A 50,364-nucleotide genomic window follows, 5' to 3' on the forward strand; every position below is an offset into this window, starting at 1 on the left:
TTATACCACGGTGGCATCACCTATATGTCAATTATGGTCTAACAGAGCCAAAGGATAAGGGGTATATTCAAAAAACTGGTGATGGCAGCTGGATGCTTAATTACGCTGCAATCTACCGCGCCGCGATCGAAAACGCTTGGGAGCCCCCGAAATCTTAAGTCCACAGCCCGACTATCGACGTGGGCTTCTGTCAAACAACCGAGTTAAAAACCACTGAGCCAGAATCCGCTTCAATAGAAGAGGATTCTGGCTCAAATGATATCCGACCATTCACGCAGCATGTCTACCGCAATCTGGCAAGAATCGAGGACGGGGAAACCGTCATCGAGGTCGTGAAGGTCGGTAATCGCCAGGCGTCTACAAAAACATGCCGCGGATGTAAAATGAAGCAAGGTCGAACCGAAACAGTTCCCGGACAATTGGCGTCCGGCCAGACACTTCGATTCGACCCTTTCTCATACCTGCATCTAAAATACTCCCATAATCATTCTCGACATCTTTAACGCCATCACTCTCCCGCCACCAGCACGTCGTAGGTGCTATTTTCAACGAATCGATATGACCGCCCATTCATGTTCTTTAAGGCACGTGATACCATGAAAACGTGCGGTATTTCTCCAATCGAAAACCTGCGTGAACGTATGACTTGAGACGCTTTTAGAACTCACCAAGCGCAGGACAAACACAACTCAACAGCGGCCGCGTATTTGTTCCCAGCCGTACGGCATGGCGGAGCCATGCCCATTGTTGATTGGAGTGCCGCACGATGACAGACAACCCGAACGACAGAAAAATCAGCGAGACGCCCGGCGTGAAGGACGTCCTCGATGAGGCCGCCGAGCAGATTGAAAAGGCTTGGCGAGAGAAGCTGCTGCGCGAGACCGCCGATCTCAAGACCGAGAACGCGCTGCTCAGGGCCCAGCTCGACAAATTCAACCGCAAGCTCGCCGAGGCGACGGATCGGAATGAAAAAATTGAGGCCGACTGCAATGAGCGGATTGCCTTTATAGAGGAGAAGTTCGAACTCGATACCGCGAGTCTCGAACTCGAGAACGACGAGCTCCACGCCGCGGGCGTCAGGCACCTTTCCCGTGCTAAGGGGCTCGGCAGGCAGGTCGCCCAGCTCCACGCCGAGGCTGAGGCCATGGCCGATGAGATCGAGCGACTGCGCGGCGAGCGTGACGCTGCGTTGAAAGCCCAGGCCGAGCTGAGCGATGCGCTCCTGGCCCAGCACGACCTGATGGCCGCGGTAGCCGCCCTCAAGGACCGCCTCGCCGCCTCCGAGCAGCGGGCAGCCGCGGCCGAGGCCAAGGTCGAGGCCATGACCCAGATGAAGGATGAGTAGGTCGCATAGCATCTAATTTTCTAGAAACCCTCTAGAGCATTTCTAGGGGGTTTCTAGAACTGAGAACCGGGCGCAGCACTTTCGATCGGCACGATGTCTCGATAGACCAGGCGATGCCTGTCGTCGCGCCATTCGTCGCCGTGGTAATGCCCGAAGAGCCAGATGCGATAGTCGAGCCGCCCGTCGAGCTCGCCCAGGAAAGTTTGCAGCGTATCCCCGCCGCACTCACGTCCGCGCTCGCGGCACAGCTCTCTAGCCAGGGCAGCAGGAGCCTCGTGACTCACCACGTAGTCGACCCTCCAGCCTACGCGGTTGAGCGAGGCGCGGCAGTGGTCCATCTCTTCCTCGCTCGGCATCTCCTCGGGCCACCAGCTCCTCCCCTCCTTGCGATACTGCCTGTCGTTGCTCGCGGCGCCGCCCATGGCAAGGACTGTGAACCCGTCGATATCGAACACCTCTCCGCGCATCAGGTGCAGCACGTGCGGTCGCGCCTCATGGACGAGGCCGCCGTTCCACTCCCGCACCGGCAGTTCTGCCAGCATCCGGTGGTTCTCGTGGTTGCCGTCTACGAAACACGTGGTCCATGGTTTTGACTCAAACCAATCGAGCCAATACCTCTCAGCATTCGAGCCGTCCCAGACAAAGCCGAAGTCGCCGGCCACGATCACCGCGTCATCGCGCGTCAGGGTCCGGCCCAGCGGCCAATTTTTGAATGCAAACCGGCTGGACCCGTACTCGGCCCTGCCGTGCACGTCGCCTGTCACATAGACCGTCATCAGTACGCACCCCACGGCAGGAGTTTGTCCCCGAGTCTCACGATTCGGTCATACAGCACCGTGTGCCGTTCGTCCGGGTTGCCGTCTCGGTGAAAATGGCCGTAATACCAGTGCTTATAGTCCAGGCGGTCCTCGAGCTCATCGAGGAATCCGGTCAGCCGGTCCACATCAGGGCGTTCCCAGCCTGGGTCCGGGTAGAGCGTCGGCGAGAGCATACGCGTGGCGCAGGTATGGGTGATGACGCAGTCGACCTTCCAGCCGGCCTCGTCGAGCTTTGCCCGCACGGCATCGAATTCGCACTCATCCGGGAGCTCCTGAGGCCACCAACTGGAATACGGCACGCGGTATTCCCTGTCCACGCTCGTGGCACCGCCCATGGTGAAGATTGTCGAACCGTCGAGCTCAAAGACCTCGCCGCGCGTCAGGCGCCGAATGGGCGAGGTGTCCGACAGGCGCTGCGTCAGCCCGCCATGCCACGGCTCCATGGGGCGCTCCTCCCAGTGATCGAAGCGCTCGTGGTTGCCGTCGACGAACAGTACCGTGTAGGGGCGCGACTCCAGCCAGGCGATGTCGGCGCATTCCTCGGCAGAAAAGTCCCACGGAAAGCCAAAGTCACCGGCAACGATGAGACAGTCGTCGCTGGTAAGACTATCGCCAAGCTCCCAGTCGCGGAGCTTTTGCATGTCGAGTCCACCGTGGATGTCGCCCGTCACATAGACCGTCATCGAATCACCTCTTCCCTCTTGTACGCCGCCAGCTCGCGCTCGACCTGTCTGTCGCCGGTCTCGTTGACCCACCAGGGCCATTTCACCCGGCCGCACGGCTCGTCGACTCCGGCGAACCATTCCCTCAGCTCATCGAGGCTCACCGGGGAGTGCCCGTTGGCATCGCAACCGACGTCGTAGCGCAGAAGGCCCTGCTTGCGGTTGAACTCGTTGTACGCGCCGCCGCTGCTGTGGATGTGCCCGTGGAGGTGCCACGATCCATGGTTCATGCCCTGCCAGTCGGCCATGGGGTAATGGCTCAGGACGATCTTCCGCCCGTCGATCTTGAGCACGCAGATTGGCGGCTCCACGGTGAAGGCGCCCGTGACCGCCGGCTGGGTCCAGTCCTTGTCGTGGTTTCCCGGGACGAGGTGGATGCGCCTGCAGGCGATCTGCTTGCGCAGCCCGTAGGCGTCCTGGGCGGTCATCTTGAATGAGAAATCCCCCAGGATGTAGAGCTCGTCGTCCACGGCAACCTTGCCGTTGATGTTGTCGACGATGGCGTCGTTCATCTGCCAAATCGTCTCCCACGGGCGGTCGGTGAACTTCAGCACGTTCTCATGCCCGAAGTGGGTGTCGCTGGTAAACCAGATCATTTTTATGTCTCCTTTTATCGCTAAAAAACGTTCTCCTTCGAGGTCAGGAGACGTTTTATGAGCGACATGAGGTGCATATCCCTCATGTTTCAAGCTCCAATCTGCCGGATTTGCCCAACTATATAAGTTTACGCCCACGCGCGAACAGGATTTGATTTTTGAAATATGGACGAATTCCTCGTCAGGAGGGTAAAATGGTGCCGACGGCAGCCCAAGTTGTAGAGAGCTGGGCAGAGCCGTTGCTTAATGAAGTTGGGTCATCGTCTTAGCGACGGTGGCCTTTCTTTTTGGGCTTCGAACCCTGCTTGAGTGCCTTGGAAAGGCCGACAAGGGCCGTGAGGAGCGAGACCATAGCGGTCAGGAGCTTCACGAGCTCGGTGAAATCGGTCATGGGCATCACCTCCCATCAAATGGAGGGCTCTGCCCGGCACGAGGGCTGCCGACAGCAAGGACGATTCTATCAGAGCGGCTGACCCCCGCCGATCAATTCATACTCCTCATCCTCACCGAATTGCGAGTATGGCAGAATCGGCACTGGATGGCAGCGCGCTAGGGCACCGACGATAGGCTTTCCAAAACTAGCGAGGCGCGTCGCCGCGATCGTAATCGCCTCGGTCGACCGCACGATCGACCTGCGGCGAGATGTCGCCGTTGCCACCATGGTCTCGTCCTGCGGCGCGAACGCGGTCATCGCCAGCATCGGGAACGGCGCCGGCGTAACGGTTGCGAATCTCTCTTGCGTAACCGCGCCGGGCAAGAAGCTCATCACGAACCGCCGGATCCTCGAGCAGATCTTCATCGCACTTCGGTGCGATGAACTTAGGAAAGAGATTGTAGGCGACGCCCTTGCTCGCCTTTGCCTGCTCGACCCACGCCGAATACGCCTTCTTAAGCCGTTGAATGTAAATCTCGCAACGCCTCTCATAAGGAAGGGCTCGCTCGGCCTCCAGCACGTTATTTTTGAAGGCCGCCTCAAGTTGCTTGACCGCAAACCTCCCGTCAAGACGAGTCAGGTTGAAAGTGCACTTCGGGTTGCCGGCCTCCTTGATATCGAGATCTGTCGCATAGACTCGATTGTTCTTGATGAAAATGTCTACGCCCCATGAGGCAAGTAACTTTTTAAACTGCTCCATATTCTTCGGATGACCTTCGTTGATTGCAAGATGGATCAACTCGCGCAGATAGTTTTTATAACTGTACTCTCCCCGCTCAACGATTTTCTTTTCAGTGTCGCGCGGCTGTCGGTCTCGAATCTTCGAGTTCTTCTTTCCCTTTTCGAGCTGAGCGAGATTCCAGGCCTCGTCCATTTCACGAACCCACGCAGCGCGTTCGTACTTTCCGCGACGCCCGCCCGTCTCGCAACGCTTACCCGTCAAAAGATCCGTGCGGTTAATCGCCATATGAACCGCGTAGCGTTTTCCCGCCTTATCGCTTTCCTCATGCAACGCGACAATCACTTGTTGATGCGGGTAGTGTTTCGCAAGCCATTGCTCCGCGTAGGCCATACACGCATCGGGGGTCATCTTGCCTCCGTTGCAGCTGCACTCCTCGGGCAGAAAGGCGAGAATCTGATGAAGCATCGTTATGTTTTTCGCGCCGGCACGCGCGGGCCTGTCGTGATGGAACATCTTCCGCGTCATAGCCATTTCGGAAAACCAGTGCTTTCCGTTCGCGAGGTTCCAGCCGCCGCGGGCCAAAGCATTCTTTCCGTTAATGTACTTGCGCAGGTGCTTCGCGTAGCGCTCGGACGAAACACCTTTCTGCTTAACGACGGTCATCGAGCTCACCGCCATCGGTGAAATAGCGCTGTTCGAGCTCTTCGATGAAGAGGGTGACTTTACGGGCATTTTGGTAAACCTTTTCAAGCGTTCGGAAAACCGCCTTCTCGTTGTAGGCCGGAAGACCTTGCGCATTCACAAAATACATCAGCTGGTTGAGGTTCGTCCCCTCGCGATACAGCTCGTGATAGATTTTTGCGACCTGGCTCATATCGAAATCGATCATCTCGATTTTCCCGGCCAGCATCACGCGGCGGGCATACGCACTGACGGTCGTGCCGAGCGCATCCGCCTGCTTGCGAATCGCCTCGTGCTCGCCATCGGTGACTTTGACGTAAATAACCTCCGAGCGCTTTTCGTTCGAATCCTCTGAAACGGTTTGCAGCTTTTTGCTACGGCCACCGTTCTTATCTTTGGAAATGACTAGATCATCGAACGATTCATTCCAATGAATCAGTGCATAGCGAATGAATTCGGCTTTCGTCATGCCCGCCTTTTCTGCCAAAGCGGAAAGCGTTTCGTATTCTTCAGAAGTGAGTGTCGCCTTAACGGTGTGCGGACGTTTGCAACTCATCATTCATGCCCCCAGGAAAGCAGAGCGAATCGGTGAGGCCACCGATTCAAAACCGATATGAGATTGCTTTCCTTTTTAGGAGCGACTGACGTCGCGCCGATTTTTGAAGTGACGCCGTCACTTTACTTAGAAATGAAAGGCGAACTTCATTTCTAACTTTATCGCCGTGGGAGGCGATAAACAAGATGTGTTGGCAGATAAAGGGGGCGAGTATGGCCCCATTTATCTAGCCCAACACCAATCTTGCAATCACCGGAACGGCGATTGGGCGGAGCGTAGCGTAGACACGAAACGAGAGGCCTCGTTTCGAGCGAAAGGCTTCGCGGTGTCGTAGTGTCAGCGGAGACCGTGAGCGGAAGCGAATTTTTAACGCGAAGGATGCTGAGTGTTAGAAATTCGCTGTAGCGAGAGCGAAGCGGTAATGCGAACGCGAGGGATGCCGAGTGTTTGCATTACCGCGCAGCGGACTCCGGGCGAGGGCTGGAGCAAGATGATGGAAGACCTTACCGATTTGCGGAAGTTTTTACCCGAAGCATCCGGCACCGCCGGATTCTTTTGGAGCGGCCTCTCGTTTGATTGCTTTCCTATCGTTTGCTCCCAGACTGGGCGTTTAAAAAAGGCGACCGAAACCGGCCGCCCACAAATAAATAATCATTTACCGAACGTAAGAGGATAGGAACGATGTACATTACTCCCAGTGACCGGCGACGTCGACAACCCAATGTTGTCCCGTAGCCTGCTGTTCATAATGTCCTTGGTCCTCAGAGGTGGTATACGAATCATTGATTGCAGAACCGCCGCTAGGATGCTGCGCATCGCCAAAAGTAGCGTGAGCGTGAGCGTCCATTTCGGCTGCAGATCCAAATGCTGCGTGGCATGCACTGCAGATCCAACGCTCATGGCGCGTATAAACCACATTCGGCACCCAGACCTGGCTGTAATCTGTCTCCCAGTGGCCCTGCTCGGCAACCCACTTCTTCTGGCTGCCGCCGTTGGAAGAGGAATTGTTGCTGCCGGAACTCTGCGAATTGCCGGAATTCTGCTCGGACTGGGAGGAATCGCCCTTGTTGTCCGACTTCGAGGAATCGGAAGACTTGTTATCCTCCTTCTTGGAGTCATCGGACTTCTGGTCCTTGTCGTCGGACTCTTTCTTCTCCTCGGTTTTGGTTCCAGAGGTTTGCGCCGCCTTTTCTTCGCTTGGCTTCTTTTTGTCTTTATTCTTTACCGCTGTGGCGGCCCTTTCCGTAGAGCCGCTTCCCTGCTTTGCAACGCCGGCACATCCAATCTGAGGTGCCGAAAGGCACACCAGAAGCGCAACGATAATAGCCTTTGTTCTCACACCGATCTCCCGGTCCATGAAACCGGGCGTTGGACACTAGCCGATATCCAACGCCCGGCTCGCTTTTACATCTGCTCGCGGCGCTTCTTTTGATCGAGGAAGACGCCGGCTGCCACGAGGACGGTACCGCCGATGGCGAACGTCTCGCCGATGAGTCCCGCGCGGTCACCGGTCTGGGCGAGGCTGCCGGTCTGGGCGGTATCCGTGCCGGCGAGGTGCTTCGGGCTGTATGCCGCCTGCTGCTTTGCGGCCTCCTCCGCATCCTGTCGGGCAATCTCATCGGAAAGCTTCTGCTCCGCTGCGATGCGGTCGGACTTCGCCGACTCGTAGGCGGCGAGTGCCGCATCATAGCCGGGCTGGAGCCCGTCCACCGCGGCCTGCTTCTCGTCCAGGATGGCCTTGGCGGGCGCGACCTTGGCACGTGCCTCGACTGCTGCGGCGAAAAGCGCGTTGAGGGCGTCATCCGCGTTCACATCATGACCGGAAGCGATCGCCGCGCCGGCGTCGATGGAGTTCAGCTTCGACAGCTTGGCGTCTGCCTGTGCCTTTGCCTGCTCGGCGGCAAAGACCAGGGACTCGGCGGCGATGGTATCCGCCTTCGCAGCATCGAGCGCGGCCTTGGTGTCATTGACGGCCTTTACTGCATCCTGCTCGCGCTGCTGTGCCTCTGCGAGCTTCGCGGCAAGATCGGTAAGGATGTCGAGGTTCGACTGTGCGTCCTCGAGATCGGTCTGGGAGCCGGTAAGCTTGTCGGCGGCAACGCCGGTGTCGGCCTTTGCGGCATCGACGGCACGCTGGGCATCCGCGAGGGCGCTTGCGGTGGTATCCGCCTTTTGCTTGGCGGCTGCGAGGACCGCCGCCTTCTCGGCCTGGTCGGCTACCGCCGCGTCGTGGGCGCTCTTTGCGGTATCGACCGCCTTCTTGGCGTCGGCGACGTCCTGGAAGAACTTCGCGAGGTCGGCGTTCGCATCCATGACGTCCTGCTGCTTGGCCTCGGTGTCCGCCTTGGCGGAATCCAACTTAGACTGTGCGGTCGTTACGGCTGCGTGGGCGGCATCAAAGGCGACCTGCTTCTGCTGGACGGTCGACTTTGCCGTATCGACTGCCGCGTTGGCAGCTTCGAGGTCCGATTTCGCCGCATCAAGCTCGGTCTGGGCATCCGTGACGCCCTGCTGCTTGGCGGCGACATCAGCCTTGGCGGCATCGACGGCACGCTGGGCATCGGCAACGCCCTGCTTCGCGGAATCGACATCTGCCTGTGCGGAATCCGCTGCGACCTGCTTCTGCTGGACGGTTGCGGCGGCGCTGGCGGCTGCCTGCTGCTTGGATGCGAGATCAGCCTTGGCTGCGTCGAGTGCGCTCTTGGCGTTCTTGAGACCGTCGATGTAGGAGATCAGCTTCTGCTCGTACTCGTCGACGGACATGGGGTTCATGTTCCAACCGGAGCCTGCCCAACCGCCGTATTGCAGCGTGAGCGAGAACGTCAAACGGGTGTCATCGTTCAGACCGCATCCCATGACAGCATAGTCAGGGTTGATGATGTTCATGTAATGACCGATACGGTAGTAATCGAACTTGTCCTGGTTGGCGTACCAGAAGTCGTAGGCGTCCTTTCCGGAAAGATTCGTCGCACCAAGGGATGCTGCAGTCTTGTCAAACAGATCCTTTTCCTGATAGATCCAGGCCTTGCAGGGGTCGCGATAGCTCCAGGCAAGGTTTTCACCGACATCGAACTGCTGGGCATGCTCTACATTTTTCGTCGAATAGTTTGCATCTGCAATCGCTGCCGCAATGAGCTTATAGCTTACCTCAAGCTCGGAAAGGCCGACGGACTTACGGTAGGCGTTCACGTTCTTCATGACCGTGATGGACGAAAGCATGTTTTCAAGGCCCGTTGCGTCGAGACTGTTTCCGATCTCGGTGTAGTCTTTGTACGTGCAGTTCTGGATGATCTCGATGGCTGAATCGGCACCCATGGCCTTGAAGAAACCGATGGCTCCCTGCTTGAGCTGCGCGTCTGCGAGATCCACCTTCGTTTGTGCCTCGTCGACCTTCTGCTGGGCGGCGGTCACGGCCGCGTCTGCGGTATCCTTTGCGGCCTTGGCGTTCGCGAGCTCTACGTCGGCGGCTGCCTTGGCGGACTCGGCGTCCTTGACAGCCTGCTTCGCGGCATCCAGCTTGGCGACGGCGTCGGCATTCGCCTGCTTGGCGGCATCGAGGTCGGCGTTCGCGGCATCGAGTGCGGACTGGGCGTCGCCCACGCCGGATTTGGCATCGGCCGCGGCCCGCTGCTTTACGGAGAGGGACGCCTGGGCATCATTCAGCTCGGACTGCGCCGTTGCTGCAGCGGACTGCGCCTGCTCGAGCTCGGACTCGCACTGGGACTGCACCGCTCGTGCGGCAGCGAGGGCTGCCTCTGCGTCTGCGACCTTCTGCTTCGCGGCATCGTACTCCGGGCCGCTGGCGCCTGCCTCCGCTGCGGCGAGGTCGGCTTTCGCCTTCTCGTAGGCGGCGCTGGCGGCTGCGGTCTTCGCATCCGCCGCGTCCTTGTTCTGCTTGGCTGCGGCGAGGACAGAATCGGCGGCATCCTTTGCAGACTGGGCCGCAACCAGCTTGGACTGGGCATCGGCAAGCGTCGCGTTGGCGTTGGCGAGTTCGGCCTGTGCCCTACTCACGGCATCCTGGGCGTCGCGCACGGCCTGCTCGGCGGCACTGATTGCCTCCGGGGTGGCGCCTACGGCATCGGCCTTGGCTTTATCGAGGGCGTCCTTGGCATCCTGGGCCGCCTTGAGGGCGGACTGGTACGCTTCGTCCTTCTCGGATGCATCCGCCTTGGCGTCTGCGAGACCCGTCTTCGCCTGCTCGAGGTCCTTGCCGGCGGCATCGGCGGCGTCCTTGCCCTCCGCGACCTGACGGGCGTACTCGTCCATTGCCGCTCGGTCGGCTGCCGTGCCGGCGCTGACTGCAGAATCGTAGGATGCCTTGGCCTGGTCGCGGGCGGAAGCCGCCTCGTTGTAGGGACCGGAGGCCTCATCGTAGGATGCCTTGGCGGCGTCCTCCTTCGCCTTCGCCTCGTCGACTGCCTTCTGCAGGTCCGTGATGGTCTGTGCGGCGGATTTCGCGCCGGCACCGGATGCCGCGCCGGCGTGGGCGGCGATCGGCGACATCACGGCGGGGTGCTGCGTGCCCCCGTCACCGGTCTGGGCGAATGCCGTGAACGGTGAGATGAGGCTCGATCCGGTCATGGCGGCCATGGTCGCCGCGGTGACGGTCAGACGCGCGATCCCCTTCGGGGCGTGAATCTTTTTGCTTGGCAGTGTGGCGAAGTGATCGCCACCGGCAGCGAAATGCTTTCCCTGAGTCATTGCTATTCCATTCCTTTTCCATGCCATGTCCGACTAGGCATCAGAACTCTTTCCAATAAAGGTAATTATGCGCCTTAACAGGGATTGTTGTATATAGTCCGTTGGCATAAATACAACAATCCATGACTCTTTTTGTCATGGATACGAAGACGCTTCAGAAATCATTCGGCATGAGATGCAAAGAGCTCCGCGCTGGACTCGGGTACAGCCAGGAGCAGTTCGCCAATTTGATTGAGATGGATCGTTCCTACTACGCGAGCATTGAAGTCGGACGAAGAAATGTCAGTCTTTCAAACCTCTGCAAAATTGCCAATGGATTCAACATGTCAATTGCTGCACTCATGACTGGTGTTACTGAGAAAACGGATTAGTCTATCAATCAATCAGCGAACGCAGTGAGCGAATCAATCGACGGCACAGCCGGCGGCAAGGTCACGGCACGTGACCGCGCAGCGAGCTCTGCGAGCGAAGGGGACGGCATCGCTGTCCCTATTCTTTATCGACGGCTTAGCCGGCGGCAAGGACACGGTACGTGGCCGCGCAGCGAGCTTCGCGAGCGAAGAGGACTGCATCGCCGTCCCTATATCTTTATAGTATATTTCTCTATTAATTGGTTTCACCAAAATGGGTATAGCGCAAGCTTCTGAACAGGCGTTTTTATCAAAACTCAAAGCAGCCGAATCATCAAAATGGTGAAATTTTTTACCCAAATTGAGGAAGCGATTCACCAAAATGGAACCGACTAACGGCTGTTGAAAACTTTTTATCCCCAAAATGGTGATTTCCTGTTTTCAGTGGAAAACTCGGTAAATTAAATTATTTACTTACCAGATTTACAAACAAAAGCAGTTCTTAACCCTAAAACCAGAACAGGTCAGAAGCAAAATTAACTCCTGACCTGCGATTTTTCTGGTGCCCCCGGGCGGATTCGAACCGTCGACACCCGCTTTAGGAGAGCGGTGCTCTATCCCCTGAGCTACGGAGGCATGTTGTATTAGTGTAGCAGATTTACGCCGCTGTAATGCAGCGTATACCCACTCTTCGAAGTTGCGGTGGAACAGCCCTCCGGAAAGTGCGTCCCACTATCCAGGCAAATTCTGGGTCAGACTTTCCCCATGAGACCTTGCTAGGAAACTGTGACCCAGAATTTCGGCTCGAAACGGGACACGGTTTCCCAAACGACCCCGTTCCGGAAACTACATCCCGGAATCGACGCTCGAACTGGGATGCACTTTCCCGATCGAGCCACATGGGAGACTGCGCCCCACTTTGAGGGAGCGCTCTTTAATGACTACTTGCCTTTGTGGAAAAGGTTTTTGATAACGGAGGGGATGCTCTTGGCGCCCTTGGCCGTCACATCGATAAAGTCAGGCGAACGCACGAGCTTATCCTCGTCGACGTACTTACGGACCGCGCGAAGCGTCTCTTTATCGTCGCGCGTCGAAAACGTAAAGTGGCCGTTGTCCTTGGTGAAGATGGCAAAACGCGTAATCTTCTTGGTGCCGCGCAAAACCTCGGCGGCGATGTAGTCGACCTCATCCCACGGGATTTGAATGTAATCCTCGGGATTGCGCTCGTTATAGTACTCGAACGCCTTATTGCCCACCATCACGTTGCCGTGGCTGGTAAGCCCCATTAGGCAGGTTGCCGGCGTTGCCAGATCGACCGTGCTGTTCTGAGATTGCGCCATGCGCGCCTCGCCCTCCAAATAAAACAATCGGACCGCATCCAGTGTACCCACCGGGTGCGGTCCGTTTCAATGGCTCAAAAGCCCTTGCCTAGCAACTCTCGGTCTTAAGCCGAAGCGTGCTTACATGAAGCCGCAGACGCGACCGATGATGCCGACGGCGAAGAGAGCCAGGATGATGACGATCGGGCTGACCTTCTTCTTGAGGAGCTTGCAGACCAGAAGGGTCAGGCACACGGCGGCAAGGCCGGGGATGAGCTGATCGAGGTTGGCCTGAAGCGTGGTGACCTTCACCGGGTCGAGTGCGTTGGCACCGACAGAGCTGTACATCGTCAATGCCTGCTTGATGCCCTCAGAACCGGCGGGCAGGTTGGCCCAGTCGATATAGGCGCCAGCGGACTGCGTGACCTTGGAGACGACCGGGGTGAAGGAGATGGACACCCAGCGCTCGACCAGGGCGCCGATGATGAACATACCCAGGATGGAAGCACCCTCGGTGACCTTGCCCATCAGACCGCCGGAGAGGTCCTTGGCGATGGAGGAGCCGACCTTGTAGCCAAACTCCTGCGTGTACCACAGGAAGGCGTAACGGATGATGTTCCACGCGAAGAAGAACAGCAGCGGACCGGCGATGCTGCCGGACAGGGCCAGGGAAGCGCCCAGTGCACCCAGAATCGGGCGAAGGGTGAACCAGAAGGCGGGGTCGCCGACGCCGGCGAGCGGGCCCATCATACCGACCTTGACGCCCTGAATGGCGACGTCGTCAATCGGAGCACCGTTGGCGCGCTCCTCCTCGAGGGCGAGGGTAACGCCAATGACGGGGGCGGAAACATAGGGGTGGGTGTTATAGAACTCCAGGTGGCGCTTAAGAGCGGCAATCTGGTCATCCTTGCTGGTGTAGAGCTTCTTGATCGCAGGGATCATTGCGAAGCACCAGCCGCCGTTCTGCATACGCTCGTAGTTCCACGAGCCCTGAAGGAACTGATGACGGAAGCAAACCTTCTTACGGTCAGCCTTGGTGAGCTGAATCTTGTTCTCTGCCATATGTATCACTCCCCTCCTACTCGTAATCGTTCAGAATGTCGCCGAGCGGGTCACCGGAGCCACCGCCCATGCCGCCACCCTGCTTGGCCAGATCCTTAAGGCCAAGGTAGATGAGGGCAAGGGAGATGCCGATGAGGCCAAGGGCGATCAGCGTGAGCTGAGGGATGGCAGCAAGGACAAAGCCGAGGATGAAGAACGGCCAGGTCTCCTTGGTGGCCATCATGTTGATGACCATGGCGTAACCGACGGAAGCGACCATGCCGCCGCCGACGGCCATGCCGCCGGACAGCCAATCGGGCATAGCGTTAAGCGCGTTGGTAACGGCCTCGGCCGGGATGATGCACAGAAGTACTGCCGGGATGGCGATACGAACACCCTGCATGAGGATGCCGGCGTACTGCCAACGCTCGATGCCGGCGAAGTCGCCCTTCTCGGCGCAGGCGTCCATGCCGTGAACCATAGCGGTAGCCAGGGTACGGCAGATCATGGTCAGGAACAGACCAGCGACCGACAGCGGGACGGCGACGGCGATGGCGGCGGTAACGGCCTTGGCCGAATCGGTGGCGCCACCGTTGAGGGCGAGCACCATGATGATCGAAGAAGCGACCGAGGCCAGAGCGGCGTCAGGCGCGACGGCGGCGCCGACGTTAGCCCAGCCAAGGGCCATCATCTGGAGCGAACCGCCCAGGAGGATGCCCTCCTGAAGGTGACCGGTTACGAGACCGATAAGCGTGCATGCCACGAGCGGCTGATGGAACTGGAACTCATCCAGAATGCCTTCCATACCGGCAAGCAACGCGACAATCGCAACAAGCAGAATAGTGATTGCAGACATGTATCGGACCCTCCTTTACTATGCTTGAGCGGCCAGTTCGGCCTTAGCTTTCTTCAACATGGCGTCGAGATCCTCGGAGGAATCCGAAGGAACCTTGCGGACCTCGAACTTGACGCCCTTGGCCTTGAGAGCCTCGATGGTCTTGACATCGTCATCGCCCATGGCGACAGCGTTGGTGACGACGACCTTGCCCTTGGAGTGGGCCATGGAACCGATGTTGGCTTCCTTGATGTCGACGCCGGCCTCGATGGCCCTGAGCAGATCCTGCGGGTTCTCGAACAGCAGCATCGCCTTGGTGTCGCCAAAGCGCGTGTCCTTGACGACCTCGGCCATCTTCTTGATAGGCACGACGTTGGCGTGGACTCCCGGAGGGGCAGCCTGCTCGATCATGGTCTTGCGGAGCTCGTCGTGAGCAACGCCGTCGGAGACCACGATGATGCGGTTGGGGTTGATCTGCTTGGTCCACGTGGTGGCCACCTGACCATGCAGCAGACGCGTGTCGATACGGACGTGGGCGATCTTGATGTGCCCGTCGCCGATCACCGTTCCCGGAGGAATGGCACCCGCAGGAGCAGCGGCGGCCGCAGCCGGCTTCTTCTCCTCGGGCTCCAGAGACTCGGGCTTGACGCGCACGCCGGCCTTAGCCTCAGTCACGAGATGTTTTGCGATCGCATGTGCAGTGTTCTTTGCGTCAAAGCGCTGCGAATATGCCTCGATGAGCATAGGCAGGTTGACACCGGTGACGATAGCCCAGGAATCGTGGCCCTCGATGAGCCCGCTGATCTGATTGAACGGCGTGCCGCCCCACAGATCAACGAGGAAGAGCACCTGCTCCTGGTCCTCGAAGGAAGCGATTGCCTCCTCGACCTTGGCACGGAAGTCGTCGGGGCCCATGCTCGGCTCGAGCGAGACCACGGCAACAGACGGCTGATCGCCAAAGACCATCGAGCCCGTCTGCTTGATTCCAGCCGCCAAGTCACCATGGCTAGCAAGAACAATACTTACCATCACATAACCTCCTTTTTGTCTACGTATTTCCTACACGACAATAAAGGAGTATACCTGTTCGCCTTGTGGATTTATAGCTAAATTCGCAAACGGTTGCATTATTTGTTTAAACGTCTAAGTTTGTTACAAATTGATTACGTTGCTGATTTACAGCTCATTGTCTACTAAAACGTGATTTCCCAATTACTTTCACAGATATATACAGACACTCTGTTCATTAACGCCGCTTTTAGGTTAATCCCAATGCGCCTGCGTGCCGCTATTTTGTTTAAACAGACATAACTTGACTAATTGTATAACTTATGCTCTAGCGCAAGTAGTCGTTGGGGACGTTCTTAAACGACTAGTCAAACAAGAACGTCCCCAACGACTAGGGGCTAGACGATGTGGAGAGGGTTAGCGGCGTCGACGGCGTCGGGGGCGTCAGAAGGGCCGTCGGGGGCAGCGTCCGCCGGATCCTCGTCGGGGGTCTCGATCTGCTTGATCATGACCTCTTGGCCCTGGAGCAAATAGGTATCGCCACTGCCGCAATGGGGGCAGGTCTTGCCGTGCTCGACTGTCGCATAGTCGCGGCCGCACGCCTCGCAATGCGTCACGGCCTCGACGGGCTCCACGATAAGCTCCGCGCCCTGCGTGATGGACTTTTTATCTGCCGCCCAGCGCCAAGCGTCGAGCAGCAAGTCGGGAACGACGCCCGAGACCTCGCCCAGCAGCAGCGTGACGCTCGAAACGCGACGCACGCCATTGGCGCGCGCCACGTTCTCAACATCGCGAATAATGTGATAAACGATTCCCAATTCATGCAAGGTAGAAACCTTTCAACAACGGTTGATGCGATGCAAACTCAAAGCAAGGGGACAGCGAAATCTAGTCTGCGCCGTCCCCTTACCCGCCATGGTTACCTATTTACGACCGAACTTGATTTTGATTGCACGCTTTAAAGCATACTTGCCAAGGCTCGGGAGCTTTTGCTCGTATTTGACCATCGTGGAGCACTCGGGGCGGTCGCGATCCAGATGGATGGCGTCAAACGCGCACTTGGTGGTGCACAGGCCGCAGCCGATGCACTTGTTGGGGTCGACGATCGAGGCACCGCAGCCCAAGCAGCGAGCGGTCTCGGCGCGCACCTGCTCCTCGGTAAAGGTCTCGACGTACTCGCTAAAGGGCGCAGCCTTCTCGCGCTCGCGGTCGACACGTGCCACCTCGCGGCTCGCGTTGTCGTAGCTCTCGAGCACAACGTCGTTGCGGTCGAGCGCGGTGTAGCGGCGCTGGTTGCGGCCGATGGTGAGCGTGGAGCCCGGCTGCACAAAGCGATGGATGGACACCGCGGCCTCGTGACCGGCGGCAATGGCATCGATGGCAAAGCTGGGACCAGTGTAGACGTCGCCGCCCACAAAGATGTCGGGCTCGGCGGTCTGGTACGTCTGCGGATCGGCAAGGGCACCCTGGCCGCGGCCGAGCTCCACCTTGGAGCCAGCCAGCAGGTCGCCCCACACAATGGACTGGCCAATCGACATGACGACACGGTCGGCATCGACACGGCGCAAGTCGTTCTCGTCATACTCGGGCGCAAAACGGCCCTCGTCGTCAAAGACACGCGTGCAGCGCTTGAAGGTGATACCGCACACACGACCGGCCTCGTCCAGGTGAATCTCCTTGGGGCCCCAGCCGCAGCTAATGTGCGCGCCGTCCTCAATGGCCTCGCGACGCTCCTCCTCGCTGGCAGGCATCTGGGCCTCGCTCTCCAGGCAGAACATCTCAACGTGCTCGGAACCCAGACGGCAGGCGTTGCGGGCAACGTCGATGGCCACGTTGCCGCCGCCCACCACGATGGTGCGGCCGGGCAGCGCATCGATCTTGCCGCTGTTGACCTCGCGCAAGAAGTCGACGGCCACGGTCACACCCTCGGCGTCCTCGCCCGGAATGTCGGCAAGGCGGCCGCCCTGGCAGCCAATGGCAACGTAGAAGGCCTTAAAGCCCTGCGCGCGCAGCTCGTCGAGCGTCACGTCGCGGCCGACTTCCACGCCATAGCGAAACTCGGCACCCATCAGGCGAATGATCTCGACCTCCGCCTCGATAACATCCTTCTGCAGCTTAAAGCTGGGAATGCCATAGGTGAGCATGCCACCCGGGCGCTCGTTTTTCTCGAACACGACGGGCTTATAGCCCTTCTCGGCCAGATAAAAAGCGCAGGACAGACCAGCCGGACCGGCACCGATGATGGCAATCTTCTGGTCGAAGCCGCCAGCACGCGTCGGGGTCACCACGGGCGGGACATAGCGGGTCGCTGCGTCCAGATCGCGCTGGGCGATAAACTTCTTGACTTCGTCGATAGCCACGGCGGCGTCCACACGACCGCGGGTGCAGGCATCCTCACAGCGGCGATTGCACACACGGCCGCAGATAGCGGGCAGCGGGTTCTCGCGCTTAATGAGTGCTAGGGCCTCGTCATAGCGACCCTGCGCCGCGAGCTTCAGATAGCCCTGAACGGCAACGTGCGCGGGGCAGGCCGTCTTGCAGGGAGCGGTGCCGGACTCATGCGTCTCGATACGGTTGTCGTTGCGGTAGTTGGGCGACCACTTGGTGTGGTCCCACTTGGTGGCATCGGGCAGCTCCTGGCGCGGATACTCGGGCACCTGTCCGCCAGCCTTTTTGCTACAGAGCTTCTGGCCCAGTTTGGCGGCGCCGGCCGGACACACCTCAACGCAGCGACCGCAGGCCACGCACTTGTCCTTCTCGACCTTGGCGACGTAGGCCGAGCGCGACAGGTTGGGCGTGTTGAACAGCTGCGAAGTGCGCAGGGCGTAGCACACGTTGACGTTGCAGTTGCAGATGGCGAAGATTTTGTTCTCACCGTCGATGTTGGTGATCTGGTGCACAAAGCCGTTGTCCTCGGCCTGGCGCAGGATGTCGTAGACCTCCTCGCGCGTCACATAATGGCCGCGGTCGGTCTCGACCACGTAGTCGGCCATATCGCCCACGGCGATGCACCAATCGGCCGGGTCGTCGGCGCAGCCCTCTCCCATCACGCGACGGCTCGCGCGGCAGCTGCAGGTGCTAGCGGCATACTTACCTTCGTATTTGTCGAGCCAATGCTCGATATGCTCGATCGGCACCGAGGTGCTCGCGGCATCGATGGCCTTCTCGACCGGAATGACATGCATGCCGATGCCGGCACCGCCGGGCGGCACCATCGGCGTGGCCTTGGACAGCGGTCCCTTGGACGCCTGCTCAAAGAACTTGGCATAGACCGGATGCTCCTCGAGCTGGCTCACGCGCATGTTGAGGAACTCGGCGGAACCCGGCACCAGCATGGGCAGCACCCACTGCTTGGCGCGCTCGGGGTTTTCCCAGTTGTACTCGAGCAGACCCGTGTAGCTCATGTCGTCGAGCATTTTTTCGATATCGGCCTCGGGCATGCCGGTGAGCTTGACCATCTCGGGCAGCGTATAGGGACGGCGCATCTTCATCTTGCAGAGCACTTCGGCCTGCTCGTCGGTTGCGGCCTCGGCAAACGACCAGTACTCGTAGCCCAGCAGCTCGTCGCGGTGCAGCAGGCGGTTGGTGCAGTGCTCACACAGTTTGACGATGGCCTCGCGCGGATGCTCCGGTATCGGCGGCACGAACTCCGCGCCGATATCGGGCTCGGTATAGCTAATCCCCGGTCCGTTGAGAATCATAGTCGTCCCTTCTCTTGCCACAGCCCGGCGAGACCGCGGCGCCCCTCTTTGTACGGGTTCGACATGCCCCCATGCCGTTCACCCGCTATTGTTGACATTGTGTCAAAAACAGTATTGACGAACCGTCAACAATATTCAAGACTGTTAGGCGAACGGTCAGGCAAAAGAGGATGAAAGGCGGCAAAACATGGGCAACAACGCAGCAGATATCTCTGTGGTCGATGCCGTCCCCGCATCCGATAGCGCGGCAAAACGCCTGACGGGCGACGAGCGCCGTCGCGAGATCCTCGCCGCTGTGCGCGCCGTGAGCGCCGAGCTTGGTGTGTCCCATCTTTCGGTATCGGCCGTGACCAAGCGGGCTGGCTGCACGCGTTCGCTGTTCTACCACTACTTTGCCGATATGGATGCCGCCGTCACCGCCGTTATGGACGAGGCAATCGACGGCTTTATCGCCGAGCTCGAGCAGTGGAACGCCAGCCGCACGGTTGGCGACATCGAAGGCGCACTCGACACCGTTGCTCCGCTCTTTAAGCGCCTGGTCGTGAGCGGCCACGAGTTGCCGAGCACGCTCACCTCGAGCAGCGGCGCGCTCTACGGCGGCTTTTTGCACAACGTGGTCCAGCGCGTGGCGCAGTATATCTGCGATACCACCGTGGTGGATTTTGTCGCCCATCACGAGCTACGCATCGACCATGTCTACGAGACGTTCTACACCCTCATCATGGGGCTGCTGATGTATATCCGCACGCACCCCGATGTGCCCGACGAGACAGTCAAGGAAATCATCGCCTCGACGCTCCATATCGAGGGCTATACCGCCAAGTATCAGGAGCGCAAGCCCCAGAACTGACGACATTTGGCCAAACTGCCCGCGATCAGAAGAGGGGCCGCGGGCTTGTGAAAGGAGAGCAGCATGCTGTTCGATGTTTGGGGTAGCAATACCCTTATCCACTGGGCCGGCTGGGCCATGGTCTTTATTGGCCTGATCGTGCTCAACGAGGTCGGCCGCCGCACCAAGCTGGGCGCGGCCATCATCTTTGGCGTGGCTCCGCTGGCCATGACCATCTACTGCGTCGCTATCGCCATCGGCGTCTCACAGGGTGCCGAGTGGGCGCTCACCAACCCCACCCATGTGTACCAGAACAGCTGGTTCCACTACGCCAAGGTATACGCGGCGCTGGCCGGTTGCTGGGGCTTCATTGCCATTAAGTACCAGTGGGGCAAGATCGGCAAGGCGCATTGGTTCCGCGCGTGGCCGTTTGTGATCGTCGCCATCAACATCATGATCGCCGTCGTGTCCGACTTTGAGAGCGCCTATCACTTCTTTGTCCTGGGCGAGTCCACCTGGGTCACCTCCGAGGGCGCCACGCAGCTCGCCGGCTGGAACAACGTGTTCAACGGCATCGCCGGTATCATCAACATCTTCTGCATGACCGGTTGGTGGAGTGTCTACGCCTCCGAGGATCAGACCGACATGCTGTGGCCCGACATGACCTGGGTCTACATCATCGCCTACGATATCTGGAACTTCTGCTACACCTACAACTGCCTGCCCACCCACTCCTGGTTCTGCGGCTTTGCGCTGCTGCTGGCGCCCACCGTCGCCGCCTTTATCTGGAACAAGGGCGGCTGGATCCAGAACCGCGCCTTTACGCTTGCTATTTGGTGCATGTTTGCCCAGGTGTTCCCGTACTTCCAGGAGGAGTCCATCTTTGTGACCCACTCCACGCTCGACCCCGGCGCCGCTACCGCGGTCTCGATCGCCGCACTGGTCGCCAACGTCGCCGCGATCATCTACATCGCCTACCGCGCCAAGAAGCTCGGCCGCAATCCCTACAAGCAGGATGTCTTTGAGGGCACCAGCGATTGGGAGAAGGCCACCGCCCGCCGCGCCAAGGTTGATTACGCTCACGCCGAGTAACGTGTTGGCCGCTGTTGGCACTTGGGCATAGGCCCGCTCACCAGGCCTTTCAATCCAATGTCTCGCAGAGCCCCCGAAAAGCGCTTCGCTCGCTTTCCGGGGGCTTTTTTCGTTGCGCCTCTATTCATCTATTCAAAAACACGCGCATATATAAAATCGGATTTCAAATCATGCGGCGGCTCTATGGAGCCCCATTTTTGGGTACAGTGTTGTCCCGATATTGAGCTTGGGGGATATATGAAAGATGAGACGATGGGCCAAGAGGATGCGGTCCAAGATGCAGAAGCGTGTGCCGAGGCCCTGGAGAGTCTAGACCAGATCGCGCTGGCCGAGATTACGTTTGACGATTCGAGCGTTGATGTGCAGGATGAGCCGGAAATCGAGGCGCAGCCCGATAATCAGGATGCAAAAGACGATGGCGCCGCGCCCACCGAAGACGAGGCGGGGCACGAGGAATCCGAATGTGAGGCCGACGACCAGACCGAATCCGACACGAGCGAGGAAACCATCTTGCTCGACAACTTGCCGGCCGAAGATTCGCTGACCCGCGAGCTCCCTGGCTTAGGCTCTGCGCCTGCCGTGGACGAGACCATCGCCATGGGCGATATTCCCCTACCGTCCGTTCCTTCGGCACGCGAGGCCGAGGTTCGCCATCGCAAGATGTCGCCCAAGCGCCGCAATCTAATGGTCGCCGGCGCTGTGGCCGTTGCGCTTGTCGCCGGCGGCGCAGGCTACGCAGCCTGGAACGGATACCGGCAAGAGCAGGCTGCCATCGCCGCCGCCAATGCCCACACGATGATGTCGGTGCAGATTGGTGTACATGCCGCGGGGCTCGACTGTTCCACCGGCTCCAAGATTCCCGTACAGGTGAGTGGCCAGGATTCTGACGGATCCTCCGTAAGCGAAACACTCTATGTTGACGAGCACGGCCGTGGCATCAAACTGCTACCCGGTGACTACACGCTCTCCGTTGCCGCCTCCCCCATCGCGTCCGACGGCACCGTCTATACCGTGCCGACCACCAAGGCGCAGGTCACGATCAAGAGCGACGGACAGGACCTAAGCAGCCAGGCCGCCTTTAAGCTCAAGGTGCCTTCGGCCGACACGGTAACCGACGACCAGATCGATGCCGCCGCCAAATATGCCGAGGAGGGAGGCGCGAGCTCCGCCGCCACCGCCAAGGTGCTCCAGCAGGCGGCAACCGCGCGGCGCGACGCCGCCGTCAATGCCGTGAGCGCGCAAAAGGCACAGGCGGCCCGTGATGCCGACGCCCGTCACAAGGCAACCGACCTCTACCAGCTCGATATCCCCGTCGAGTGGTACGGCAAGGTCGAGACTTGGCAAAATGGCAGCACGCTATGCATCTATCTTGCCGGCGACAGCGATACGCCGATTGTGACGCTCGTCGCAGTGCGCGAGGGCGAGAGCTTTACGCCCGATGAGGGCGATACGGTTTTGGGTGCGGCCAACCTAGGCAACGGTTATACCGTCTACGCCAGCGGCCCCGTCTATCCGTACGTGGTGCCCCAGACCATCAACGGACGGACACAGAATCCCGTGTCGACCTACCCCATGGACACGGCCATTGAGCTTGTCGAGCTTACGACCGGCAACCGCTATACCTATAGCCAGATCAAGAACGTACTGGTCGGCAAAGACGGCAAGGCCGACGCTGCCACCAAACTCGAGACCGACTATCTCGCCCAGATTCTCCTGCCGAGCATCAAGGCCCAGGACTAGCCTGGCGCAGCAAGGTGCTCCCCAACTGTGATGAAGGAGCCAGGAGGTCCTGACCCCACAGGTCCATAGATGATTAGGCAAGGAGCCACTTCCATGCGGGCATAACGTGTACCACACCGTGCTCGCATGGAATATCGGTCTGTTCATCCATGGTAACGATTGCCGACTCGCCAAGATCGAACTGGGCCATCGAGGCATCAAGCGCGGCAATTTCGCGCTCGCGCGTTTTCTCACTTGCCATATCCGCACTCACCTGAATCAGGCTATAAGCCCGCATGAGAAGCGCGTCCCCAGCCACAAAGTCCACCTCATGGCTTTTGCTCTTCTCTTTGATTAGCAGGCGGCAGACAGAGCCGGTCCTCACCGCGGGAGTCCTTCTTCTGAGCGCATTGAACACTGCGGTCTCGAGCCTCTGGCCCTGGTCCAATGCCGATGCGGGAGAGAATGCTCCAAACATCGCAGGGTCGACAGCGTAGACCTTAGACGCAGACCGCATGTTATTTGCCAGTGAACGCGTGAACTCCGGCACAGAAAATAACAGGTAGGCGTCCTCATAATACTCAAGTAAATCGCTGAGCGAATTACGACTGACGGGTATCTGTCTGCTCTTGAACTCGTTGTACACTTTGTTCACTGACAGCTCTCGTCCCGAAGATGCCATACACCGCGTCAAGAACAGCGATGCCAGGCGAGGGTTCTTAACGTCGTAACGTTCAACGACGTCCATGGCGACCGTTCGCGAAGCATATTCCTGTAGCAGCTGAATCGCGTCTGCAGGCGTCTGCTCAAGTGTCGCGATGAATCCCCCTTGTTCAAGATACCCGATCAGATGATGTCGAAGCAGCGCTGCATCGCTCGGGGAAAAGGTCGCATCTGGCTCGGGAACGCTCCCCGTCTTATATCGAACGTATTCCGAAAAACTCAACGGAAAAAGCTCTCGCACAAGAGAACGACCCCTGAACTCGCTCTTAAGTTCCGAGGACAGCATCTTAGAAGAAGATCCCGTCACATAGACGGTCGCTTTCTCCGTATCGACTACACGCCGCAGAAACGCACCCCATTCGGGAATTTCTTGGATCTCGTCAAAGAAAATGTAAGCGCCCTCGGTTCGAGCAGCAGGATACAGCGCATAGAACGTGTCGAGCACGTCCGCCAGCAGCGATGGCTCATACGGGCGCAAGCGCTCATCCTCAAAATTAAAGTAAAGCATCCGGTCAAGCTCGACGCCCCGGCCCCGAAGCCGCTGCATCTCCTGATACAGGCGATACGTCTTTCCACAACGGCGGGCCCCCACAACCACATTTACGATGTTGTCGCGCTTTGGCTCCTGTGGGTTTCCCAGATCAAGGTCTCGCTCAAAGACCTGTGGAACCCCCTGCTGTTCAAAGTCCTTTATTTTCTGGGCCACCAAGTCGTTGAATGCCATGATTCTCCAATCTTGCTTATATGCTAATCAAGATTATATCGATTCTTGATTAGCAGATAAGTAAGATTGTGTGAAGCTTGATTAGTAGTTAAGCAAGTTTTTCACTGTCGAATTGCCCGGGTGATCACATGCCTCGGATGGCTACAAAACAGTTGAGGGGTCAAATGCTCCCGTTAGAGCCGTGATAAAAATTAACTAGGAACATTTGGCCCCCTCAGTCCTGCAGGGTATTGTAAAGTGCGGGGCTAGATCAGGCCGAAGTGTTCCATGGCCTGGGCGACGCCGTCGTCTGCACAGGGGACCGCGACGTAGTCGGCGGCCTCGCGCACATGGGGTGCTGCCTGGCCCATCGCCACGGCAACGTCCGCGGTCTCAAAGAGAGACAGATCGTTCTCGGAATCACCGAAGGCAAAGACACGCGCCGGCGCCGCACCCGCCGCAGCAGTGAGCTCCGCGAGCAGGGCCCGGGCCCCAGCACCTTTGGACACCCCGGGCATGACGAGCTCGTGGCTCCCCTCGCCCACGTTGTAGTAGCCGAGCTCCTCCATCAAAAAGTCGCTCGCCCGGTAGGCCCCGTACGCCTCGTCGACAAAATCGACCTTGGCAAACCGCAGGTCGGGCTTGGTACTACGCATCTCCTCGAGGTCGCACGCCACAGGACCCCAGTTGTAGAGGCTCCCACCGCTCGCGTTGAGCTCCAGGCAGAGCTCCGTCCCCTCAAAAAAGGCGGGCATCCCCACGCGGAGCATCTCCGCTACCATGCGCTCGAGCACCGCGCGCGGAAAGCAACAGTCGAGGATAACCTTGCCGTCGAGCACCACGTGCGCTCCGTCGAGCGAAACATATCCGCGAAACGGGAGGTTGTTGAGCAGCTGGTCGATCCCCACCCGGGCGCGTCCAGTCGAGAGAATCGGAATGCCGCCGCGCTCGGCGAACTCCTCCACGGCGCGCACCACGCGCTCAGTGGGAAAGCTGCCGGGGCCCGTTACGGGATCGCGGCACACCAACGTCCCGTCAACGTCGAAAAACGCAACGACCGGACCCTTCTCTAAGCGCACCCCACCGGCGCTCACAGCTGCTCCCCGTAGGACGCGAGCATCTGCTCGGTCCAACCCTTGGGCATCTGAGTCACGTAGCTCTCGTAGCTCGAACCACCATAGGTGTGGGCGGCGACAAAATAGCCCTGGTAATCGTTGGCGTAGCCGATGATCACCGGATGCTTGCCCGTCCCGTCGAACGCACCCTTGACGATGGCGCCTAGCTCGCTTGCAAGCTCGCCGGGGAAGGTCGTGAACACCACCGAGCCAAAGTCGAGCGTCGTCATCGCAACGGTGAAGTCCATCTCGTGGCGCTGGAGCTGCTGCTCGAGCATCTCCTTCTCGGTATCGGCGAGTTTCTTCTCGTCAAACGTGGGATTGTTGGCGAGCACCTCGAGCACCTCGTCAAGCTGCGCCTGGTACTGCGGGTAAAAGTCCTCGTTGTTGTAGTGGACATGGTGCTCAAACCGCGAAACCTTGGGCGCAGCGAGCTCAATGGGCTCAAAGGCGCCCTTCATGATCTCGCCCGCGATGCCGTTGCTCACGCGGCGGAGCTCCGCAAAGTCGTTGCCCTGGCGGAACTGTCGGTTGCCCAAATCGCCCGAGGCGCCGGTAAAGATATACGGCACGCAGCCGATCCAGTCCGCAAGCTTGTCGCGCACGCCTCCCTGCACGTCGGTCGTGAGCAGGCGGTTGGTGGGGCCGACCACCGTGGCATGGCAGTTGAAGTTGAGCATCGCGCCCAGCGTCTTGCCGCCCTCAGCCACAAAGCGCAGCACCAGGGCCTCATCGTCAAACGGCAGGTCGGCATCGTTGCGGTTGGAATACCAACCGCGTACGTGCCTCGTGAGCATCTCGGGCGCGGCGTCGACGAGCTCCTCATCCAAACCCGTCGCCGCCTGCAGCACCAGCCCCGTGACCAGCTCGACATAGCCGGGCGTGGTGGGGATGCCCATGGCGCCCGCGCCCTCAAAGCCGTTGGCGCACGAGTGCGAGTGGATGGAGTTGATCACGATGTTCTCGCTCGCGACCCCAAGCCCCGCGGCGAGGCCCTCGCGCATCGCGCGGGTCGTCTGGGCCGTGAGGATGCACACGTCGATCGATACAAAGAGCGACCGTGTGCCCTCGACCTCGAGCAGGAGCAGCGTCGCACGCGGCGTATCGTGCACGCCCGTCGCCGGCTGCTTGCGGATGGGATGGATATAGCCCTCCATCCAAAACGTGCCCGCGGGAGTGATATCGACAGATATGCTTGCAGCCTTCATGGCTCTCCTTTCAAAAAAGCCCGAGACGCACAGGGCGCCCCGGGCATGCAGTGCAGATATTGTTCGCTATGCGACCACGTAGCGGTACGTGTCGCCCATCGGCACAAACGTGGCCGGGATTTCGCTCGTCCCCAGAGCCTCGGGCAGCCAGTTGACCATGTACTCCATACCGGGCTCCTCCAGGTTGAAGTGCCCGATGGTGATGGCGCACCGGTTTTGGCCGAGCATGCCAGAGTCGCGGATGTACTCGCACGTGGTGAAATCGATGAACTCCATCGTCATAAGGCAGTCGTTGGCCTCGGCATCGGTGCGATTGATTTCGGCGGTATCGCTCTTGGCGTCGCCGGTCACATGCATCGGGACGCGAACGCTCTTGACGCGTGCGTGCGGGTCGCCGGTAATACGTGTGCCGTTGAGGCCGAGCTTGTGCACGAGCTCCTGCGCGAGCTCCGTGGCGTCTGTCTCGGGGATCTGGTACTCCAGGCAAAAGCCCTTGTCCTCGCCCATGCGGTAGTCGAGCCAGCCGAGCTTATCGGCCAGGCCGTAGAAGATGCCGTCTGCCAGAGCACCGTCCGCGTCGATGGGCACGCGCGAGTGGATATAGTCGTGGCAGCGCCAGACGGCACCGCCCCACTCGTCGAGCAGGGTCTTCTTGGCCTTGAACGTTACGGTATCGCCCACCACGTCCTGATGGTCGCCATGGTTCCAAAAAAGTGCCTCGTGGCTGATGATCAGGTTGGCGCCAAGCTCCTGAGCGCGGCGGATGATATCTGCCGTGGGCCAGATGCAGGTAACGATGCCCGTGCACTCGGTGTCGGTAGCGCCGTAGAGCACCTGGTCACGCGTAGTCGCGTCGTCGATTGCCTTGCCGGTAAACGAGTCCACGCCTGTCGAGAAGTCCTTGACGTGTTGGATAACCTCGCTGATGAGCATATGAATCTCCTTTTGGAACTAAATGACCAACCGCATGTGCCGTCTGAGCGGCAGATGCTACTCGTCGTCCTCGTCGTCCTCGACCTGGATGGTGTTGAGGAGTTTGATGGACTGCCCGGCCATGTCGATCGCGTTCTGGATACCCTCGGCCGTGAGCGGCGCAGGTGCCAGGCAGAGCTCCATCGCCAGGACCACATTGACGCCCGCCACCACAAAGACGTTGGGGGCCACGTAGGGCAGAAACTTCTGATTGACACTGCCTGCCAGGATGTCGGTCAAAACGAGCACCTCGTCGTCGGGAGAAATCGCGTCGAACACGGTCTCGACCTGCGGCTCGAGCGGCGTATCGTCCACGTACGCGCAGATCACGTGAAAGTCGCACTTGGCGCCCAGAAACTCCAGCGTATCGGCCAAGCCCTGAGCAAATTTATGGTGCGACGCAAGGATTACCTGCCTCATGAGCCAACTCCTTATGTAGTAGCGGGAGTGAACCCCGCTAAACAAACCGTTCCATGGCACCCGCCGCGCACAAGCGTGTAAGGAGACGTGCAGGGCGGGTGCGGTGGAACGGTTCGCTCAAATCAGATACGAACCGTAACACCGGGGCCGTGGGATGGCGCCCACAGCCCCGTCGGCGGTCGGGGGAAGCCACCGACGGAGGAAAAGTGAAGGAACTTAGGCGGCCAGGATACCGAAGGCGGCGCAGACGCAGCTCACGGCAAGGATACCAAGGATGATCCAGTTGAGCTTGACGCCCTTCTTGATCAGTTTGTAGACCACGACGGCCAAGAGCAGACCCAAGATGTTGGGGAAAATCTGGTCGAGCACGCCCTCCTGGATACCGAGCGAGATCTCGCCGTACTGGAACACGAGGGGCGTGGTGAGCTTGACGGAGCTGTAGATCAGCGAGCCGACCACGGTAAGGCCGAGGATGGAGGCGGCGTCGGTGAGGACGTTGAGCTTATCGCCCATCTTGGTCACCACGGAAGCGCCCGCCTTGTAGCCCTGGACGTAGTTCTGCATACGCCAGAAGTACAGGGCGGCCCAGACCGCCAGCCACAGGAGGATGCCAACGGGGCTTCCCTGCTGGGCCATATAGCCGGCGATGGAGCCGAGGATCGTCATCGGCAGGATCCAGATAAAGACGTCGCCGATACCGGAGATGGGGCCCATGAGGCCGACCTTGAGGTCGTTCTCGGCATGGATGCCGTTAAGGTGGCCCTTATCCTCCATGGCGAGGCCGGCACCGAGAAGCAGGCCCGAGACGGGAGGCGTGGCGTTGAACACGCAGTCGAGCTGGTTCAGGATCGCGGTGTTGAAGGCGTCCTCGTCGTTGCCGTAGATCTTGCGAAGCGCGTAGTAGGAGGCGAACATGGCGCACGGGGCGTTCTGCGTGGCGTAGGAGTACGAGACCGTATCCATCAGGCACATACGGCGCGAGCAGATCTTGAGGTCTTCGTCGGTAAGGACGGGCTCATAGGAGCCATCGGGGAGTTGTACGGGGGCTGGAGCCTCGTTGAAGTCCTTGAATTCCTTGGGCTTGAAGAAGTTACTCATCTTCGAGCTCGCCTCCATTCACGGTAGCGGCGGCCACGGGAGCGGCCTCAGACTTGTTGCGGAAGTACTCGATGGCCACGACAGCACCCAAGAGAGCGATGGGGAGCACGGAGAGGTTGAGGTAGGCAGCGAGGACATAGCCGGCGATAAGGAACGCGTAGAACTTGTTGACCGGCATGAAGGTGAGCAGGATCGCGAAACCGGTGACGGGCAGCACGCCTGCGGCGATGGAGAGACCGTCGGTGAACCACTGCGGCATGAAGGCGTTGATGGCCTCGACCGCCTGCTGGCCAAAGGCGAGCACGATGATCATGGGCAGAGCGCCCTGGAGGAAGAGCCACAAGTGCGAAAGGAAGCACGAGGCGAGCATCTTGTTGTACTCGCGCTTGACGGCATAGCCGCGAATGACCTTGAAGACCCAGGAGTTGTAGATCTTGAAGATGACGTCGAGCTGGACATAGAGCATGGCGACCACGACGCCGATCGCAAGGCCGACGGAGATGTCGCCGTTACCGGTGATGCAGGCCGTGACGGTCGCGACCATACCGGCCATGCCGTAGTCGGGGGCAGACGAGCCGCCCAAGCCCGCGGCGCCCATGGACATGAGCTGGATGGTGCCGCCGACGATGAGGCCCGTGTTGGGGTCGCCCAAGATGATACCGGCGAGCCAGCAGACGAGCGCGTGCATAAACGGGATCGCCTGGGTCGAATAGGCGTCGACCGCGCGGAATCCTGCCAAGAGGACGAGCAGGACAAACTGGAGCGCATTAACATCCATGTTTATCACCTTTCTTTACAGGGGAATGAACTCAGAGATGGGCACAGGCTTATCGGTGGTCATGTAGCGGACCTCGACCTTGGTGCCCGCGGCCGCGATCTTCTGGTAGACAGGGATGTCCTTCTCCAGAATGAAGGCGCGCCTGCCGGCCTGGACGCCCGGGGTGCCCTCGGGCGGGGTCTCCGTAAGCCCCAACGTGAGCACCGGGATCTTCTGCCCGGCCTCGATCAGATCTAGGAACGTCTGCGGGTCGCGCGCGATGGTAAACACCGTGTGGTTGTCGTACTTGCCGGCTTTGAAGTTGGTGAGGGCCTTCTCCTCGGTAATAATCGAGAGCGCCTGGCCCGAGGGCTTCGACAGCTTCATGGCCGCCTTGCGCACCTCATCGTTGGCCGTGGCGTCGTCGATGATCATCGTGCGCTGCGTGGCGTACGTGGGGCACCAGAAGCCCTGTACGATTCCGTGGAGCAGACGATAGTCGATTCGCCCTGCGACGATACTCATGTCCACCCTTCCTTTCCGTGTGCGGGCGCGGGCGCCCGCGTTTCTTTGAGAGGGCCGCCGCTGCAACCCTTGATCTCCTGCTGAAACCAAGATAGGCGGTCGCAGACCGGCGGGACGCGGCATCAAACAGAATCGACAGAGCGCCGCAAACCGCAACAGCCTTGCCACTCAAATGGACAAGATATTTGGTTTTCTCAACACTAGCCCTCGACACTCATCGCAACAGTGTCGAGGGCTTTACCAGGTTTGTGTCGGCTGTTCTACTCGTCTTCGAGAATCATGCCCGCTATCTCGACTTTCTTTTGCGCATCGGCCATGCTCACATGCAGCATGTGGTGCACGTATGCAATCTCCGACACAGGTATCTCGACACGGTAGCGTCGCGTCATGTCGATAAAGGCCTCGCGGAAGTTCTCGATAAAGTCCGCATGGTCGCGCTCAAAGGCCTCGGTGTCGGGGGCGGAGTCAACAAAATTCTTGGTCACCAGGCGCTCGATAAGACCGCACAGGTGCACGTAGACACCGATCTTGCGGCGCGCGTCGATATCCTCGCCCTGCAGCTCCGCCAAGCGCTTGACCGCGCGGTCGGCCTCGATGTAGAGCATCTCGGGGTTAAGGATCGTAATGGACTCGATCACGTTGCGAAGGGTCAGGTTGCGCAGGAGGTTGGCATGGAACTCCTGGACGCTCTCGGGGTCCACGAGCGGGAAGAGCGCCCGGTCGAGCGCGTCGGAGCTTCCCTCGTAGAGAATGTCCTCGAGCCCCACAAACGGCACCGACACGATGCCCGGGTCCATGGTGCCCACGACGGCGCGCACGCGGTAGTCGCTAAAGACCGGGGCGCCGTCGCCCTTTTGGGCGAGCATGGGGTAGTCGCAGGTCACGAGCTGCACCTCGGGCGTGCCGGGGAGGCTGTTCTGCACGATCTGGCGGATCTTGTCGGCTGCCTCGATACCCGACTCCGAGCAAAACGCCACGGCGTCGTTTTCGACCGAACCCCTCACCACGCTGTAGCTGGGCGCGAGCCCCGCCGAGGCGTGGGCGAGCACCTCGTCCAGATCGGCGTGGGCGATGAGCGCGCTTCCCACCTCGAGGGCAAGGCCGGTCGACACGTTGTTGACGATGTGGATGTCGCACGTCGTGAGCCCTGTAATGGCGTCGTTGATCTTTTCGAGCGAACCCATGTCCACCAGGATCGCCACCGTCTTGCAGTGCGAGTAGCGCGCGAGCAGGCGCGAGAGCTGCCCCACGATCTCGGTGACCTCCTGGTCGTAGGTCATGTCGATGGCCTCGAAGACATGCGTTCGCAGGATGCGGTCGGCGGCGTCGGCGATGCTCGTGGCGGTGGAATAGCCGTGGCACACCACCACGCCCAGGTAGTCGCGCGGGCCTCCCGTGGCGCGCAGGGCGTCCCCCACCTCGATAAAGAGCACCGTGCGTGAGAGCGCATCGAGCTCCATGCCGAGGGCTGTCTTGGTCTTGGCGGCGATTTCCTCCACAACGGTCGCCGTGCCGGGTTGGTTCTTCTCCAAAAGCGTCAGAGTCCGCTCCACGGCGTCCGCATTGGCGATCCGCCACTTGCTCAGGCCCGCACCGCCCCAGAGCTGCGTAAAGAGCGACTGCGCGATGGAGCGCGAGATCTTGCGCGTAAGCTCGATGCCGTAGGCGTGGTTCACCTGCTCGATCACGGGCGCGACCATCTTCTCGTAGGCGCCCACGCGCGGGTTGACGCTCTTGTTCTCAAAGTCGAAGTTCATGTAGTCGTCGTAGGCACGCACCGCCATGGTCGCGCTGGTAAAGAACTCGGTGAAGCTCACCTGACCGCGCTCGAGTGCCTCAACGGGGTCGACAATCTTTTGGAAAAAGCCCGTCACGCGCACGGACGGGTCGTTGACATCCTTGTCGCCGCTCACGAGCTGGTCGTCGTCGGGCTCGGGCGCCGTCTTGCCCAGCACGCTGGAGGGCAGATTGTAGGTCTGGATGGTGAGCGTCTCGTTCTCGCGGTTGAGATAGGCGCCCGCGCAGCAGTTGGTGATACATGAGCGGAGGCCGTCGATGTTGTCCTTGAAGTCGGCGTCGACGAGGGCGCGCAGGGCGCCGCGGCTTACCGCGATGTCGGCACCCACGCGACGGCCCTCGACGCGCAGGTAGTGCATCACAAAGAGCGTGCGCTCCTCGACGCTGCGCTCCGCCAGGCGCGGGAGCGTGACGGTGATGGGCACAAAGCGCGCGATACCCTTGACGATATCGCTGTCGGCAGGCAGGGCGGACGAGAGCAAGAAGCGGGCGGGAGGCACGTCCGACGTGCCGCGCGCGGTCTCGCCCGTAGGGTCGCCGGCACCGATGCGTTGCAGGATACGTTCACGCGCCACGCGGGGCAAGTGGTCGTAGCCGCTCAGGTAGATCACGCCGCCGTTGGCCTCTTTGACCGCACCACCAAAGCCGTCCGCACCAAAGATCTCGTACTCGACCTCTGTCGCCTCGACGGGTCGTTTGCAGTCGATGCGCACGTAGCGGGCCTGCGTCGGCAGAATCCCCGCATTGACGCCGTACTCAAAAGTGAGCTCGCTCATCATGCGCTTGCCCGTCCCCGGCTCGCCGATCAAAAGCGCCGGGAGCCCATGTGGCGGATAGCGGATGGCGCTCTTGAGGTGGTCGACGCATGTCCCGTACGTAAGGTCGAAGCCGATGGCCTTGTCAAAGTCCTCTTCTTCGTCGATGCCCGCAGCACCCAGCAGCTCGTCTATCGAGGCATATTCGGATTTATCGAACGCATGCCTAAAGTAGCGTTCGACGGAGTGGCGATGGAAATAGAGCACCGGGCGGGCGTTGACCTTGATAACGTCGCCCTGACGAACGAGCTCGTTAAGATACTGGCTCGCCAGACTGCGGCTCACATGGCATTCGCTCGCGATCTTAGCCGTCGTGAAGTTGTCGATGTTGCACAGGTTAAGGTCGCGCGTCATCTTGTCGAGCGTCTTGAGAATCTCGGTTTTGGTGTCGTACGTAATCACGGCGCTGCCCCTTTTGCTCTTAGGTCACTTGGGGCGATTGTAGCCAAGGGAGGCGGTGCTATACAAATAAAATGGCTCTGTTAGACTGGGATTGACATGAAGTATTGATAGGCAACGTTCCCATAGAACGCAAAACTCCACGGGGGTGTTGTCTATTGTCGCCTCATGTCAATTCCGGTCTAGCAGAGTCTTAAAAGATCATTAGGTACAGAGAGATTTAAAAATCCCCGTCCTGGAAAAATCATCTGTTGCCGAACATCAAAGGCCAGGGCTAGCGGCTCCTATTAGATGCTGGCTCACATAGCAGCCCAAGTAGCTAAAAGAGCCCCGTCCCAAATGAGTTCGTTAGCGCCAGGGATCGGCTTCGAACAGCGGCTCACGCTCGGGGCGGCGATCGCTGTAGGGATCGTAGCCGTCGTCGTCCTCGTTCTCGGCACGGATGTAGGGGTCGCGCGGCTTGGGTGCCGGTTTGGACGTGGGCTTGGGCGCCGGCGCGCTTGTCTTGATCTCGCCTTTCATCTGCATAGCTCCTTGCATCGCATCCGTTCAACATCATCGATTGTCGCACGAAAAAGGGCGGCGGACCCAATTGGATCCGCCGCCCTTGGCGTTTAGAGACGGCTGGCAGATTTTAAGGCATGTCCCATAAATCTACTCGGCGTCGGGGACCTCGTAGGTAGCAGACGGCGTGTTGTCGCACACGACGGTAAAGCCGCCGTCCTTGTCGGCATCGACCGTCACCTGATCGCCCTCGCGCACCGTACCGTCGATGATGGCGGCGGCGATGGCGTCCACGACCTCGCGCTGGACCAGGCGCTTGAGCGGACGGGCACCGAACACGGGGTCCAGGCCACCCACGGCGAGCATCTGCTTGGCCGCCGGGGTGATGGCAAGCGTCATGCGCTCCTTGGCCAGACGCGCGCGGACGTCGGCGAGCTGGATGTCGACGATCTTCTCGATCTGCGCCATGCCGAGCGGATGGAACACCACGATATCGTCGATACGGTTGAGGAACTCGGGGCGGAAGGTCTGAGCCATGGCGGCGTCGACCTGATGGCGCATCTCCTCCTCGTCCTTACCGGACAGATCGGCGATGGCCTTGGAGCCCACGTTAGACGTCATGATGATGATCGTGTTCTTGAAGGACACCTGGCGACCCTGGCCATCGGTCAGACGGCCGTCATCAAGCACCTGCAGCAGCACGTTAAAGACATCCGGATGAGCCTTCTCCATCTCGTCGAGCAAAATCACGGAGTACGGACGACGGCGCACGGCCTCGGTAAGCTGGCCGCCCTCGTCGTAACCCACGTATCCCGGAGGCGCACCGATCAGACGTTGGACGCTGAACTTCTCCATGTACTCGGACATGTCGATACGCACGAGCGCACGCTCGTCATCGAACAGGCACTCGGCAAGCGCCTTGGCGAGCTCGGTCTTGCCCACGCCGGTGGGGCCCAGGAAGAAGAAGCTGCCGATGGGCTTGTCCGGATCGGAGAGGCCCGCACGGCTGCGACGCACGGCCGCGGCGACAGCGGAGACCGCCTCGTCCTGGCCGATGACGCGCTTATGCAGCTCGCCCTCCAAGCCCTTCAGCTTGTCGAGCTCGCCCTGCATCATCTTGGAGACGGGCACGCCGGTCCAAGCGCTCACGACCTCAGCGATCTCATCGGAGGTCACCTGCTCGTTGAGGCCCTCGCCGTCCTGCTGCTTTTGCGCCTCGAGCGCAGCCTCGGAATCCTGAATCTGCTGCTGCAGGCCCGGAATCACGGAGTAGCGCAGCTCGGACGCACGGCCCAGGTCGCCGTTGCGCGTCGCACGCTCCTCTTCGCTCTTGGCCTCGTCGAGCTGTCCCTTGAGCTCCTGCACGTGGTCGATGGCGTTCTTCTGGTTGAGCCAGCCGGCCTTTTGCACGTTGAGCTTTTCTTGGACCTCGGCAATCTCTTGGCGCAGGGCCTCCAGACGCTCCTTGGAGGCGTCGTCGGTCTCCTTCATGAGCGCCTGCTCCTCGATCTGCAGCTGGGTGAGCTGACGCGTGGTGGCATCGATCTCGACCGGCATGCTGTCGAGCTCCATGCGCAGGCGGCTTGCCGCCTCATCAACCAGGTCGATGGCCTTATCGGGCAGGAAGCGGTCGGCGATGTAGCGATCGGAGAGGTCGGCGGCCGCCACGAGCGCGCTATCGGTGATATGCACGCCGTGGAAGATCTCGTACTTCTCCTTGAGGCCACGCAGGATCGAGATGGTGTCCTCGACGGTGGGCTCGGAGACCATCACGGTCTGGAAACGACGGGCGAGTGCCGCGTCCTTCTCGATGTACTTGCGATACTCGTCGAGCGTAGTCGCGCCGATTGCGTGCAAGTCGCCACGGGCAAGCGCCGGCTTCAGGATGTTGCCGGCGTCCATGGAGCCCTCGGTGGCACCCGCGCCCACGATGGTGTGGAGCTCATCGATGAACAGGATGACCTTGCCTTCGGACTTTTGGACTTCCTTGAGCACGGCCTTCAAGCGGTCCTCGAACTCGCCGCGGTACTTGGCGCCGGCGACCAGCGCGCTCATGTCGAGCTCGATGAGGTCGCGGTCGCGCAGGGTGCTCGGTACGTCGCCGGCCACGATTCGCTGAGCAATGCCCTCGACGATGGCCGTCTTGCCGACGCCCGGCTCGCCGATAAGCACGGGGTTGTTCTTGGTGCGGCGGGACAGAACCTGAATAGTACGACGGATCTCGTCGGTACGGCCGATGACCGGGTCGAGCTTGCCGGCGCGAGCCAGATCGCAGATGTTGCGACCGTACTGCTCCAACGCCTCAAACTGCGTCTTGTCCTCGGCAGACGTCACGCGGTCATCGCCGCGCAGCTCCTCGTAGACTTGCTCGATGCGCTCCTTGGTCACGCCGGCGCCACGCAGCACGCGACCCGCCTCACCCTTGTCCTCGGCAAGTGCCATCAGCAGATGCTCGGTCACCACAAAGCTGTCGCCCATCTTGGTGGCCTTTTTCTCGGCCTTCTCGATCACGCGAACGAGCTCGTTGGACAGGCCCATCTGCTGACCCTCGCCCGACACCTTGGGCGCATGGTCGATGGCATCTTGTGTGGAGCGTGCGAGCTGAGCCGGGTCGGCACCGATGCGCTCGATGATCACGGAGATATTGCGCTCGCCGGCACCGAGCAGGGCAGACAGCAGGTGGATCGGCTCCACCGCGCCGGCCTGTGCATCGGCAGCCGTGCTCATGGCGGTCTGCAGCGCCTCGCGCGACGTCATTGCTAGCTTATCGATTCTCATGGAATCACCTCTCTTGGGGCGGCCGCCCTACGGGGCGGCTTCACGTTGTTCGAGAAGTATTGTTGCCAGCTTTACGCGATCTTATACACAAATCTAAGTCTCTATATATAAGATTTTCTGAGTGAATTACGGATAGGGTACTGAGATGTCAGCCCGCCGCTGCCCAGGCGCGCTACCGTCTCGATCTGTAACATCTAGCAGCCATTTTTGATCCTAGATGTTACAGATCGAGACAGACCGAAAACCACCACAAAGAGGCACCTTTGTGGTGGTCGCGGTCTCTACTCCTTCGCCGAACCCGTACTTCCCGATTCGACGGTCCAGGGCATCTCATCCTCGAACAGCCATGTACGGGCAGACCCACTATCGCGTGCAGTCTGCGGGTCAGGCAAGCAGGTCTGTTTATAGGCATCTTGGATACACTGACCCATAAAATCGTTGAGCTCGGTCTGGTCGCCCTCCATGACATAGGCGACATCGCCGTCCATGATGTAGATGCCCGGACCCTCATTGCCCTCGTAGCCCGGATCGTACGAGACATCACATAACTTTGCGCCGTTTGCAGTGTCCAGCTCGATGGACGAGTGGCATCCGCCAACCATGTCGTTCGCTTTTGCCCGATAGGACGCATATCCGTACCAACGCTTAAATGTTTTGCCCTTGAGTAGCTCGGACGCCCTATCGATCAGGCTTGTATCCGTGGTATAGCGCATGGCCCCAAGCTGAATACGCGGATAATTGCTAATACCCAGCACAGCCGGCTGCTCATCAAAATCAACGGTAATGGTCTCGGGCTTGTCGTCGCCGGTCAGAAGTTCGACAGATTGAGTCACAGGCTTGACCACCGGCTCCGTCACCGCAGCAGGTAGAAATGCCATACCGACAGCGCCCGCGCCAACCACAGCGATCGCAAGCGCCAAGACAATCAATCCAATACGGGCAGAACGGCTCACGGCAAAACACCCCACAATGCAAACCTTCGCCACCTGCACTAATGATACCGCCAGCTAACACTATTACCAAAAGAAGCCGCGCGCTCCTCACCACCACAAAGGGGACAGGCACCTTTGTGGTGGTTTTCGACGCTAACGGTCGACCATCTCGCGCAATGAGATTAAACTTGAATTGCTCTCTGAACATATCCATTTCTGCCTATCCTCAACAGATCTTTGTCTCGAGGAGCGCATATGAAGCCGCCTCATTCCACCGGTCGCAACGTCATCGCCATTCTCGCCATACCCATCGTGATGCTCTTCCTTATCGTCATCACGCCCTTTTCCCTTGGTATCACCTCGCCCTTCGATTTATGCGGAATGGTCGACGCCGGCTCGCGTGCCACCTCGCTCTCCTTTATCTGTCGCGGCGTGTTTTACGAAGATGGAATTCCCACCGGAAGTTGGCAGTCAAAGTTGCCACTGCTCGGTCAGATCGACGGATGCTCCCCCTATTTCTGCCTTGGACCTCAGACGCTAAACTATCTAATCGACGACCAGCCACTCGACTTCATCACCCTCGCCTACGACTACGCACCAAACACCGATGAGCGCCACATGAACCAAGTCCTCGACAAGATGCTTGGACAGTGCGGGCTCACCGAGGAGGCCGGTCGAACCATCTATAGCAACCAGAAATTAAAGCGAACAGAACTCCGCCGTGTCGGAAAAATCAAAGGGCGAAACGGGGCCGCCTACTGGGATGCCTGGGCAACACGCGACAAGGGCGAATTCGGACACAGCACCTATATGGTCACTGTCTACACCAAAGACGGAATTAAGGACAATGTTGACGATTTCGCGTCATCCAAACTCGGCATCCCCAAAACAACCAAACCCGCCAGCCCAGATGAAATTCTGTAGAGCCGCCCATTAACATGCCGCTCAACGATCACAACAGCATCGAGCTCGTCTCCACCACCACAAAGGTGCCTGCCCCCTTTGTGGTGGTTTTCAACAAAAAGAAGCCGCCCCGATAACAGAGGCGGCATCAAGCAAGTCTATTTATTAGCGTCCCTCAAGACCCAACGAGAACGCAGAAATGTAGCCCGGGGCTTACCCTTTCCCGAACGCGGCCCTCGCGAAGCGCGTGAGCGGGCGGGAAAGGGTAAGCCCCGGGCGGACAATTAAGTGCGCTACTCGGCAGCGGCCTTGAACTTGTTGTAGTTGATCAGGCAGCCGGCCTTGACGATGGCACGCTCCTCTGCCGTCATATCGGCAATGTAGAGCTCAATCTGCTCGACCGCACCATCGGCGCGCACCACGTAGGCGGCGATGTCCTTCAGGTCGCCATCGAGCGCGGCACGGATACCCGGCACAAAGACGTAATCGCCCACCTCAAAGTTGGGCTCGGCCTCCATCTGGAAGGGCACCATGCCCCAGTTCATCACGTTGGAGCGATAGCGCTTGGTGGCGTACTCGTGGACGATGTTGGCCAGGCCGCCAATTACGCGCTGGCAGCTCGCGGCCTGCTCGCGGGCGCTGCCGTCGCCAGGCTTCTTGGCGTAAATCATGGAACCGAACTCGGTCGCCTTGGCATCGGCCGCGACACCCGCGCCGGCCAGCGCCTCAAACACACCGGCAAGCTCGGCATCGAACGCCGCCAGGTCGCCCGCGGACTCGCCGGCAACGCGACGCTTCTCCACAGCGTCTACCTCCTTGGAGCGACCCACGTAGGCCGGGTCGCGGCGGCTCAGCGTAAACTCAGCCAGGCCCAGCGGGTTGGAGCGGAAGGAGCTCGTCTCGCCCGAGGGAATGAGCTCGTCGGTCGTGGTGACCGGGTCCATGATCTTGGAGCAAACCTTGAGCAGGATGTCGTCGCCGAGCGGCTCCATCGCGGGCCACGGCTTGATGTTGGGGCCTTCGACCAGCTCGTCGGCAGGCTCCGCCTTGCCAAAGCCCCAGTACACGCGCTTCTTGTACGGCGCGTCGTCAAAGGTGTACTCGCAGGCCTCGTCCCAAGTGTCCTCGGGCAGGTCGGTCGCCGGCGTCAGGACGCCGCCGTTGGCAGCCGTTGCCGCAATGGAGCGAGCGTCCATCAGGGCCACAGCGCTCAGCTGGCCATTGCCCGGCTTGGAGCCCTCGCGGTTGGGGAAGTTGCGCGTAGTGTGGCGGATCGACAGGCCGTTGTTGGCGGGCGTGTCGCCGGCACCGAAGCACGGGCCGCAGAATGCCGTGCGCACGATCGCGCCGGCCTCCATAAGGTCGTAGATATAGCCGCGGCGTGTAAGCTCGAGCGCCACGGGCTGGCTCGTGGGATAGACCGACAGCGAGAACTCGCCGCAGCCGGTGTTGGCGCCCTTGAGCACGCGGGCAGCCTGGACCACGGAGTCGTAGTTGCCGCCCGAGCAGCCGGCGATAACGCCCTGCTGCACGTGCAGCTTGCCGTCGACGATCTTGTCGAGCAGGCTAAAGTGCGTCTTGCCCTCGCCGATCTTAGCGGCCTCGAGCTCCACCTCGTGAAGGATGTCCTCGAGGTTCTCGTTGAGCTCGTCAATCTCAAAGCCGTTGGAAGGATGGAACGGCAGCGCAATCATGGGCTTGATGCTCGACAGATCGACCTCGACGCAGCCGTCGTAGTAGGCAACATCGGCAGGCTTGAGCTCACGGTAGTCGTCGCCGCGGCCGTGCATGGCCAGGAATGCGTGCGTGTCCTCGTCGGTGGCCCAGATGCTCGACAGACAGGTGGTCTCGGTGGTCATGACGTCGACGCCGTTGCGGTAGTCGGTCGTCATGCTCGCGATGCCGGGGCCCACAAACTCCATGACCTTGTTCTTGACGTAGCCCTTGGCAAAGACAGCGCGGATGATGGCGAGCGCCACATCGTGCGGGCCGACGCCGGGGCGCGGGGCACCCGTGAGGTAGATGGCGACGACGCCGGGATAGGAGACGTCGTAGGTGTCGCGCAGCAGCTGCTTGGCCAGCTCGCCGCCACCCTCGCCCACGGCCATGGTGCCCAGGGCGCCGTAGCGGGTATGTGAGTCGGAACCCAGGATCATCTTGCCGCAGCCCGCGAAGTTCTCACGCATAAAGGAGTGGATAACGGCGATATGCGGCGGAACGAAGATGCCACCGTACTTCTTGGCAGCCGAGAGGCCAAAGACGTGGTCGTCCTCGTTGATGGTGCCGCCCACGGCGCACAGCGAATTATGGCAGTTGGTGAGCACGTAAGGCAGCGGGAACTGCTCCATGCCCGAGGCGCGCGCCGTCTGGATGATGCCGACAAAGGTGATGTCGTGGCTCGCCATGGCATCGAAGCGAATCTTGAGCGCCTCGGGGTCGCCGGACGTATTGTGTGCCTGGAGGATCGAATACGCGATGGTTCCGCGTTTGGCATCCTCGGGCGCCTGCGTAATGCCACGCTCAGCAGCCTCGGCCACAGGCACAACCTCGCTACCGCCGCGCAGGTAGATGCCGTCCTCGTACAGCTTGACCATACTGTCTCCCACTCTGCCCAAAAGATTTGGGCGCATAGCATACATTCGTTCAATATCGTGCCATAGAACGGTTGCCAGCGGGTTACGAATCTGTACGTTCACTTTATCTCAGTAAAGCAAAGAACGAGTTGGGTGCCGGGGGCAGACTTAGACGCCGAAATGACGAGAGTGGATAATCTCCCACTTTGAGCCTGCAAACAGGCCAAAAACGGGAGATTATCCACTCTCATTCTGCGGGCACTCATTTAAGTCTGTCCCCAATGAGTGCCCGGCAGCGTCGGCGGAGCTATAGGTCGCTACCCGTACCTAGCAGCTTGCGCATGACTTGCTCGGGGTTGACCGAGCCGTCGCGCGGGGCCAGGGCGGTGATCTTCTTTTGCATCTTGTACTCGTGCAGCTCGTCCTCGAGCTGGCGCACGCGGGCGCGGAGTTTTTCGTTCTCGCGCTCGCGCTCCTCGGCGCGCTCCTTCATATCGAGGATGCGCACCACGCCGGCAAGGTTGATGCCCTCGTCGGTCAGCTGGTTGATGAGCTCCAGGCGCTCGATATCGGCACGCGAATACAGACGCGTATTACCGCCCGAGCGCTGGGGGTTCACCAGGCCCTTGGACTCGTAGACGCGTAGAGTCTGCGGGTGCATGCCGGTCAGCTCGGCCGCCACGCTGATCATGTACAGCGGTTTGTTCCTATTGTCCTCGGCCATGCTACCTGACCCCTTTCCGTCTCGTTATCGTCCATCATAAGCCCGCGGGCGTGGGCGTGCGCCGCGACCGCCCTAGTACGTCGCCTTGTAACAATTGACCTTCTCGCGATAGTCGCGCGTGTCGGCCTCGCGCAGCTTGGTCATGGCATCGCGCTCATCGTCGGACAGGTTCGTGGGAACCTGCACCTTGATCTCGACGAGCAGCGCACCTGTGCGACCGCGATGCTTAACGTCGGGTGCACCCATCTCCTTAAAGCGGAACTTCTTGCCCGTCTGGGTGCCCGCCGGCACCTTCAGACGAACCGTCGCGCCGCCGGGTGTGGGCACATCCACCGTGCAGCCGAGCGCCGCCTCGTAGACCGAGATCGGCACCTCCATGGTCACATCGGCACCCTTGCGTTTAAACAGCGGATGCTCCTCCACGTGCGTGGTCACGACCAGGTCGCCGCGCTCGCCGCCGGCAACGCCGTACTCGCCACGGCGCTTGTAGCGCAGCTTGCCGCCGTCGACCGCGCCCGCAGGCACCGAGACCGTGATGGTCTGCTGCTCGCCCGTCGAGGGGATGCGGTAGGTGACCTTATGCGTCACGCCGCGAAACGCGTCCTCGGCCGTTACGTCGACGGTCAGCGACAGGTCGCCGCCCTTGCGCGCACGGTTGCGGCCCGCGCCGGCACCGGCAGCACCCGCAGCCCCGGCAAAGCCCGAGCCCCAATCGCTACCCCAAGCGCCGTTGCCGCTAAAGATGCTGTCGAAGATGTCGCCCCAGCCGCTGGCGCCCGCGCCGGCACCGTAGCCGCCGCCATACGCGCCGCCTGCGCCCGGCATGCCGCCGAACATGAGCATCTGGTCGTACTCTTTGCGCTTCTTCTCGTCCGAAAGCGTCTCGTAGGCCTCGCTGATCTCCTTAAACTTGGCCTCGTCGCCGCCGGCATCGGGGTGATATTTTTGCGCGAGCTTGCGAAACGCGCTCTTGATCTCTTTGTCGGAGGCGCTCTTGGATACGCCCAGGATGTCATAGAAGGTTTTGCCTGCAGCCATCGTAGCTCCTCTCCTGTTTCATCCGCCGTCCAGCGGACGGCGGCTCATGCTTTCATATGGCACTAGGCCAGAAAGGGCCCCGGGTGTTGCCCCGGGGCCCTTCTCAATTACTCCTCGGTGCTCTCAGCCGTATCGGCCGCAGCATCCTCGGGCGCCGCTTCGGGCTCCGGTGCGGGGCGCTTCTCGCCACCGTAGGTCACCGTCACCATCGCGGAGCGCAGGATGCGGTCCGCCATGCGGTAGCCCTTCTGGTACACGTCGTTGACGGTCTCGTCGTACTGCGATGCGTCCTCGACACGCCCCACGGCCTGGTGCTCGAGCGGATCGAACGCCTCGCCCTTGGGGTCGATGGGCTCAACGCCCTCGTGCGCAAACACATCGAGCAGCTTGGCATGCACCGCATCGACGCCATCGACGAACTGCTTAAAGTCGTCGGAAAGCTCCTGGCTGCGGGCATGGTCGATCGCGCGCTCGATATCGTCGACCACCGGCAGCAGCGCGGTGACGAGCTTCTCGGTCGCGCGCTCGCGCTCGGCGATGCGCTCGTTGGCGGTGCGGCGACGGAAGTTCTCCCAGTCGGCCTGCAGACGGGCGGTACGCTCGGTGGCGTCCTTTGCCTTATCCTCGGCGGCCTTCTGGGCCTCTGCCGCAGCATCGAGCTCGCGGCGCACGTCGGCAAGCTCCTTTTGGGCCTGCTCGAACTTGAGCTTAAAGTCGTTGTCGGCGGCTTCCTCACCGGCGCGGATAGCAGCTTCCACCATCTCGTCCTCGGTCATCGTCGCCTCCTTGTTGGAATCCTCTACCTGGTTCTCGGCAGCCTCGGCGGCCTCGGCCTCGTTGGCCTCGGTATCGTCGACGGCCTCTACGGGAATCTTCACGTCCTTCTCCTCAGAGTCAACGGGGGCGGCGCCGGTGGCAGCCGCCTCCGTGCGAGCTTTACGGGCGGACATGATTACTTGTCCTCGTCGTCCACAACCTCGTAGTCGGCGTCGACGACGTCATCGTCGGCAGACTGGGCACCGGCGGCACCGTCGGTCTGCTGCTGAGCGTCGGCGTAGACAACCTGGGCCAGCTCGTAGGCCACAGACTGCAGGGACTCGCCGGCGGCCTTGATGGCCTCGACGTCAGAGCCCTCGAGCGCCTTCTTGGCGTCGGCGATAGCGGCCTCGGCCTTGGACTTCACGTCGGCGGAAACCTTGTCGCCCAGCTCGTTGAGGGTCTGCTCGGTGGAGTAGCACAGGCTGTCGGTCTGGTTGCGGACCTCGACCTCTTCCTTCTGCTTCTTGTCCTCCTCGGCATGAGCCTCGGCGTCCTTGACCATACGATCGACTTCGTCGTCGGACAGAGCGGTGGAACCGGAAATGGTGATCTGCTGCTCCTTGCCGGTGCCCTTGTCCTTAGCGGAGACCTTGACGATGCCGTTGGCGTCGATGTCGAAGGTGACCTCGATCTGCGGCACGCCGCGGCGGGCAGCCGGGATACCGGTCAGCTGGAACTTACCGAGCGACTTGTTATCGCGGGCAAGCTCGCGCTCGCCCTGGAGCACGTTGATCTCGACGCTGGTCTGGTTGTCGGCAGCGGTGGAGTAAACCTCGGTCTTGGAGGTCGGGATCGTGGTGTTGCGGTCGATCATCTTGGTCATGATGCCGCCCATGGTCTCGACACCCAGCGACAGCGGGGTAACGTCGAGCAGCAGGATGCCCTCGACGTCGCCGGTGAGCACGCCGCCCTGGACGGCAGCGCCGTCGGCAACGACCTCGTCGGGGTTCACGGACATGTTGGGCTGCTTGCCGGTCATGGTCTTGACGAGCTCCTGGACGGCGGGCATACGAGTGGAGCCGCCGACGAGGATGACCTCGGTCAGATCGGAGAGCTTGAGCTTAGCATCGCGCAGGGCGTTGGTGACAGGCTGCTTGCAGCGCTCGAGCAGGTCACGGGTGATCTTCTCGAACTCGGCGCGGGTCAGCGTGTAGTTGAGGTGCAGCGGGCCGGACTGGTTCATGGTGATGAACGGCAGGTTGATGGTGGACTGCTGGGCGGCGGAAAGCTCCTTCTTGGCGTTCTCGGCGGCCTCCTTCAGGCGCTGCAGGGCCATGGGGTCCTGACGCAGGTCGACACCGTTCTCCTGCTGGAACTTGTCAGCCATCCAGTCGATGACGCGCTGATCCCAGTCGTCGCCGCCCAGGTGGTTGTCGCCCGAGGTGGACAGAACCTCAAACACGCCGTCGGCGAGGTCGAGGATGGAGACGTCGAAGGTGCCGCCGCCCAGGTCGAAGACCAGGATGCGCTGGTCGGAGCCCTGCTTGTCCAGGCCATAGGCCAGAGCAGCAGCGGTCGGCTCGTTGACGATACGCTTGACGTTGAGGCCGGCGATCTTACCGGCATCCTTGGTGGCCTGACGCTGGGCGTCGTTGAAGTAGGCCGGGACGGTGATGACGGCGTCGGTGACGGTCTCGCCCAGATACTTCTCGGCGTCGGCCTTCATCTTTGCGAGCGTCATGGCGCTCACCTGCTCGGCGGTGTAATCCTTGCCCTCGATATCGACGACGGCACGGCCACCCTGGCCCTCCTTGACCTCATACGGCACGGTCTTGATCTCGGAGGTGCACTCGGAGTACTTGCGGCCCATGAAGCGCTTGATGGAGAACACGGTGTTCTTGGGGTTGGTGACCGCCTGGTTCTTAGCGGCCTTACCCACGACGCGGTCGCCGTCTGCACGGAAGCCAACAACAGACGGGGTGGTGCGGTCGCCCTCGGCGTTCACGATAATGGTCGGAGAACCGCCCTCGAGGACGGCCATGGCGGAGTTAGTAGTACCAAGGTCGATACCAAGAATCTTACTCATTAGAAATTCCCTCTCTCTTTTGCGTTCGCGCCGCCTCGACGATCTGTCGCGCGGCGCTTCGGCTTGTCTTTCAGGATGTAGTGTATCCCCTTATGGGCCGGAATATACAAAATCTAAGTCAATTCATATAAGATTTCTTATTGCTGAGAGTTTAGGTTCTTAAATGCGCAGGTAGATGCGCTGAATGAGTTCTCGGCAAATCTATTGAGATCTATGTAGAGATGGCTGAGGTTTGCGTCCGGGGGTGCCTGGGGGCCGTCTTGCGGCAAGCGCATCCCGGTTTGAGCGTGGATTCCGGGTCGCAGTTTCCGTCTGAAGGCTCAACCGGAAACCGTATCCCGTTTTGAGAGCTGATACCGGGTCGCAGTTTCCGCTAGCGGGCCCAACCGGAAACTGCGACCCGGTTTTCGGCCAAATAACGGGATGCCCTTTCCGCAGGCGCGCTCAATAGGTCAATATTACAAGTCACCTATAGCTAACATTTGCGCAGCTCAACGGCCCCACCTGCGCGTTTTTTAGTAAACCTTGGCATACTCGGCGAACGGTATGAAGATGCCGGCCAGAGGGTATTGCAAACGGTCGCTCCCGTGGTATGTTTTTGCCCGAATCAAACCGGCGCGCATCGTCTGTAGCGTCGGTCAACAGAGAGGAAACTACCATGGCTCATCCCGTAATTGATGCCGACGAGTGCATCGCTTGTGGCGTTTGCGTCGACTCCTGCCCCGCTGGCGTTCTGGAGCTCCAGGACGTCGCTACCGTCGCTGACGAGGACTCCTGCGTCGCCTGTGGCGCTTGCCAGGACGCTTGCCCCGCTGGCGCGATCACCGAGATCGTCGAGGAGTAACAACTCCCCCACTTGCACACTCAAAAGTACACCGTGCACAAAAAGGAGGCTTCCGCATCGCCGCGGAGGCCTCCTTTTTTGTGCGGATAATTAATTTGGCACCGTCACAGGTTGAGCTCACGTCAGCGAAAACGCCCCTAAGCGAGCAAGGTGACGTGAAAGAGGAGGGAAGCGTACTTTTGTACGCGACCGACGATTGAACGTCAGATTGCCGCTTAGGGGCGTTTGCAGCGTCGGCTACGATAGATCGTCCTCGTAGGGCATGAGGTCTGCCAAGTAGCCCTTCTCCTTGAGCATGGCCTCGATCTCGTCGAGGGTTTGCTCGTCCTCCGCCGCGATGCGATGGAAGTGATAGCCGCTCGTCACCGTTAGTAGCGGAAAGCTCTTGCCGCTCTCGATATCGTGCAGGTAGCGCTCAACATCGCGACGATTGCGGATGTCCAGGTCGGCCGTGATCTTACCGTACACGCGGTGATTGACGATCACGTTGAGCACGGCGCCTCCGGCGTCGACGATACTCGTAAGCTCATCGCCTGTCTGCTCCACGCCGTGGCGAACCTTGACCAAGCGCGTGGGCACGGCGGGGCTACTCGCGGCTTCCTGCAGCACGTAACCGCGGTTGGTTGCCACGACATCGTGCCCATCGGCACGCAACAGGGCAATATCCTGAACCACGACCTGACGGCTCACGCCAACCTCGCGGGCAAGTGCGCTGCCCGAAACGGGCTCCTTGGCTCCTTCGAGCACGCCCATGATGGCACGGCGACGCTCGCGGGCGTTCATTATTTACCGTCCAGCAGACGCAGGTGCTTAAGCGAGAGGTCGAGGATCGGCGCAGAGTGCGTCAGGGCGCCCGAGCTAATAAAGTCAACGCCCAGGTCGGCCAGGGCGCGAATGTTGTCGGCGTCCACATTGCCCGAACACTCGGTCTTGGCGCGACCGGCGATAAGCTCGATGGCGGCGGCCATGTCGTCATGGGTCATGTTGTCGAACATGATAATGTCGGCACCGGCCTCCACGGCTTCGCGTACCATGCCCAGGTTCTCGCACTCAATCTCGACCGTCGTGGTAAACGACGCATGGGCGCGCGCCATCTCGATCGCGCGCGTCACGCCACCGGCTGCATCGATGTGGTTGTCCTTGAGCATGACGGCCGTCGACAGGTTATAGCGGTGGTTGCTGCCACCGCCGATCTCGACTGCTGCCTTCTCGAAGACGCGCATGCCCGGCGTGGTCTTGCGCGTGTCGACAAGCACGGTCTTGGTGCCCTCGAGCGCGGCCGCCATCCGATGCGTGTAAGTAGCGATGCCGCTCATGCGCTGCAGGTAGTTGAGCGCCACGCGCTCGCCCGAAAGCAATACGCGCGCGTCGCCGCGCACCTGGCCCACGTGGTCGCCGGCGTGCACCTCGTCGCCGTCCGCGACATCAAACAGCACCGAGCTCTGCGGATCCAGCAGCTCAAAAGTGCGAGCGAACACATCCAAGCCGGCGATGATGCCATCGGCCTTGGCGATGAGCTCAACGGTAGCGGGGCGCGCCGTAGGGCACACGCTCGCCGTACTCACGTCCTCAAACGTGATGTCCTCGCGCAGAGCCTGCAAAATCAGATCATCGACGACGAGCTTCATGGTAATGGGATTCATGGTCTACTCCTCCACGGCCTGCGTGCCGGCGGCACGGGCCAAATCATCGATTGCAAGGGTCTCGGCGCTCAGGGCGCGGTGACGTCCGTCAAGCGCGGGCTCACCGGCCTGCTCCACGGTCAGCGACTCGCCGGTGCGCATACGCCAAGCAGCGCGGCGGCCCCAAACTAGGGACTCGAGCAGGCTGTTAGAAGCCAGGCGGTTCTTGCCGTGCACGCCATTGCAGGCCGTCTCGCCGGCGGCGTAGAGCTCGGGCATCGAGGTGCGGCCGTCCTTGTCGACCCATACGCCGCCCATAAAATAGTGCTGCGTGGGTGTGACAGGGATGGGCTCGTCCAGGATGTCGCGTCCGTCCTCCAGGCAGCGCGCACGGATATTGGCAAAATGCCCGGTCACCACGTCGCGCTCGACGGGGGCAAAGCTCAGCCACTCGTGCTCGGTGCCGTCCTGCTTCATCTGCTCGCGAATAGCGGCGGCGACCACGTCGCGCGGCTGCAGTTCGTCGGTAAAGCGCTCGCCGGCGGCATTGAGCAGAATCGCGCCTTCGCCGCGGCAGCTCTCGCTAATCAGGAAGGTGCGGCCCGGCTGCGGAGAGAACAGTCCCGTGGGATGGATCTGCACGTAGTCCAGGTGCTCCATCGTGATGCCGTGCTCCTGCGCGATGTAGCAAGCGTCACCGGTGAGCTGCGGGTAGTTGGTGGAGTGATCGTACACGCCGCCGATGCCGCCCGTTGCCCACAGCGTATGGCAGGCATGAATCTTAAACGGCTTACCGGCATGCACGTCCTCAGCGGCATTTGCCAGCTCGTCTGCGGGGCGAGCTGAATCGTCCTCGTCCACGGCTACGGCGACGACGCCGGTGCACACCGTGGCGCCGTCACGCTCGGCCGTTAGGATGTCGGTCATGGCCACGCGCTCCAAAATCTGCACGTTGCCCAGCTTGCGAACGGCCTGGAGCAGCTTGGTCGTGATCTCCTTGCCCGTAATGTCGGCATGGAAGGCAATGCGCGGGCGGCTGTGCGCGCCCTCGCGAGTAAAGTCGAGGCTGCCGTCGGCCTTGCGCTCAAAGTCCACGCCCATGGCCAACAGGTCGTTGATGACCGAACGGCTCGAGCGGATCATGATGTCGACGCTCTCGCGGCGGTTCTCGTAATGGCCGGCGTGCATGGTGTCCTCAAAGAAGGCATCGTAGTCAGAGCCTTCGGGCAGCACGCAGATACCGCCCTGCGCGAGCATCGAATCGCACTCGTCGACGGCGCCCTTGGAGAGCATGATTACGCGCGTGCTCGTCGGCAGATTGAGAGCCGCATACAGGCCCGCCACGCCGCAACCGGCAATGACGACGTCGCACTCCATGTCGGAGTATTGTTTGGTTTCCACAGGAATCCTCTCCCTTGTAATGTGGCATAAGGGATGGCCCCTCATGTCACATTGGCTTAGCGCGCCGCGTACTCGAGCATGCGGTCGAGCGTGAGCTTGGCCTGATCGGCGACCTCGTCCGACACGCCAATCTGCACCTCGCCCTCGCCCGTCTCCAGGCAGCGCACGAGCTTTTCGAGCGTGATGAGGTCCATGTTGACGCAGGTGGGCTGCACCGCGGGGAAGTAGAACTTCTTGCCGGTGCCCTGGCAGCGGCGCTCGAGCTCATAGAGCACGCCGCGGACCGTCACGATAATGAACTCGCTCGCGTCGGACTCCTCGGCATACTTGATGATGCCGGCGGTGGAGCCGATGTAGTCGGCCTCGGCCAGCACGTCGGCCTTGCACTCGGGGTGCGCCAGCACGAGCGCGTCGGGGTGGGCCTCCTGCGCATCGACGATCTGCTCGACGGTAATGATGTGGTGGCGCGGGCAGTAGCCGTTGTTGAGGATGACGTGCTTTTGCGGCACCTGCTCGGCCACAAAGCGGCCCAGGTTCTGGTCGGGAATGAACAAGATGTGCTGCTGTGGCAGCTCGGAGACGATCTTGACGGCGTTAGAACTGGTAACGCACACGTCACTCCAGCTCTTGATCTCAACCGTCGAGTTGACGTAGCAGACGACAGCCAGGTCGTCGCCGTACTCGGCGCGCGCCGCATCGACCGTCTCGCGCTTGACCATGTGCGCCATGGGGCAGTCCGCACCCGGCTCGGGCAGCAGCACGGTCTTGGTGGGGTTGAGCAGCTTGGCACTCTCGCCCATAAACTCCACGCCGCACAGCACGATGGTCTGCTGCGGCAGGCTCTTGGCGAGCTTTGCCAGGTAAAAGCTGTCGCCGACGTAATCGGCAACGGCCTGGACCTCGGGCGCCACATAGTAGTGCGCCAGGATCACCGCGTCACGTTGGGTTTTTAGTTGCTGAATGGCCTCGACGAGCTCTGCGGGCACCAGTGCCGCGCGCTCCGTTGCCGTCGTTGCCGATGCTAGGCCGGCCGCGATATCGCGTGCAAGCTCCGATGCATCCATGTTCGCGCTCTGTGCCATCAAGGCCCCTCTCTTTTGGCGAATCTTGGGGCTTTAGTATGACACCTGGCTTTACAGCTGACAAGACAGCTGTAAAGCCAGGTGTAAAGTTGGAATAAAGATTCAATCTTGGGGCGGGTCCATTTTCGAACTGGCAAGCTGAGGACAGCCGAAAA

43 protein-coding genes and 1 tRNA gene are annotated in these 50,364 nt (G+C 60.4%); 7 read left to right on the forward strand and 37 right to left on the reverse strand.

The features are described 5' to 3' along the window. Positions 1–357 precede the first annotated feature (357 nt). Positions 358–570 (reverse strand): hypothetical protein, encoded by a 213-nt coding sequence (locus DW754_RS10985; RefSeq protein WP_117759068.1) that lies wholly within the window; start codon positions 568–570, stop codon positions 358–360. Between the two features lie 196 nt (positions 571–766). Here DW754_RS10985 and DW754_RS07640 point away from each other — a divergent pair, with 196 nt between their 5' ends. Next, the gene (locus tag DW754_RS07640; RefSeq protein ID WP_117759070.1) at positions 767–1,345 is read left to right on the forward strand and encodes a hypothetical protein; all 579 of its coding nucleotides are present in this window, start codon (positions 767–769) and stop codon (positions 1,343–1,345) included. Positions 1,346–1,398: 53 nt separating this feature from the next. Here the strand turns inward: DW754_RS07640 and DW754_RS07645 are convergent, their stop codons facing one another. The 8 genes from DW754_RS07645 to DW754_RS07675 form a co-directional block, all read right to left on the reverse strand. Continuing rightward, positions 1,399–2,121 carry a metallophosphoesterase gene (locus DW754_RS07645; RefSeq protein ID WP_117759072.1) on the reverse strand — a complete coding sequence of 241 codons (723 nt, stop codon included), beginning with the start codon at positions 2,119–2,121 and terminating at the stop codon, positions 1,399–1,401. Continuing rightward, on the reverse strand, positions 2,121–2,846 hold the full coding sequence (locus DW754_RS07650; protein WP_117759074.1) for a metallophosphoesterase family protein: 726 nt from the start codon (positions 2,844–2,846) through the stop codon (positions 2,121–2,123). The genes DW754_RS07645 and DW754_RS07650 overlap by 1 nt, the downstream gene beginning before the upstream one ends. Beyond that, a complete protein-coding gene (locus tag DW754_RS07655) occupies positions 2,843–3,481 on the reverse strand; it encodes a hypothetical protein (RefSeq protein WP_117759076.1) in 639 nt (212 codons plus the stop codon). Before DW754_RS07655 ends, DW754_RS07650 begins: the two co-directional genes overlap by 4 nt. 265 nt (positions 3,482–3,746) lie before the next feature. Next, positions 3,747–3,872, reverse strand: coding sequence for a hypothetical protein (locus DW754_RS11220; RefSeq protein ID WP_255413117.1), 126 nt, complete (start codon positions 3,870–3,872; stop codon positions 3,747–3,749). A gap of 187 nt (positions 3,873–4,059) precedes the next feature. Continuing rightward, positions 4,060–5,259 carry a relaxase/mobilization nuclease domain-containing protein gene (locus DW754_RS07660; protein WP_158561638.1) on the reverse strand — a complete coding sequence of 400 codons (1,200 nt, stop codon included), beginning with the start codon at positions 5,257–5,259 and terminating at the stop codon, positions 4,060–4,062. After that, entirely contained in the window at positions 5,246–5,836 is a 591-nt protein-coding gene (locus DW754_RS07665; RefSeq protein ID WP_117759080.1) for a ribbon-helix-helix protein, CopG family, read from the reverse strand. Before DW754_RS07665 ends, DW754_RS07660 begins: the two co-directional genes overlap by 14 nt. Before the next feature lie 685 nt (positions 5,837–6,521). Then, the gene (locus tag DW754_RS07670; protein ID WP_233508908.1) at positions 6,522–7,190 is read right to left on the reverse strand and encodes a hypothetical protein; all 669 of its coding nucleotides are present in this window, start codon (positions 7,188–7,190) and stop codon (positions 6,522–6,524) included. A 47-nt stretch (positions 7,191–7,237) separates the two neighbouring features. Then, positions 7,238–10,537: a CAP domain-containing protein gene (locus DW754_RS07675; RefSeq protein WP_117759082.1), complete on the reverse strand. Its 3,300-nt coding sequence runs from the start codon at positions 10,535–10,537 to the stop codon at positions 7,238–7,240. 170 nt (positions 10,538–10,707) lie between these two features. Between DW754_RS07675 and DW754_RS07680 the strand changes: the two genes are divergently transcribed. Next, complete coding sequence (locus DW754_RS07680) at positions 10,708–10,908, forward strand: helix-turn-helix domain-containing protein (RefSeq protein WP_229108195.1); 201 nt, start codon at positions 10,708–10,710, stop codon at positions 10,906–10,908. A gap of 539 nt (positions 10,909–11,447) precedes the next feature. Here DW754_RS07680 and DW754_RS07685 read toward each other — a convergent pair. The 7 genes from DW754_RS07685 to DW754_RS07715 form a co-directional block, all read right to left on the reverse strand. Next, positions 11,448–11,523, reverse strand: a tRNA-Arg gene (locus DW754_RS07685). A 305-nt stretch (positions 11,524–11,828) separates the two neighbouring features. Next, entirely contained in the window at positions 11,829–12,227 is a 399-nt protein-coding gene (locus DW754_RS07690; RefSeq protein WP_117759121.1) for a DUF956 family protein, read from the reverse strand. A 120-nt stretch (positions 12,228–12,347) separates the two neighbouring features. After that, positions 12,348–13,268 carry a PTS system mannose/fructose/sorbose family transporter subunit IID gene (locus DW754_RS07695; RefSeq protein WP_117564942.1) on the reverse strand — a complete coding sequence of 307 codons (921 nt, stop codon included), beginning with the start codon at positions 13,266–13,268 and terminating at the stop codon, positions 12,348–12,350. A gap of 16 nt (positions 13,269–13,284) precedes the next feature. Further along, positions 13,285–14,103, reverse strand: a complete 819-nt coding sequence (locus DW754_RS07700) for a PTS mannose/fructose/sorbose transporter subunit IIC (protein WP_089573274.1) — start codon at positions 14,101–14,103, stop codon at positions 13,285–13,287. A gap of 18 nt (positions 14,104–14,121) precedes the next feature. Next, positions 14,122–15,111, reverse strand: coding sequence for a PTS sugar transporter subunit IIB (locus DW754_RS07705; protein WP_089573275.1), 990 nt, complete (start codon positions 15,109–15,111; stop codon positions 14,122–14,124). A 377-nt stretch (positions 15,112–15,488) separates the two neighbouring features. Continuing rightward, positions 15,489–15,917 (reverse strand): hydrogenase maturation nickel metallochaperone HypA, encoded by a 429-nt coding sequence (locus DW754_RS07710; protein ID WP_117637935.1) that lies wholly within the window; start codon positions 15,915–15,917, stop codon positions 15,489–15,491. 96 nt (positions 15,918–16,013) lie between these two features. Continuing rightward, entirely contained in the window at positions 16,014–18,791 is a 2,778-nt protein-coding gene (locus DW754_RS07715) for an FAD-dependent oxidoreductase (protein ID WP_199411465.1), read from the reverse strand. Positions 18,792–18,978: 187 nt separating this feature from the next. On the opposite strand from DW754_RS07715, the gene DW754_RS07720 reads away from it, so the two are divergent. The 3 genes from DW754_RS07720 (at position 18,979) to DW754_RS07730 (ending at position 22,452) form a co-directional block, all read left to right on the forward strand. Further along, on the forward strand, positions 18,979–19,641 hold the full coding sequence (locus DW754_RS07720; RefSeq protein WP_117583630.1) for a TetR/AcrR family transcriptional regulator: 663 nt from the start codon (positions 18,979–18,981) through the stop codon (positions 19,639–19,641). 63 nt (positions 19,642–19,704) lie between these two features. Then, positions 19,705–20,712 carry a DUF5692 family protein gene (locus tag DW754_RS07725; protein ID WP_117759084.1) on the forward strand — a complete coding sequence of 336 codons (1,008 nt, stop codon included), beginning with the start codon at positions 19,705–19,707 and terminating at the stop codon, positions 20,710–20,712. A gap of 237 nt (positions 20,713–20,949) precedes the next feature. Beyond that, positions 20,950–22,452, forward strand: coding sequence for a hypothetical protein (locus tag DW754_RS07730; RefSeq protein ID WP_117759086.1), 1,503 nt, complete (start codon positions 20,950–20,952; stop codon positions 22,450–22,452). A 73-nt stretch (positions 22,453–22,525) separates the two neighbouring features. On the opposite strand, the gene DW754_RS07735 is transcribed toward DW754_RS07730, so the two are convergent. The 12 genes from DW754_RS07735 to DW754_RS07790 all read right to left on the reverse strand — a co-directional run bounded on the left by DW754_RS07735 (position 22,526) and on the right by DW754_RS07790 (position 37,198). Continuing rightward, entirely contained in the window at positions 22,526–23,878 is a 1,353-nt protein-coding gene (locus DW754_RS07735; RefSeq protein WP_117759088.1) for an ATP-binding protein, read from the reverse strand. Positions 23,879–24,123: 245 nt separating this feature from the next. Continuing rightward, positions 24,124–24,951: an HAD family hydrolase gene (locus DW754_RS07740; protein WP_158561639.1), complete on the reverse strand. Its 828-nt coding sequence runs from the start codon at positions 24,949–24,951 to the stop codon at positions 24,124–24,126. Next, positions 24,948–26,180, reverse strand: a complete 1,233-nt coding sequence (locus DW754_RS07745; RefSeq protein WP_117759092.1) for a neutral/alkaline non-lysosomal ceramidase N-terminal domain-containing protein — start codon at positions 26,178–26,180, stop codon at positions 24,948–24,950. Before DW754_RS07745 ends, DW754_RS07740 begins: the two co-directional genes overlap by 4 nt. Before the next feature lie 66 nt (positions 26,181–26,246). After that, positions 26,247–27,113 (reverse strand): Nif3-like dinuclear metal center hexameric protein, encoded by an 867-nt coding sequence (locus tag DW754_RS07750; RefSeq protein WP_089573283.1) that lies wholly within the window; start codon positions 27,111–27,113, stop codon positions 26,247–26,249. Positions 27,114–27,170: 57 nt separating this feature from the next. Beyond that, positions 27,171–27,572, reverse strand: coding sequence for a PTS sugar transporter subunit IIA (locus DW754_RS07755; protein ID WP_117759094.1), 402 nt, complete (start codon positions 27,570–27,572; stop codon positions 27,171–27,173). A 216-nt stretch (positions 27,573–27,788) separates the two neighbouring features. Next, the gene (locus DW754_RS07760) at positions 27,789–28,670 is read right to left on the reverse strand and encodes a PTS system mannose/fructose/sorbose family transporter subunit IID (protein WP_158561640.1); all 882 of its coding nucleotides are present in this window, start codon (positions 28,668–28,670) and stop codon (positions 27,789–27,791) included. Next, on the reverse strand, positions 28,663–29,448 hold the full coding sequence (locus DW754_RS07765) for a PTS sugar transporter subunit IIC (RefSeq protein WP_089573286.1): 786 nt from the start codon (positions 29,446–29,448) through the stop codon (positions 28,663–28,665). The genes DW754_RS07760 and DW754_RS07765 overlap by 8 nt, the downstream gene beginning before the upstream one ends. A 15-nt stretch (positions 29,449–29,463) precedes the next feature. After that, positions 29,464–29,952, reverse strand: coding sequence for a PTS sugar transporter subunit IIB (locus DW754_RS07770; protein ID WP_117759098.1), 489 nt, complete (start codon positions 29,950–29,952; stop codon positions 29,464–29,466). A gap of 260 nt (positions 29,953–30,212) precedes the next feature. Next, on the reverse strand, positions 30,213–32,966 hold the full coding sequence (locus DW754_RS07775) for a PRD domain-containing protein (protein WP_117759100.1): 2,754 nt from the start codon (positions 32,964–32,966) through the stop codon (positions 30,213–30,215). Positions 32,967–33,311: 345 nt separating this feature from the next. Continuing rightward, the gene (locus DW754_RS07780) at positions 33,312–33,485 is read right to left on the reverse strand and encodes a hypothetical protein (RefSeq protein WP_231501577.1); all 174 of its coding nucleotides are present in this window, start codon (positions 33,483–33,485) and stop codon (positions 33,312–33,314) included. 132 nt (positions 33,486–33,617) lie between these two features. Beyond that, positions 33,618–36,245 carry an ATP-dependent chaperone ClpB gene (gene clpB / locus DW754_RS07785; RefSeq protein WP_117759104.1) on the reverse strand — a complete coding sequence of 876 codons (2,628 nt, stop codon included), beginning with the start codon at positions 36,243–36,245 and terminating at the stop codon, positions 33,618–33,620. A gap of 281 nt (positions 36,246–36,526) precedes the next feature. Further along, positions 36,527–37,198 (reverse strand): hypothetical protein, encoded by a 672-nt coding sequence (locus DW754_RS07790; RefSeq protein WP_147329350.1) that lies wholly within the window; start codon positions 37,196–37,198, stop codon positions 36,527–36,529. Between the two features lie 234 nt (positions 37,199–37,432). Here DW754_RS07790 and DW754_RS07795 point away from each other — a divergent pair, with 234 nt between their 5' ends. Continuing rightward, on the forward strand, positions 37,433–38,101 hold the full coding sequence (locus DW754_RS07795) for a hypothetical protein (RefSeq protein ID WP_117583635.1): 669 nt from the start codon (positions 37,433–37,435) through the stop codon (positions 38,099–38,101). Positions 38,102–38,373: 272 nt separating this feature from the next. Here DW754_RS07795 and DW754_RS07800 read toward each other — a convergent pair whose 3' ends face one another. The 5 genes from DW754_RS07800 to dnaK all read right to left on the reverse strand — a co-directional run bounded on the left by DW754_RS07800 (position 38,374) and on the right by dnaK (position 45,260). Further along, positions 38,374–40,674: a hydratase gene (locus DW754_RS07800; protein WP_117759106.1), complete on the reverse strand. Its 2,301-nt coding sequence runs from the start codon at positions 40,672–40,674 to the stop codon at positions 38,374–38,376. Between the two features lie 286 nt (positions 40,675–40,960). After that, complete coding sequence (locus DW754_RS07805; protein WP_089573643.1) at positions 40,961–41,377, reverse strand: heat shock protein transcriptional repressor HspR; 417 nt, start codon at positions 41,375–41,377, stop codon at positions 40,961–40,963. Positions 41,378–41,449: 72 nt separating this feature from the next. Next, positions 41,450–42,415 (reverse strand): DnaJ C-terminal domain-containing protein, encoded by a 966-nt coding sequence (locus tag DW754_RS07810; protein ID WP_117759108.1) that lies wholly within the window; start codon positions 42,413–42,415, stop codon positions 41,450–41,452. A 107-nt stretch (positions 42,416–42,522) separates the two neighbouring features. Then, entirely contained in the window at positions 42,523–43,365 is an 843-nt protein-coding gene (locus tag DW754_RS07815; protein ID WP_117759110.1) for a nucleotide exchange factor GrpE, read from the reverse strand. Between the two features lie 2 nt (positions 43,366–43,367). Continuing rightward, positions 43,368–45,260 (reverse strand): molecular chaperone DnaK, encoded by a 1,893-nt coding sequence (dnaK, locus tag DW754_RS07820; RefSeq protein ID WP_117759112.1) that lies wholly within the window; start codon positions 45,258–45,260, stop codon positions 43,368–43,370. Positions 45,261–45,918: 658 nt separating this feature from the next. On the opposite strand from dnaK, the gene DW754_RS07825 reads away from it, so the two are divergent. Beyond that, on the forward strand, positions 45,919–46,104 hold the full coding sequence (locus DW754_RS07825; protein ID WP_006235216.1) for a DUF362 domain-containing protein: 186 nt from the start codon (positions 45,919–45,921) through the stop codon (positions 46,102–46,104). Positions 46,105–46,341: 237 nt separating this feature from the next. Here the strand turns inward: DW754_RS07825 and DW754_RS07830 are convergent, their stop codons facing one another. From DW754_RS07830 to nadA, 4 genes are read right to left on the reverse strand one after another with little or no spacing between them, the layout of a single operon-like run. Beyond that, positions 46,342–46,887, reverse strand: coding sequence for a transcription repressor NadR (locus tag DW754_RS07830; RefSeq protein WP_117759114.1), 546 nt, complete (start codon positions 46,885–46,887; stop codon positions 46,342–46,344). Further along, positions 46,887–47,747 (reverse strand): carboxylating nicotinate-nucleotide diphosphorylase, encoded by an 861-nt coding sequence (nadC, locus tag DW754_RS07835; protein ID WP_117759116.1) that lies wholly within the window; start codon positions 47,745–47,747, stop codon positions 46,887–46,889. Before nadC ends, DW754_RS07830 begins: the two co-directional genes overlap by 1 nt. 3 nt (positions 47,748–47,750) lie before the next feature. Next, positions 47,751–49,127 (reverse strand): L-aspartate oxidase, encoded by a 1,377-nt coding sequence (locus DW754_RS07840; RefSeq protein WP_233508910.1) that lies wholly within the window; start codon positions 49,125–49,127, stop codon positions 47,751–47,753. A 56-nt stretch (positions 49,128–49,183) separates the two neighbouring features. Continuing rightward, positions 49,184–50,209 carry a quinolinate synthase NadA gene (gene nadA / locus DW754_RS07845; protein ID WP_117759118.1) on the reverse strand — a complete coding sequence of 342 codons (1,026 nt, stop codon included), beginning with the start codon at positions 50,207–50,209 and terminating at the stop codon, positions 49,184–49,186. Between the last annotated feature and the right edge of the window lie 155 nt (positions 50,210–50,364).

Source organism: Collinsella sp. AM29-10AC (assembly GCF_003469085.1).
In the GTDB taxonomy this organism is placed as follows: Bacteria; Actinomycetota; Coriobacteriia; order Coriobacteriales; family Coriobacteriaceae; genus Collinsella.

Excerpts from the sequence above, each read along its gene's own strand:
- DW754_RS10985 (WP_117759068.1), bottom strand. The coding sequence starts at position 570 with ATGGGCGGTCATATCGATTCGTTGAAAATAGCACCTACGACGTGCTGG.
- DW754_RS07640 (WP_117759070.1), top strand. The coding sequence starts at position 767 with ATGACAGACAACCCGAACGACAGAAAAATCAGCGAGACGCCCGGCGTG.
- DW754_RS07645 (WP_117759072.1), bottom strand. The coding sequence starts at position 2,121 with ATGACGGTCTATGTGACAGGCGACGTGCACGGCAGGGCCGAGTACGGG.
- DW754_RS07650 (WP_117759074.1), bottom strand. The coding sequence starts at position 2,846 with ATGACGGTCTATGTGACGGGCGACATCCACGGTGGACTCGACATGCAA.
- DW754_RS07655 (WP_117759076.1), bottom strand. The coding sequence starts at position 3,481 with ATGATCTGGTTTACCAGCGACACCCACTTCGGGCATGAGAACGTGCTG.
- DW754_RS11220 (WP_255413117.1), bottom strand. The coding sequence starts at position 3,872 with ATGACCGATTTCACCGAGCTCGTGAAGCTCCTGACCGCTATGGTCTCG.
- DW754_RS07660 (WP_158561638.1), bottom strand. The coding sequence starts at position 5,259 with ATGACCGTCGTTAAGCAGAAAGGTGTTTCGTCCGAGCGCTACGCGAAG.
- DW754_RS07665 (WP_117759080.1), bottom strand. The coding sequence starts at position 5,836 with ATGATGAGTTGCAAACGTCCGCACACCGTTAAGGCGACACTCACTTCT.
- DW754_RS07670 (WP_233508908.1), bottom strand. The coding sequence starts at position 7,190 with ATGGACCGGGAGATCGGTGTGAGAACAAAGGCTATTATCGTTGCGCTT.
- DW754_RS07675 (WP_117759082.1), bottom strand. The coding sequence starts at position 10,537 with ATGACTCAGGGAAAGCATTTCGCTGCCGGTGGCGATCACTTCGCCACA.
- DW754_RS07680 (WP_229108195.1), top strand. The coding sequence starts at position 10,708 with ATGAGATGCAAAGAGCTCCGCGCTGGACTCGGGTACAGCCAGGAGCAG.
- DW754_RS07690 (WP_117759121.1), bottom strand. The coding sequence starts at position 12,227 with ATGGCGCAATCTCAGAACAGCACGGTCGATCTGGCAACGCCGGCAACC.
- DW754_RS07695 (WP_117564942.1), bottom strand. The coding sequence starts at position 13,268 with ATGGCAGAGAACAAGATTCAGCTCACCAAGGCTGACCGTAAGAAGGTT.
- DW754_RS07700 (WP_089573274.1), bottom strand. The coding sequence starts at position 14,103 with ATGTCTGCAATCACTATTCTGCTTGTTGCGATTGTCGCGTTGCTTGCC.
- DW754_RS07705 (WP_089573275.1), bottom strand. The coding sequence starts at position 15,111 with ATGGTAAGTATTGTTCTTGCTAGCCATGGTGACTTGGCGGCTGGAATC.
- DW754_RS07715 (WP_199411465.1), bottom strand. The coding sequence starts at position 18,791 with ATGATTCTCAACGGACCGGGGATTAGCTATACCGAGCCCGATATCGGC.
- DW754_RS07720 (WP_117583630.1), top strand. The coding sequence starts at position 18,979 with ATGGGCAACAACGCAGCAGATATCTCTGTGGTCGATGCCGTCCCCGCA.
- DW754_RS07725 (WP_117759084.1), top strand. The coding sequence starts at position 19,705 with ATGCTGTTCGATGTTTGGGGTAGCAATACCCTTATCCACTGGGCCGGC.
- DW754_RS07730 (WP_117759086.1), top strand. The coding sequence starts at position 20,950 with ATGAAAGATGAGACGATGGGCCAAGAGGATGCGGTCCAAGATGCAGAA.
- DW754_RS07735 (WP_117759088.1), bottom strand. The coding sequence starts at position 23,878 with ATGGCATTCAACGACTTGGTGGCCCAGAAAATAAAGGACTTTGAACAG.
- DW754_RS07745 (WP_117759092.1), bottom strand. The coding sequence starts at position 26,180 with ATGAAGGCTGCAAGCATATCTGTCGATATCACTCCCGCGGGCACGTTT.
- DW754_RS07750 (WP_089573283.1), bottom strand. The coding sequence starts at position 27,113 with ATGCTCATCAGCGAGGTTATCCAACACGTCAAGGACTTCTCGACAGGC.
- DW754_RS07755 (WP_117759094.1), bottom strand. The coding sequence starts at position 27,572 with ATGAGGCAGGTAATCCTTGCGTCGCACCATAAATTTGCTCAGGGCTTG.
- DW754_RS07760 (WP_158561640.1), bottom strand. The coding sequence starts at position 28,670 with ATGAGTAACTTCTTCAAGCCCAAGGAATTCAAGGACTTCAACGAGGCT.
- DW754_RS07765 (WP_089573286.1), bottom strand. The coding sequence starts at position 29,448 with ATGGATGTTAATGCGCTCCAGTTTGTCCTGCTCGTCCTCTTGGCAGGA.
- DW754_RS07770 (WP_117759098.1), bottom strand. The coding sequence starts at position 29,952 with ATGAGTATCGTCGCAGGGCGAATCGACTATCGTCTGCTCCACGGAATC.
- DW754_RS07780 (WP_231501577.1), bottom strand. The coding sequence starts at position 33,485 with ATGAAAGGCGAGATCAAGACAAGCGCGCCGGCGCCCAAGCCCACGTCC.
- clpB (WP_117759104.1), bottom strand. The coding sequence starts at position 36,245 with ATGAGAATCGATAAGCTAGCAATGACGTCGCGCGAGGCGCTGCAGACC.
- DW754_RS07795 (WP_117583635.1), top strand. The coding sequence starts at position 37,433 with ATGAAGCCGCCTCATTCCACCGGTCGCAACGTCATCGCCATTCTCGCC.
- DW754_RS07800 (WP_117759106.1), bottom strand. The coding sequence starts at position 40,674 with ATGGTCAAGCTGTACGAGGACGGCATCTACCTGCGCGGCGGTAGCGAG.
- DW754_RS07805 (WP_089573643.1), bottom strand. The coding sequence starts at position 41,377 with ATGGCCGAGGACAATAGGAACAAACCGCTGTACATGATCAGCGTGGCG.
- DW754_RS07810 (WP_117759108.1), bottom strand. The coding sequence starts at position 42,415 with ATGGCTGCAGGCAAAACCTTCTATGACATCCTGGGCGTATCCAAGAGC.
- DW754_RS07815 (WP_117759110.1), bottom strand. The coding sequence starts at position 43,365 with ATGTCCGCCCGTAAAGCTCGCACGGAGGCGGCTGCCACCGGCGCCGCC.
- dnaK (WP_117759112.1), bottom strand. The coding sequence starts at position 45,260 with ATGAGTAAGATTCTTGGTATCGACCTTGGTACTACTAACTCCGCCATG.
- DW754_RS07825 (WP_006235216.1), top strand. The coding sequence starts at position 45,919 with ATGGCTCATCCCGTAATTGATGCCGACGAGTGCATCGCTTGTGGCGTT.
- DW754_RS07830 (WP_117759114.1), bottom strand. The coding sequence starts at position 46,887 with ATGAACGCCCGCGAGCGTCGCCGTGCCATCATGGGCGTGCTCGAAGGA.
- nadC (WP_117759116.1), bottom strand. The coding sequence starts at position 47,747 with ATGAATCCCATTACCATGAAGCTCGTCGTCGATGATCTGATTTTGCAG.
- nadA (WP_117759118.1), bottom strand. The coding sequence starts at position 50,209 with ATGGCACAGAGCGCGAACATGGATGCATCGGAGCTTGCACGCGATATC.